This window comes from Roseobacter sp. SK209-2-6, assembly GCF_000169455.1.
In the GTDB taxonomy this organism is placed as follows: Bacteria; Pseudomonadota; Alphaproteobacteria; order Rhodobacterales; family Rhodobacteraceae; genus Pseudophaeobacter.
In genome coordinates this window covers 1-57,410 of record NZ_AAYC01000020.1, presented here as the reverse complement: position 1 = coordinate 57,410, position 57,410 = coordinate 1, and the positions used below count along the sequence as shown (strand labels likewise).

At 53.7% G+C, this 57,410-nt stretch carries 51 protein-coding genes, 1 tRNA gene and 4 pseudogenes (1 of these 56 running past the window's edge); 24 read left to right on the top strand and 32 right to left on the bottom strand.

Annotated features, from left to right (window positions below):
* From RSK20926_RS21075 to RSK20926_RS21065, 3 genes are all read right to left on the bottom strand, one after another.
* Positions 1-179 carry part of the coding region annotated (locus RSK20926_RS21075; RefSeq protein ID WP_008209875.1) for a monovalent cation:proton antiporter-2 (CPA2) family protein on the bottom strand (this coding region is incomplete at its 3' end). Its footprint begins 1,409 nt before the window's first position, so 179 of the 1,588 annotated nt are shown.
* Between the two features lie 113 nt (positions 180-292).
* A complete protein-coding gene (locus RSK20926_RS21070) occupies positions 293-1,513 on the bottom strand; it encodes a PAS domain-containing protein (protein ID WP_008209873.1) in 1,221 nt (406 codons plus the stop codon).
* Positions 1,514-1,573: 60 nt separating this feature from the next.
* Positions 1,574-2,029: an Lrp/AsnC family transcriptional regulator gene (locus tag RSK20926_RS21065; RefSeq protein ID WP_008209870.1), complete on the bottom strand. Its 456-nt coding sequence runs from the start codon at positions 2,027-2,029 to the stop codon at positions 1,574-1,576.
* A gap of 156 nt (positions 2,030-2,185) precedes the next feature.
* Between RSK20926_RS21065 and hppD the strand changes: the two genes are divergently transcribed.
* Positions 2,186-3,286, top strand: a complete 1,101-nt coding sequence (gene hppD, locus RSK20926_RS21060) for a 4-hydroxyphenylpyruvate dioxygenase (protein WP_008209869.1) — start codon at positions 2,186-2,188, stop codon at positions 3,284-3,286.
* A 94-nt stretch (positions 3,287-3,380) separates the two neighbouring features.
* Here the strand turns inward: hppD and RSK20926_RS21055 are convergent, their stop codons facing one another.
* A complete protein-coding gene (locus RSK20926_RS21055; RefSeq protein WP_008209867.1) occupies positions 3,381-5,849 on the bottom strand; it encodes a hypothetical protein in 2,469 nt (822 codons plus the stop codon).
* 176 nt (positions 5,850-6,025) lie between these two features.
* Here RSK20926_RS21055 and RSK20926_RS21050 point away from each other — a divergent pair, with 176 nt between their 5' ends.
* On the top strand, positions 6,026-6,739 hold the full coding sequence (locus RSK20926_RS21050) for an SIMPL domain-containing protein (RefSeq protein ID WP_037256205.1): 714 nt from the start codon (positions 6,026-6,028) through the stop codon (positions 6,737-6,739).
* Positions 6,740-6,830: 91 nt separating this feature from the next.
* On the opposite strand, the gene RSK20926_RS21045 is transcribed toward RSK20926_RS21050, so the two are convergent.
* Both RSK20926_RS21045 and RSK20926_RS21040 read right to left on the bottom strand, forming a co-directional pair.
* Positions 6,831-8,123: an O-acetylhomoserine aminocarboxypropyltransferase/cysteine synthase family protein gene (locus tag RSK20926_RS21045; protein WP_008209864.1), complete on the bottom strand. Its 1,293-nt coding sequence runs from the start codon at positions 8,121-8,123 to the stop codon at positions 6,831-6,833.
* A gap of 188 nt (positions 8,124-8,311) precedes the next feature.
* Complete coding sequence (locus RSK20926_RS21040) at positions 8,312-9,301, bottom strand: hypothetical protein (protein ID WP_037256203.1); 990 nt, start codon at positions 9,299-9,301, stop codon at positions 8,312-8,314.
* Positions 9,302-9,455: 154 nt separating this feature from the next.
* Between RSK20926_RS21040 and RSK20926_RS21035 the strand changes: the two genes are divergently transcribed.
* Positions 9,456-9,884 (top strand): hypothetical protein, encoded by a 429-nt coding sequence (locus RSK20926_RS21035; RefSeq protein ID WP_008209862.1) that lies wholly within the window; start codon positions 9,456-9,458, stop codon positions 9,882-9,884.
* A gap of 50 nt (positions 9,885-9,934) precedes the next feature.
* Here RSK20926_RS21035 and RSK20926_RS21030 read toward each other — a convergent pair whose 3' ends face one another.
* Positions 9,935-10,810 (bottom strand): hypothetical protein, encoded by an 876-nt coding sequence (locus RSK20926_RS21030; RefSeq protein WP_008209861.1) that lies wholly within the window; start codon positions 10,808-10,810, stop codon positions 9,935-9,937.
* 179 nt (positions 10,811-10,989) lie between these two features.
* Between RSK20926_RS21030 and RSK20926_RS21025 the strand changes: the two genes are divergently transcribed.
* Positions 10,990-11,065 (top strand) — tRNA-Thr (locus RSK20926_RS21025).
* A gap of 253 nt (positions 11,066-11,318) precedes the next feature.
* Here the strand turns inward: RSK20926_RS21025 and RSK20926_RS22665 are convergent.
* Positions 11,319-12,581 (bottom strand): annotated as a pseudogene (locus RSK20926_RS22665) (IS3 family transposase).
* A gap of 29 nt (positions 12,582-12,610) precedes the next feature.
* Here RSK20926_RS22665 and RSK20926_RS22945 point away from each other — a divergent pair.
* Positions 12,611-12,850 (top strand): hypothetical protein, encoded by a 240-nt coding sequence (locus RSK20926_RS22945; protein ID WP_157133208.1) that lies wholly within the window; start codon positions 12,611-12,613, stop codon positions 12,848-12,850.
* Between the two features lie 419 nt (positions 12,851-13,269).
* Here RSK20926_RS22945 and RSK20926_RS22240 read toward each other — a convergent pair whose 3' ends face one another.
* From RSK20926_RS22240 to RSK20926_RS20985, 4 genes are all read right to left on the bottom strand, one after another.
* Complete coding sequence (locus tag RSK20926_RS22240) at positions 13,270-14,418, bottom strand: FAD-dependent oxidoreductase (protein WP_008209857.1); 1,149 nt, start codon at positions 14,416-14,418, stop codon at positions 13,270-13,272.
* 74 nt (positions 14,419-14,492) lie between these two features.
* Positions 14,493-14,939, bottom strand: a complete 447-nt coding sequence (locus RSK20926_RS20995) for a DUF1772 domain-containing protein (protein WP_008209855.1) — start codon at positions 14,937-14,939, stop codon at positions 14,493-14,495.
* Between the two features lie 5 nt (positions 14,940-14,944).
* Complete coding sequence (locus RSK20926_RS20990; protein WP_037256197.1) at positions 14,945-15,481, bottom strand: cytochrome b; 537 nt, start codon at positions 15,479-15,481, stop codon at positions 14,945-14,947.
* 10 nt (positions 15,482-15,491) lie between these two features.
* Positions 15,492-15,998 (bottom strand): signal transduction protein, encoded by a 507-nt coding sequence (locus RSK20926_RS20985; RefSeq protein WP_008209851.1) that lies wholly within the window; start codon positions 15,996-15,998, stop codon positions 15,492-15,494.
* Between the two features lie 94 nt (positions 15,999-16,092).
* On the opposite strand from RSK20926_RS20985, the gene RSK20926_RS20980 reads away from it, so the two are divergent.
* Positions 16,093-16,533: a MarR family winged helix-turn-helix transcriptional regulator gene (locus tag RSK20926_RS20980; protein ID WP_232281954.1), complete on the top strand. Its 441-nt coding sequence runs from the start codon at positions 16,093-16,095 to the stop codon at positions 16,531-16,533.
* A 131-nt stretch (positions 16,534-16,664) separates the two neighbouring features.
* On the opposite strand, the gene RSK20926_RS22660 is transcribed toward RSK20926_RS20980, so the two are convergent.
* Positions 16,665-17,057 carry a thermonuclease family protein gene (locus RSK20926_RS22660; RefSeq protein ID WP_232281953.1) on the bottom strand — a complete coding sequence of 131 codons (393 nt, stop codon included), beginning with the start codon at positions 17,055-17,057 and terminating at the stop codon, positions 16,665-16,667.
* Positions 17,058-17,123: 66 nt separating this feature from the next.
* On the opposite strand from RSK20926_RS22660, the pseudogene RSK20926_RS23300 reads away from it, so the two are divergent.
* Positions 17,124-17,315 (top strand): annotated as a pseudogene (locus RSK20926_RS23300) (transposase domain-containing protein); the annotation flags it as partial.
* 199 nt (positions 17,316-17,514) lie between these two features.
* On the opposite strand, the gene RSK20926_RS20970 reads toward RSK20926_RS23300, so the two are convergent.
* Both RSK20926_RS20970 and RSK20926_RS20965 read right to left on the bottom strand, forming a co-directional pair.
* The gene (locus tag RSK20926_RS20970; RefSeq protein WP_008209848.1) at positions 17,515-17,808 is read right to left on the bottom strand and encodes a hypothetical protein; all 294 of its coding nucleotides are present in this window, start codon (positions 17,806-17,808) and stop codon (positions 17,515-17,517) included.
* A gap of 519 nt (positions 17,809-18,327) precedes the next feature.
* Positions 18,328-18,966, bottom strand: coding sequence for a site-specific integrase (locus RSK20926_RS20965; protein ID WP_008209847.1), 639 nt, complete (start codon positions 18,964-18,966; stop codon positions 18,328-18,330).
* 68 nt (positions 18,967-19,034) lie between these two features.
* Between RSK20926_RS20965 and RSK20926_RS20955 the strand changes: the two genes are divergently transcribed.
* Both RSK20926_RS20955 and RSK20926_RS20950 read left to right on the top strand, forming a co-directional pair.
* Positions 19,035-20,161, top strand: a protein-coding gene (locus RSK20926_RS20955) for an IS3-like element ISRosp5 family transposase (protein WP_085979697.1) whose coding sequence is annotated in 2 segments (ribosomal slippage) — positions 19,035-19,299 and positions 19,299-20,161 — 1,128 coding nt in all. Because the reading frame shifts where the segments join, the coding sequence is not laid out codon by codon here.
* Positions 20,162-20,302: 141 nt separating this feature from the next.
* Positions 20,303-24,112, top strand: coding sequence for an SIR2 family protein (locus tag RSK20926_RS20950; RefSeq protein ID WP_008209846.1), 3,810 nt, complete (start codon positions 20,303-20,305; stop codon positions 24,110-24,112).
* A 97-nt stretch (positions 24,113-24,209) separates the two neighbouring features.
* Here RSK20926_RS20950 and RSK20926_RS20945 read toward each other — a convergent pair whose 3' ends face one another.
* Positions 24,210-24,572: a hypothetical protein gene (locus tag RSK20926_RS20945; RefSeq protein ID WP_008209845.1), complete on the bottom strand. Its 363-nt coding sequence runs from the start codon at positions 24,570-24,572 to the stop codon at positions 24,210-24,212.
* Between the two features lie 101 nt (positions 24,573-24,673).
* Here RSK20926_RS20945 and RSK20926_RS23295 point away from each other — a divergent pair.
* Positions 24,674-25,369, top strand: a pseudogene (locus tag RSK20926_RS23295) (MobA/MobL family protein); the annotation flags it as partial.
* 328 nt (positions 25,370-25,697) lie between these two features.
* Here RSK20926_RS23295 and RSK20926_RS23290 read toward each other — a convergent pair.
* Together RSK20926_RS23290 and RSK20926_RS20930 are read right to left on the bottom strand one after the other, a co-directional pair.
* Positions 25,698-26,321, bottom strand: coding sequence for a hypothetical protein (locus tag RSK20926_RS23290; protein ID WP_037256186.1), 624 nt, complete (start codon positions 26,319-26,321; stop codon positions 25,698-25,700).
* A gap of 258 nt (positions 26,322-26,579) precedes the next feature.
* Complete coding sequence (locus RSK20926_RS20930; RefSeq protein ID WP_008209842.1) at positions 26,580-27,467, bottom strand: hypothetical protein; 888 nt, start codon at positions 27,465-27,467, stop codon at positions 26,580-26,582.
* Positions 27,468-28,031: 564 nt separating this feature from the next.
* Between RSK20926_RS20930 and RSK20926_RS20920 the strand changes: the two genes are divergently transcribed.
* Both RSK20926_RS20920 and RSK20926_RS20910 read left to right on the top strand, forming a co-directional pair.
* Positions 28,032-28,445, top strand: coding sequence for a hypothetical protein (locus RSK20926_RS20920; protein ID WP_157133207.1), 414 nt, complete (start codon positions 28,032-28,034; stop codon positions 28,443-28,445).
* 426 nt (positions 28,446-28,871) lie between these two features.
* Positions 28,872-29,993, top strand: coding sequence for a tyrosine-type recombinase/integrase (locus tag RSK20926_RS20910; protein WP_157133206.1), 1,122 nt, complete (start codon positions 28,872-28,874; stop codon positions 29,991-29,993).
* A 12-nt stretch (positions 29,994-30,005) separates the two neighbouring features.
* Here the strand turns inward: RSK20926_RS20910 and RSK20926_RS20905 are convergent, their stop codons facing one another.
* From RSK20926_RS20905 to RSK20926_RS20890, 4 genes are all read right to left on the bottom strand, one after another.
* Positions 30,006-30,836: a DUF3883 domain-containing protein gene (locus RSK20926_RS20905; protein ID WP_008209835.1), complete on the bottom strand. Its 831-nt coding sequence runs from the start codon at positions 30,834-30,836 to the stop codon at positions 30,006-30,008.
* Positions 30,837-30,904: 68 nt separating this feature from the next.
* Positions 30,905-31,729, bottom strand: coding sequence for a GIY-YIG nuclease family protein (locus RSK20926_RS20900; RefSeq protein WP_008209834.1), 825 nt, complete (start codon positions 31,727-31,729; stop codon positions 30,905-30,907).
* A gap of 630 nt (positions 31,730-32,359) precedes the next feature.
* Positions 32,360-33,214 carry a hypothetical protein gene (locus RSK20926_RS20895; RefSeq protein WP_008209833.1) on the bottom strand — a complete coding sequence of 285 codons (855 nt, stop codon included), beginning with the start codon at positions 33,212-33,214 and terminating at the stop codon, positions 32,360-32,362.
* The gene (locus RSK20926_RS20890; protein ID WP_008209832.1) at positions 33,211-33,942 is read right to left on the bottom strand and encodes a hypothetical protein; all 732 of its coding nucleotides are present in this window, start codon (positions 33,940-33,942) and stop codon (positions 33,211-33,213) included. Before RSK20926_RS20890 ends, RSK20926_RS20895 begins: the two co-directional genes overlap by 4 nt.
* Before the next feature lie 408 nt (positions 33,943-34,350).
* On the opposite strand from RSK20926_RS20890, the gene RSK20926_RS20885 reads away from it, so the two are divergent.
* Positions 34,351-34,905, top strand: coding sequence for a recombinase family protein (locus tag RSK20926_RS20885; RefSeq protein WP_008209831.1), 555 nt, complete (start codon positions 34,351-34,353; stop codon positions 34,903-34,905).
* Between the two features lie 349 nt (positions 34,906-35,254).
* Here the strand turns inward: RSK20926_RS20885 and RSK20926_RS20880 are convergent, their stop codons facing one another.
* Positions 35,255-36,331: a hypothetical protein gene (locus RSK20926_RS20880; RefSeq protein WP_008209830.1), complete on the bottom strand. Its 1,077-nt coding sequence runs from the start codon at positions 36,329-36,331 to the stop codon at positions 35,255-35,257.
* Between the two features lie 174 nt (positions 36,332-36,505).
* Here RSK20926_RS20880 and RSK20926_RS20875 point away from each other — a divergent pair, with 174 nt between their 5' ends.
* The 4 genes from RSK20926_RS20875 to RSK20926_RS20860 all read left to right on the top strand — a co-directional run bounded on the left by RSK20926_RS20875 (position 36,506) and on the right by RSK20926_RS20860 (position 42,033).
* The gene (locus RSK20926_RS20875; RefSeq protein WP_157133205.1) at positions 36,506-36,673 is read left to right on the top strand and encodes a hypothetical protein; all 168 of its coding nucleotides are present in this window, start codon (positions 36,506-36,508) and stop codon (positions 36,671-36,673) included.
* A gap of 119 nt (positions 36,674-36,792) precedes the next feature.
* Positions 36,793-38,427, top strand: a complete 1,635-nt coding sequence (locus RSK20926_RS20870; RefSeq protein ID WP_008209827.1) for a site-specific DNA-methyltransferase — start codon at positions 36,793-36,795, stop codon at positions 38,425-38,427.
* Position 38,428: 1 nt separating this feature from the next.
* Positions 38,429-41,098, top strand: coding sequence for a DEAD/DEAH box helicase (locus tag RSK20926_RS20865; protein ID WP_008209826.1), 2,670 nt, complete (start codon positions 38,429-38,431; stop codon positions 41,096-41,098).
* 11 nt (positions 41,099-41,109) lie between these two features.
* The gene (locus RSK20926_RS20860; protein ID WP_037256209.1) at positions 41,110-42,033 is read left to right on the top strand and encodes a DUF5655 domain-containing protein; all 924 of its coding nucleotides are present in this window, start codon (positions 41,110-41,112) and stop codon (positions 42,031-42,033) included.
* 218 nt (positions 42,034-42,251) lie between these two features.
* Here the strand turns inward: RSK20926_RS20860 and RSK20926_RS20855 are convergent, their stop codons facing one another.
* Positions 42,252-43,436, bottom strand: coding sequence for a DUF6538 domain-containing protein (locus RSK20926_RS20855; protein WP_037256177.1), 1,185 nt, complete (start codon positions 43,434-43,436; stop codon positions 42,252-42,254).
* Between the two features lie 253 nt (positions 43,437-43,689).
* Here RSK20926_RS20855 and RSK20926_RS22235 point away from each other — a divergent pair, with 253 nt between their 5' ends.
* The gene (locus RSK20926_RS22235) at positions 43,690-44,487 is read left to right on the top strand and encodes a helix-turn-helix domain-containing protein (RefSeq protein WP_008209820.1); all 798 of its coding nucleotides are present in this window, start codon (positions 43,690-43,692) and stop codon (positions 44,485-44,487) included.
* Positions 44,484-45,818, top strand: a complete 1,335-nt coding sequence (locus tag RSK20926_RS20845; protein ID WP_008209819.1) for a hypothetical protein — start codon at positions 44,484-44,486, stop codon at positions 45,816-45,818. Before RSK20926_RS22235 ends, RSK20926_RS20845 begins: the two co-directional genes overlap by 4 nt.
* Positions 45,819-46,335: 517 nt before the next feature.
* On the opposite strand, the gene RSK20926_RS20840 is transcribed toward RSK20926_RS20845, so the two are convergent.
* The 3 genes and pseudogenes from RSK20926_RS20840 to RSK20926_RS20830 form a co-directional block, all read right to left on the bottom strand.
* The gene (locus RSK20926_RS20840) at positions 46,336-46,953 is read right to left on the bottom strand and encodes a LysE family translocator (RefSeq protein WP_008209818.1); all 618 of its coding nucleotides are present in this window, start codon (positions 46,951-46,953) and stop codon (positions 46,336-46,338) included.
* The gene (locus RSK20926_RS20835) at positions 46,950-47,294 is read right to left on the bottom strand and encodes an antibiotic biosynthesis monooxygenase family protein (RefSeq protein ID WP_008209817.1); all 345 of its coding nucleotides are present in this window, start codon (positions 47,292-47,294) and stop codon (positions 46,950-46,952) included. The genes RSK20926_RS20840 and RSK20926_RS20835 overlap by 4 nt, the downstream gene beginning before the upstream one ends.
* Positions 47,291-47,615, bottom strand: a pseudogene (locus tag RSK20926_RS20830) (NIPSNAP family protein). The gene RSK20926_RS20835 and the pseudogene RSK20926_RS20830 overlap by 4 nt, the downstream one beginning before the upstream one ends.
* A 74-nt stretch (positions 47,616-47,689) precedes the next feature.
* Here RSK20926_RS20830 and RSK20926_RS20825 point away from each other — a divergent pair.
* Entirely contained in the window at positions 47,690-48,373 is a 684-nt protein-coding gene (locus RSK20926_RS20825; protein ID WP_008209812.1) for an ArsR/SmtB family transcription factor, read from the top strand.
* Between the two features lie 165 nt (positions 48,374-48,538).
* Here RSK20926_RS20825 and RSK20926_RS20820 read toward each other — a convergent pair whose 3' ends face one another.
* From RSK20926_RS20820 to RSK20926_RS20805, 5 genes are read right to left on the bottom strand one after another with little or no spacing between them, the layout of a single operon-like run.
* Positions 48,539-49,345, bottom strand: coding sequence for a metallophosphoesterase (locus RSK20926_RS20820; protein ID WP_008209811.1), 807 nt, complete (start codon positions 49,343-49,345; stop codon positions 48,539-48,541).
* 42 nt (positions 49,346-49,387) lie between these two features.
* Positions 49,388-49,891 (bottom strand): hypothetical protein, encoded by a 504-nt coding sequence (locus tag RSK20926_RS20815; protein ID WP_037256174.1) that lies wholly within the window; start codon positions 49,889-49,891, stop codon positions 49,388-49,390.
* Positions 49,888-50,055: a hypothetical protein gene (locus RSK20926_RS23080; RefSeq protein WP_008209809.1), complete on the bottom strand. Its 168-nt coding sequence runs from the start codon at positions 50,053-50,055 to the stop codon at positions 49,888-49,890. Before RSK20926_RS23080 ends, RSK20926_RS20815 begins: the two co-directional genes overlap by 4 nt.
* A complete protein-coding gene (locus RSK20926_RS20810) occupies positions 50,052-50,459 on the bottom strand; it encodes a hypothetical protein (protein WP_008209808.1) in 408 nt (135 codons plus the stop codon). Before RSK20926_RS20810 ends, RSK20926_RS23080 begins: the two co-directional genes overlap by 4 nt.
* The gene (locus RSK20926_RS20805) at positions 50,456-50,728 is read right to left on the bottom strand and encodes a hypothetical protein (RefSeq protein ID WP_008209807.1); all 273 of its coding nucleotides are present in this window, start codon (positions 50,726-50,728) and stop codon (positions 50,456-50,458) included. The genes RSK20926_RS20810 and RSK20926_RS20805 overlap by 4 nt, the downstream gene beginning before the upstream one ends.
* 124 nt (positions 50,729-50,852) lie before the next feature.
* Between RSK20926_RS20805 and RSK20926_RS20800 the strand changes: the two genes are divergently transcribed.
* The 4 genes from RSK20926_RS20800 to RSK20926_RS23285 all read left to right on the top strand — a co-directional run.
* Positions 50,853-51,101: a helix-turn-helix domain-containing protein gene (locus RSK20926_RS20800; RefSeq protein WP_037256169.1), complete on the top strand. Its 249-nt coding sequence runs from the start codon at positions 50,853-50,855 to the stop codon at positions 51,099-51,101.
* Positions 51,102-51,205: 104 nt separating this feature from the next.
* Entirely contained in the window at positions 51,206-56,017 is a 4,812-nt protein-coding gene (locus RSK20926_RS20795; RefSeq protein WP_008209805.1) for a DEAD/DEAH box helicase, read from the top strand.
* Between the two features lie 82 nt (positions 56,018-56,099).
* Positions 56,100-57,098, top strand: a complete 999-nt coding sequence (locus RSK20926_RS20790; protein WP_157133203.1) for a hypothetical protein — start codon at positions 56,100-56,102, stop codon at positions 57,096-57,098.
* A gap of 1 nt (position 57,099) precedes the next feature.
* The coding region (locus tag RSK20926_RS23285) for a hypothetical protein (RefSeq protein ID WP_008209802.1) at positions 57,100-57,410 on the top strand (311 nt) is incomplete at its 3' end.

Genomic DNA, 57,410 nt, shown 5'->3' with positions numbered 1-57,410 from the left:
AATTCGGCAAAATGCTGCAGATCTGCAGTTTCGGACCCCACCAGGCCCAAAACCGGGCCGATGATGATACCGGCAGCTAGATAGCCCAGGACAGAGCCAAGCCCAAGGCGCGAGGCCAGGGGCACGGCGATGACTGCTGCTGCAAGGTAAATCGAGGCCTGGTAAAGAAACGTTTCCATCGGAAAACTATCGCAAGCCCTTGGAATCTTGGCAACAGTATTACCGCAACCAGGGCTCGCAATTTTATGTTTGTTCTATGTCGGCACGGGTAGGCCGCGCGATTGATAGGCGCTTACTGATCTAGCATCCGAATTTCATTGCTGAGTTTGCTGATATTATCCAAGCGCTGGGAAATACGCTCTTGGAAGATGCCAAGCTGATCAATGATGTCAGATAGGGTTTCACCGGATTCCGGTAGGCGCGCGCTTTCAATCTTACACAGCACTCGGGTGGAGCTGAGGCCAAGAAACTGGCGATGCATGACCTGACAGGCGCGCATGATGCGGTCGGCCTCATGATCGACCTCCTTCATGCTCTTCTGCGCGCGTTTCGTTTCCTTTTGCACCAGACTACTCAGGATCTTTCGCTCGGCTGGCATGTCGATATCGCCAAGACTGCGGCGTTCATTCTTCAGTTGTGCTTCGCATTCGGTCAGTATGCGGGCCATGCCTTCGACAAAAAGGCTGTTGTTCACTGCCATCTTGATAGTTGTGAAATTGCTGTTTTCCCCCATGACATGGGTGGCAAACCAATCAGACATCTCGCGCGACATAGCGCCATAGTTCTGGGACAAAACAGTGACCGGCCCCCCCGAGGGCTCGATACGAGAAGCAATCACTCGCAGGTTATGCGGTATCGTGTGCATTGCATCAAAATCTTTGATCAGGCCTCGCGTCTCTGACACCAGGGTTTCCGAGTTGCGCAGCATTTTGTGCAGATCGGAGATCTTCAAATCCTTAGGCTTGCCCAGGCCCTCGTCCCGCGCCATGAGTTCAGAGCTCAGCGCATGTGCGGCAAACTGATGATAGCTCTCAAAGCCTTTTTCCGAGATCCAGTTCATCAATTGTTCGGCGCTTTCTTCCGGATCGATCCCGCCGTTTTGCTCCGCTTGGAGTAGCTCTGCATAGGCTTGTTTGACTTCCTCAAACAAGGCGCTGCTGGGGCGAATGCGTGCAGAGAGGAAACCGCCACGGCAGGGAACGACTACAGCAAACACCCAATAGTACAAACCGTCTTTTGCTTTGTTTTTCACATAGGCGCCAATGCTCTCCCCTCGTTTTAGGGTATCCCAAAATAGCTGGAATACGCCGCGTGGCATCTCTGGATGGCGAATAACCTTATGTGGCGCGCCTATCAGGTCTTCCCATTCATAGTTGGCAACGCGCTTGAAGACATAGTTCCCGGCTTGGATGACACCACGTTCATCCGTGCGGGAAAAGAACACCTCATGTAAGCCGAAAGGGGCTTCACCAGTCGAGGGGCGAGATTCGATGCGACGATCAACAAAAGACAATGCTGTGTTCCATTTCTAAAGTGGGCAGGCTTTTGATAATCGACAAACCTTCTATTCTGGTTAAGTCGGCAAGGGTGCATCCCGTTTTAATTGAGCCATAACGATCTGGCTCTGTACTCTTGCTACAGCAGGATGTGGCAAAAGGACCTCATGGATCAGACGGTTCAATGCCTGCAGATCCCGGCAGTAGATCCGCAAGAGATAATCTGCTTCTCCGGTCATGGTCCAGGCAGAGGTGATTTCAGCATTGCTGCGCACCAGGGTGGCAAAGCTGGCGGATTGTTCGGGGCCATGGCTGCTTAGGTTCACCTGGATGAAACCCTGGACAACCAGGCCCAGTTTTTGAGGATCCAGCCTGGCGCAATAGGCCTCGATGAAGCCATCCGCTTCCAGCCTCTGCCGACGCCTTCCGGCCTGACTGGGTGAGAGATTAAGCAAATCCCCCAGTTCCTGCGCGGTTAGATGAGCATTCTTCTGCAGAGCTGCAAGAAGGCGGGTGTCTGTGGGGTCAAGCATGTGCGTGTTTCTTACAGTAAATCAGGAAAGGGTGCGGAAATTACGCGCAGATATGCGAGCAACTGTCAAATAATGCGCAAAACATGCATTTGATGTGCGTTATTCTGGATGTGAACAGCACCCAGGGCTCTGCCGTGCCCCAAGGAGGATTACAGGATGGGACCATTCCCCCATAACGCACCAAAATCAGTGATCAGCGAAGAGAACCCCGCTGGAACGGATGGGTTTGAATTTGTTGAGTTTTCCAGCCAAAACCCGGATGAACTGCGGGTGCTGTTTACGCAGATGGGCTATGAAATGGTGGCTCGGCACAAACGTAAGCCGGGTATCGAACTTTGGCAGCAGGGGGATATCACCTATATCCTCAATGCAGAGGCAAACAGCTTTGCCGCTGGCTTTGTAGCGGAACACGGCCCCTGCGCCCCTTCCATGGGCTGGCGTGTTGTTGATGCCCAAAAGGCGTTTGAACATGCTGTTGCCAAGGGTGCAGAACCTTATGAGGGTGATGATAAGACAATGGATGTGCCCGCGATCAAGGGCATCGGAGGCTCGCTCCTTTACTTCATTGACCAGTATTATGACACCTCGCCCTACAACGAAGAGTTCGAATGGCTGAAGCAATCCAAGCCACGGGGAGTCGGCTTCTACTACCTCGATCACCTCACCCATAATGTTTACAAAGGGAACATGGATAAGTGGTTCAAGTTTTACGGAGAGCTGTTCAACTTCAAGGAGATTAGGTTTTTCGATATCGAGGGTAAATTCACCGGTCTTCTGAGCCGTGCCTTGACCTCACCCTGTGGCCGGATTCGGATTCCGATCAATGAAGACCGCGGTGAGACCGGACAGATCGTTTCTTATCTGAAAAAGTATAAGGGCGAGGGGATCCAGCATATCGCTGTCGGAAGCGAGGATATCTACGAAGCTACTGATGAGATTTCGGATCGCGGTATCCAGTATATGCCCGCGCCTCCGGCTTCCTATTATGATATGAGCCACGAGCGCGTTGTGGGCCACGAAGAGCCACTGGATCGGATGATGAAACATGGCATCCTGATAGATGGTGAAGGCGTTGTGGACGGTGGCGAAACAAAGATCCTGCTGCAGATCTTTTCAAAAACCGTGATTGGCCCGATTTTCTTTGAGTTCATCCAGCGCAAAGGCGACGACGGGTTTGGCGAAGGCAACTTCAAGGCGCTTTTTGAATCGATTGAGCGTGAACAGATCGCCAACGGAGAAATCACCGCCGCGGAATGAGTGCACATCAGTGCAAAAACAAAAGCGGGGCCGATGCCCCGCTTTTTTGATCTTGCTAGCTTAGGTGGCAAAGCGCGGGCGAATGCCCTGCTATTTAGCCCCCCGGCATCTTCAACGTGGTGCTTTTACCGCGTTTTTCATAGCGAAGCTGAGTTTCGCTAATCGCAATAACCTTGCCGCCGTCAAGCCGGTCGCCGACCTGTACCTTGCGGAAGCGCCCGCTTGGCATGCGGATCAAGGCGCTTCGATTTGAAGGATTGCCATAGACACCAATCAAGTTGAGGCGGCGCAGGTTGATGGCGTTGTTCAAGGTGGCCTGGCGTGCCACAGAGGCAGAGCTGGGGATCGAAGGTGTTACGGTGGCAGGCGCAACGGTGGCAACTGCAGCAGCGGCGGTTGCGGAATTGGCCTGTTGACGGGTCGCGCGATCAACCAGATTGGCAAAGTTGGCGGGACGTGCTCGGGGTGATGCGGATGTGGTGACGGCAAGGGCGCTCACCGGTTGGTTTTCTTGCTCTTCTGTTTTCAAACTCTGGGGGCGCAGCTTTGGGCGCACTTTGGACAGTTCTTCACGGCTAAGCCCGCCCAGTTGCGCACGTTCCGCACGTTCGATGAGGTCGCCAGGGCGCAGGCGCGGCCGCAGTTTGGACAGCACTGCAAGGCGTTCTGCCTCTGCTTCTTCAGCTACCGTTGCCGGATCTGCACGCTCTGGCGTTGGGGGAGGGACCACCTCTGGCCGTCCAAGGTAGACGAGAACACCATCGGGATTGAGCGTGCCTTCGGGCGTTGCGATTACCAAGCCGCGTTCGTCCAGCTCAAAGGCATTGCCCGCCGCCGCCGGTGAACTTTGCACCCCAGGGGCCGCGTCAGGGTCAAACCCATCCGATGCGGGCAGGGCCACTGCATCCTGCGACAGATTGGCATTGTCGATTGATGCAACATAGATGTTGTCCAAATCGACCAGGGCAGGGGCGTCCTCCATGGTTGGCGCTTCTGACCAAATTCCTGTGGCCGCATAGCGAGCAGCCTGATCCAAAGCCGCAAAGGCTTCGGCGGCTGTTTCGGCCTCTTCAAGGCTGTCTTCCAAAAACAGGTCATTTTCCGGGTCCACTAACGCATCAAGCACGGCTTGATCCGTGCTTGACTGGGAATCCGGGTCCGGGGCAGTCTCCGGTTGCGCCTGCTCGGCCAGCTCTGAAATGCCTGGATCTGGCTGATCCGGCAGAGCGCTGACCTGTGGCGCAATCCCGATCTCTATATCCTCTTGCGGAGAAATCGCATTGGGCAATTCCGCAGGATCGTTTTCGAGGATCTCTTCACCATCTGTCTCTTGGGCGGGCAGGGTTTCTACCTGCTCTGGTTGACTCTGTTGACCCGGCTCGGGCGAAGAGAAAAAGCCGGTTGGAGAAAAGAGCGCAAATGCCGCAATCACCGCCATAAAGAGTAAGAGCGCTGCTGTCAGGAACAGCCCGAGGAAACGGGGCTTGCCCCGTTGGGCTTTGTGTTCAAGCTGTGTGGGGTCCTCAATCGCAATGGTAGCTGAAGGAGCCACGCCATCTGCAGCTTTGGCAACAACAGCAACACTTGCGGCCATGTTGGGGGGGGAAGCGCTAACAGCCGCAGGGGGCGTTACCGGTGGTGGTGCCACTGCCGAAGACCCTTTGCCAGGGTTCGGAGCGGGCGCTTTTTTCGATGGAGTCGAGGGGGGCGTGGGTTTGCTGGCCGGGCCCACCGGTGTTTTGTTAGATCCAGCAGGTGTTTTGACCGCAGGCGTTGCGGCGGAGCTGGTCACTTCCGGAGTGGTCTTGCGCACGCCTTGCAGGCTCGGCGCGGCGCCAGATTTTTCACCCGCGTCTGCGGCTGGGCGACGTCTGCGGCTGCTAAAGCCCGCTATGGGTAGATCGTCGGCCTCGTCAGCTCCTGCCTCTTCCGCTGTGCCAGAGGCATTGCCTTTTTCTGCGTTGACGCTTTCTTTAGGCGGGTCAACTTTGTCCGCGGACTTGGTGGCGGGTGCGGCAGGAACTGGGATCTCGGCAGGTCCAATATCGACAACCGCAATGCCATCCGCTTCAACAAGCGTGGTGCCAATAGCAGCGGTAGGACCAAAGAAGGGTTCTCCCAAAAAGCCCATATCACCGGGTGCGGCAACAAAGGAGGCCGGAGTAAAGCCATTGCTCACCGCAAAGCTCTCGGCTTCGGTAAGGGTTTCCAGCGCGACAGCTGCAATATGTGTCTGGTTGCCATCCTCAGAGAGGTCAAAGGCCAGCTCATCCACCGGATAGGGGGTAGCCCCTTCCAAAGCCTGTCGTGCCATGTCGCGGCAAGTTGATGCACTAGCCCCGTTGGTATCGATGCTGAGATAACGAATTTGATCATTTGGGATGATCAGTTTGCAGGTCCCGCCAGGCTCCAGAGCTTCCCCTTTGGCTTTCAACGCCGCAAGATCACTGGGGAGATCGGCCGCTTCCAGAGGAACCTGCCCGACATTGCGCCAGCCTCCGGCAGCGCGGTGCAGCAGAACAATACCTTCTGCGGAAAGAGAAAGTGCAAAGCCCGGTTTCATATTGCGGTCAAACCATCCAAAATCATCGTTGCCCGGACCGCGACGAGTCCATTTTCAGGCTATTGCGACGGATCATAAAGCAGGACTCCGCCGAGGGGAAGGAAAAGACGGGGCTTTCCCCTTGCCGGCAAGAAATTGCATGCCACATGCTGAAAAGATCAAAAGGAGTCTGTTTTATGAAAACAAAGACATTTTTGGCGGCTGTTCTGGCGGCAGGCCTGATGGCCGGGCCTTTGGCTGCTGCAGATGAGCCTCTGCGCCGTGAGGTGACGGTGACCGGACAGGGCCAGATCGAGATCGCGCCTGATCAAGCGGTCATCTCGCTGGGTGTGACGCATCATGCAGAAGAGGCGAGCCTGGCCATGCGGCAGGTCTCAAGTGACATGACAGAGGTGATCTCAGCGCTGAGAGCTCTGGGCATCGAAGGGGGAGATTTGCAGACCAGCCAGATTTCTCTCAATCCTATCTGGTCGAAATCGGGGTCCTATGACAGCGGAGGAGACCGGCGTATCACGGGCTTCTCTGCCTCAAACACCTTGATGCTCCGGGTGCGCGATCTGGATCGTCTGGGCGGGGTTCTGGATCATGTCTTGCAAGCTGGCGCCAACCAGTTTCAGGGACTACGCTTTTCGGTTTCAGATCAAAGCGCCCTTGATGAGCAATTGCGCAATCGTGCGATGGAAGATGCCTTCAAAAAAGCGGTGGATCTTGCCACGGCGGCGGGGCTGGAACTTGGGCCCGTGCGCCTCATCACGGATCACGGGGCTGGGGGGGGCCGCCCTGCCATGGCAATGGAGATGATGCGCAGCAGTGCGATGCCCGTCGAAGCGGGAGAACTGGAGTTCTCTTACTCTGTGCAGGTGGTGTTTGACCTGATTGAGCCCGAGTAAGTCCGGAGTTGGCATAGATGAAACGTGTTTTTCGAAATGAACAGGCCGGGCATTTGCCCGGCCTGTTCACTTTTGCATCTGGTGTTTTGGGTCAGCCGCAGGCTTTTGCCAGGGCCTGATCCAGATCCGCGATCAGGTCGGCAGGATCTTCGATCCCGATCGAAACACGTACCACATTGGGTCCGGCACCAGCGGCTTCCTGCTGTTCCGGTGTCAACTGCCGGTGGGTGGTCGAAGCGGAATGGATGATCAGCGAACGGGTGTCGCCAAGATTGGCCACATGGCTGAAAATCTCTAGTGAATCTACCAACTTAACACAGGATTCGTAGCCGCCTTTAACAGCAAAGGTGAAGAGACCACCGGTGCCCTTTGGGTAGCAGGCCTTGGCGCGCTCATTGTAAGGGGAGCTTTCGAGACCGGCATAGGTCACATAGTCGACCCGGTCATCCTGCTCGAGCCAATTGGCCACTGTTACTGCATTTTCGCAATGGCGTTGCATACGCAGTGAGAGCGTCTCAACTCCCATCAAGGTGTAATGCGCGGCCTGCGGGTTCATGGTCATGCCGAGATCACGCAAACCAATGGCAATACCGTGGAAGGTATAGGCCAGAGCGCCAAAGGTCTCATGGAATTTCAGGCCGTGATAGGCTGGCTCGGGTGCTGAGAGGGAAGGGAACTTGTCATTCGCGGACCAGTCAAATTTCCCGGAGTCGATCACCACGCCGCCGGTGACAGTACCATTGCCGGTCAGGTATTTGGTGGTGGAATGCACAACCAGGGTCGCACCCTGCGCAATTGGATTGCAGAGGTAGGGGGTGGCCGAAGTATTGTCGACGATCAGCGGAATGCCCGCCGCATCCGAAACCTTTGCCAGGGCTGCGATATCGGTCACATAGCCTCCGGGGTTGGCGATGGATTCGCAGAAGATCGCGCGGGTGTTTTCGTCAATTGCAGCGGCGACCGCTTCGAGATCATCCGTATCGACAAATTTCGCCGACCAGCCAAAGCGCTTAATGGTCTGGCTGAACTGGGTAACCGTGCCGCCATAAAGGCGGGTTGAGGCCACGACATTGCACCCCGGTCCCATCAGAGGGAAAAGCGCCATGATCTGTGCCGCATGACCCGAGGAACAGCAGACCGCGCCTACGCCACCTTCGAGGGTCGCAAGACGTTCCTGCAAAACGGCAACCGTTGGGTTGGTCAGGCGGGAATAGATATAGCCGACCTCTTGCAGGTTGAAGAGGGCCGCCGCGTGGTCAGCATCGCGGAACACATAGGCGGTGCTTTGATAAATTGGCGTCTGGCGCGCACCTGTCGCCGGATCAGGCCGGGCGCCTGCGTGAATTTGCAGAGTGTCAAAACCGTAGGTGGGGGCTTCGCTCATCGTCACTGTCTCCCTGTGAAATTGCTTTGCAAAATGTGTAGGACAGCACGTCTGATGACACAACGCAGGAGGAAGATGTTCAGAACATTTGGTTCGCTTTTTTTCGGCTTGGGGGACAGTTTTCCGTTTGAACCTTCAGCGAATAGAGCGCAGCTGCGTCAAAGCGTAGCAAAGCCGAAGGAGAACGCCTAGCGGATCCAAAAACCCTCGGATTTGATTTTGTTGCGGATGGCCTGTTCCCTGCGCGGAAGATGGTCACGATCAAAGAGTGCTCGAACCTTGTCACCGCGCCCCTGGTAGATCATGCGTTTGATCGGCTCATAGGTCTTCAGAATTTTCTTCAACCAGTTCGGGGATGTGATCTCATGTAATAGGTCAACCACGCGGTCGCTCTCGCGGGCGTAGAGCAGGGGGAAGAGGCGATAATGGCAGCTGGTCTCACCGTCCAGATAGCCAGCAGGCAGCGCATCGCGCCCACCTCCAAAGGAGTGGATGACAAGGGGCAGAACCACTTGATCGAGCCAGGGGTCCAGCGTTTGTCCGATCAGTTCTGGCAGGGGATCATCCCGAACGGATTTTGCATAGGACAAAAACCGTTCACCAAAGAGATGTGGGCAACTTCCGTAGAAGAAACCTGCGTTGAAATAGAGAAAGCGTTGCCAGTACTCCTCTGGCTGGCTCAGGTCGAGGGAACTGTCAAAGTCCAGGTCAAACCGGTTGTAAAGCGCTTGCCAAATCTCGGCATATCCGGGGCCATAGAGGGTTGGCTTGGGCCAGGTTCCTTCGCGCCGCAGCGAAGCAGAGGGGCGGGTAAAGTCAAAGGGGACATCCTGTAACTCACCCGTGATCAGCGTATCACTGTCGAAAAAGACAAAGGGCTCCCCTTTGGGTAGGGCCTTCAGTGCTTCGATCTTATTGCCATTGGGATAGCTTTCGCCAAAAACCTCATTCTCAAAGGGCAGGATCTCTGCGCCCAAACGTTCCAGGGCTTCCAGAATGTTGCTATTGCGAATGCTCGGGTCCTTGCTCCAGGCCGCATTTGCCTGTGGAACGGCGATAAACAGGCGGCCTTTGAAATTGGGTGAGGCCTGGCGCAGGGAGGCGGCAAAGAGGAGCGCTTCATATTGAAGCCGACCGACCTGTCCGATGATCATGACGTTAAAAGACTGCTGCACCATCTCTTTTTCCTGTCTGCTGCCTCTTGCGGGCAGCTGCATCTTGGGTGTCTTATGACCTATATGCCCGGGGTCGCCGGGTCAAAAGTAAATCTGCTGGCACGCTGAATTCACCGGCGCAGCTGGCACCATTGTATCAGTAGACGGAGATTTTAGAGTGAAACAGATCACGACAGCCTTTTGCGCGGCCCTTGTTGCAGCACCCCTTCTTACCGGAACACTTCAGGCCGCACAGTTTACCACTGCCGCAGAGGTAAAGCCTATTCTGGCAGTGACCAAAGCCAATTGGATTTCCGTGCGCGAGTTCAATGGGCAGGATCTACTTTACGTTACCCATCTTTGGGCTTGGCGATGTGGGTTGAATGAAATTCGCATCGGAATAAATGGCGCAGATCCAGAGGTCTGGCCCTTACCCCCGTGCCATTTGGATCAAGCGGCACCCAATGGTATTCTGGAAGGGGATGGTGACCCCTACCGCAGGTATCCTCTCAAATCGATCGAAAGCGTGCGGATTGAGATCGTCTATGATGATCAGACTGGGGAGAGCCTAACGGTGAACCGATTGGGCCAGCCTATCGGCAACTAGGCGAAGGCCTTCTTTTTGAAGAGGGCGCATTTAAGATCCTGCTGTTCTGATTAGGCGGCAATAAAGGTTACACCCGGAATGTGTTCAACAAGGCGAATGTCCTCTTCATACTGCTGGCTAAGGTAATCAACCATCTCGTCGGTCCATCCCGGCAGGTCGATTTCCTCCTCGATTTCTTCGTCACGGGCGAATTTGTCGAGAAAAGCAGTCACAACGCGGCGGCGTTGGCTTTCATCCATGTCCGGGTGCTGACCTAGATAGTGCCGAAGACGCTGCATCCCTTCTTTGGTCATGATGGTGGCAAGCAGATCCATGCCGCCCTCTAATCTGTCATTCTCACCCAGGCCTGACATTTCTCGAATGATCTGTCCCCAAATGAGAGGCATATCCTCAAAGCACCAGGCGGTAATCGCGACCTGCGGTGCGATGCTCCGCAGACGGTTCAGCAAACTCGACCATTGTAACTCATAGGGATCGACTTCTGCTAAAATTTCACGCTGCCGTTGCGGATTGGCTTGCTGGACCAGGACCGGAAGCAGGCTGGCGGGGTTGCGCAAAGCGATGAAGAGCTGGATCTGATCCTCTGGAAATAGCTCTGTCAGGGCCGCCAGTCGTCCTTCTGCCTCCGGGTAGAACTCATTGGGTTCAACCGCCCGGCGGCGAGAGCCAAAGAAATGCGGGTTGGACAGGATCACCCGGTTGGCTTGTTTCTTGTTCAGAATGCTTCGCCACAGGGTCTCAGCCGTTTCAGGCTCGGCTTTGTTACTCTCAAGTGCAGCAATACCCTCGCGCAACAAACCGCGGTACTTTTCGGGATCCGGTACAACCGTTCCAACCGGGCGAAAACGCTTCTCGTTGCGCTGAAGGGTTGTCAGCAAACGGTCTTCTTCCGTGTCATGTACACCACAATGAAAAATGACCTGCATCTGTACCCTGCTTTTGACCGCTTTATCTAGAGATAGGCTTACTCTGCCGCAGAAGGTAGGTCAAATCAGTGCAGAAGAGGGTGTTCAGGTTCTCTGAACTGTGCCTAACAAATTTTTTTCACTCCCATTGTTTTTGGCACTTGAACGTTGGGATCAATGCGGATAATTCCGGCGCCAAGGCCCCTATAGCTCAGCTGGTAGAGCAACTGATTTGTAATCAGTAGGTCCGCGGTTCGAGTCCGTGTGGGGGCACCATTTCAAACTTTCCCAGGCGAAAGTCCTCCAAGGTCTTGAAAGGAAAGGAGGTTTGAGCGGTTCGATAACCCTCATTTCGGGTATAGGGTAACCTCTCCGCAAAGACCAATTTCAGCACCGCTCGCTTGTCCTCAAAACGCTCAGAAGCCGATAATTTACTGGGGTTTCCGAGGAAATCGAAAGCGGTTCGATAAACTTGGTCGAAGGGGGCAATGGGATTGAGCAGCCTCATCTGACTGGTCCAAGTTGATTGTTAGTGGATGATTGGCCTGCTTTTCATCGGGATGATTGCCTCTGGCGCTGGCGGGCGATAGCCCAATGCACTGTGTGGCCGTTTGGTGTTGTAGTGTTTCCTCCATTCTTCGATCAGGATCTGGGCTTCACGCAGGGTATAGAAAATCTCCCCGTTGAGCAGCTCGTCCCGGAACCGGCCATTGAAGCTTTCGCAGTATCCGTTCTCCCATGCACTGCCCGGCAGGGCATCGCATGGCGATGTCCCGAGAGGGGTGAGCCAGGCTCGATATAGGTGGTCTTGGCACCCACGGCCGCAATCCAGTTCCGGGCAGCTTGAGCCACAAACTCAGGACCGTTGTCTGACCGGATGAAGGCTGGCGCCCCACGCAGGATGAACAGATCCGTCAGGGCATCAATCACGTCTACAGAGTTCAGCTTTCGCTTCACCTTGATCGCCAGGCATTCCCGGCTGTGCTCATCAATGATGTTCAGCGTCCGGAACGCCTTCCCGTCATCTGTCCGGCAATGAACGAAGTCATAGGACCAGACATGGTTCTGATATTCCGGCCGCAGCCGCACGCATGATCCGTCATTCAGCCAGAGCCGCCCCTTCTTCGGTTGCTTAGCTGGAACCTTCTGCCCTTCACGCCGCCAGATACGCTCGACCCGCTTGTGGTTCACACATTGCCCGGCAGGCAATTGCGAAGCGATCTGCCGAGAGGGGGCCAGCCTGCGTTGGTCAGCAGGCCAGTGACCATGCGGTAGCCATAGCGCCCCTATTGGTCGGCCAGTTCGATGATGTCGTCGGTCAGACGCTCTTCATCGGCCCGGCCTTGGGGCACCTTGCGCTGCGTCGTTCGATGCTGACCCAGAGTGCGGCAGGCCCTGCGCTCAGACACTTTGAACTGGCTGCGGACATGGTCGATGCAAGCACGAAGACGAGCGGGGCTCAGGGGCTCCGCCCGTTCGGGCCTGAATTGATCCACAGGATCAATTCCTAGACGGCCATCACTCCCTTCGCAGCTTCCCTAAAGATCAGCTTGTCGAGCGTCAGGTCAGACACAGCTCGCCTCAACCGGTCGTTCTCCTTCTGAAGACGCTTCAGTTCCTTCAGTTGATCTACGCCCATTCCGCCGTATTGCTTGCGCCAGCGATAATAGGTCTGTTCGACAACGCCGATCTGTCTGATCGCGTCCAGACGGCGCATGCCTTGCCCCATCAGAACTTCAACCTGCCGCAACTTCGAGACAATCTCTTCGGGCTTTGGTCGCTTGTTTGCCATTCTTGGTCCTCCGGTTCCTAAACGTAGCGGTGGACCAGTTCAGTTGGGGAGGCTCAGGGTGGCGTCTCACCGCAGCGGACTTCGCACTGGAACAGCAGCAAGAACAGGAACAACAGCCGGAGCAACAACTGCAACCTGCGCTGGACGAACATGAGCAAGGTATCGACCAAGCAATTGATCTCGCGATTCAGGCCGATGGAGCGCATCTCGCACCGGACAACGACGACCACGATGAGGATTTCGACGATTTTTGGCAAAACTACTATTGATTGGATCGACTGATTGGATCGACGCTTCACTTTGAAAAAGGCGCAAAGGCAATCTGTAGCCAGAGCAAGGATGGCGACGAGGTTCAACAAACCCAACATTCAACATGCCCCTGGCGATCCCACACCCGGGTGCTTCAATGACCGATTTCGGGAAGCAGGCCAGTAAATCTCGCAACTGCGGCATTGATAACAAGGCAGTTTCTGTCGATGACCGTTTTGGGCTGGCTGGCGCCATTTGGCAGCCGAGATCTGGGGCGGCTTCGGTGCAACCGCGCTACCGCGGCGCCGCAAGTCTGCTTTGAGCCCAAAGCACCGGATGCAGCGCGCGGATCACTAATGTCAGCTAGGGGACCAAAAACCAGGATGAGTGTGCGCTGACGCGATGGTGGCCTATGGTCGAAACCTTCACCTCACACCCTTCAATAGCCAGTGAACTGTTCAAACCGCATGTCGTTCTTCTCGATGCCTGCTGCGACAAGCTCCTCTCGCATAGCAGAGACAAACGATCTCGGTCCCACGAGATAGTAGATTGATCCTTTGAGGCCCGTCAGGTGCCGGGTCAGCATTGCCGCGTCGATGCGGCCCGTCTCACCAGACCAGGTCCCGCCCTCCTGAATACCTGTCATTGCTGCAATCAAGTTGAAATTCGGATTGGATACGGCAATGTCCTGCAACTCGTCCAGCATCGCGGCATCCTCACGCGTTCGGTTTGAATAGAACAGCGTCATCTCGTGCGGCAGGCTAGTGTGTGTTGCGTGGCGGATCATCGACAAGAATGGAGTGATGCCGATACCGCCTGCAAGGAATACGGCCGGACGGGTCGGATCATCATGAAGAACAAAGCTGCCCAATGGCCCGGACAATTGCAGGTCTGCCCCTTCCGGCATGGTATTCATCGTCTGTTTGAACGCACTGTCACGCAGTCGCGTCACAATGGTGAGGTTTTCTTCGTGCGGCGCGCTGGCGATAGAGAGCACGCGAGAGGTGCCGCCAACCTGTTTGTCGCGTCCAGACGGAATCGTCAGGCGGAGCGCCTGGCCCGGCTCGTAGGTGAACCCAGTTGGCTTGGCTATGCGAACAGCGATGGTGTCCTTCGCAACAATCTCTCGGCCCAACAGTTTCACCTGAGCTGGCGGTTTGCTCCGGCCCGTGAGCCGAACCCCATCCCGGGCATTCATGGCCATCAGGGTGATATTCGTCGCCCCGGCGATAAGTTCGACGACCTGCAGAACATAAAACCGGGCATCAAACGTGCCCGCAGAGGCCTTGGATTCAAGGACGAAGGCCATTGGCAGAAGAATTAGCAACCCGTTGGCTGCGATGATCGGCATCCGTTTTTTCTTGGCGGAAACCAATTGGGCTGACCGGCCCGCACCAAGCGAAGCCCCGGAAGCGCCGACAATGGCCATGGCTGGAACCAGTATGAACATGCCGTAGAGGATAAGCTCCTTCACCATCGCGATGGTGTCATGGGAACCGAACAGTTCCGAGAGGATTGTCGAGGTCCAGAATGTGAGGATCATGAGCAGGCCAATTCCGCCCGCGATCGCATGGATGCGCGTTTTCATGTTTTGGTCCTTTCGTGACCGGCACTGCCGCGGCAGAAAGCCGTTTCGATGATATTTTCGTTGGCGGTGGTCGCTCACGCCTGGATCGCAAGGCATCCGAGAATGGCAGCGATCATGGCGAACCCGATCCTGACGTTGTGGATGGTGAGCCACTGATTCAATTTGGCGGCGGCCTCCGTCGCTCCCAATGTCCCGTCGGCAAATGCGGTGTTTGCCGGCACAAAAAAAGCAAAGGTCAGCACAATCACAACCAGCAGGCAGAGGGCGCTTGCTAACCAGTATTTGAGGTCCGCGTTGCCCCAGGAGAACCAGACCGATCCGACAATCCCGATCAGTGTCGGAAGGACGATCAGCGGGATTGCCTTGGACACGAACTGGTTGTTTTTGGCGAACCAGTTCAGGAACTCGTCGGGTGCAAGGCTTTGCCAATACCCACCAAGCGTGACGCCAATGCTCAGCATGACCCCCGAGAACCCGGCCGCTCCACAGATAGCGAGAATGTTGAAGATGGTCTTGATCATACCCTCTAACCTTTCGATCCGAACCACATGCGCCAAAGCAGCCCGTCCTTCTTAATGAAGTGATGGTAGAGCGCCGCGCCTGCATGAAGTGCAAGAAGTGCCATCATCAGACGTGCACCAAGCCCATGCGGCATACGGGGTGCATAATCCGCGAAATCGGGAAGAGGGCCTGACCCTGCTCCGAACACAACATCGCCCGCACCGGACAGCGCAAACAGACCGATACCGCTAGCCCCCATTCCCAGGATCGCAAAGTAGAAGAGCACGTGGACCGCTTTTGCGACAAAGATCTGCCAAGCTGGGTCAGCTGTCCCCGGTTCTGGTTTCTGATCCACACGCCACCACCAGAACAAGCGAAGAAGCGTTAGCAGAACAATTGCGCCGCCCAATGGCGCATGGATCATCAGGATCGCCTCTTTGGCGGCGCTCTCGTCAAGTGAGGCCGCCCGAAACCCGGAGCCAAGCAAGGCAAAGATGAGGATGGCGCTCACCCAATGACTAGCGACTGCTACCGAACCGTATTTTGATGATGTACTTTTCATGGAGCCAACCTCATTTCCTGAGCAAACTTGACAACTGCCCGGTGATGGCGGCGCGGTAGGCGACATTGACCACGTAGCCGCGCAAGAATTCATCCTGCGTCAGGAAAGCGTCGTCATCGACATCCGCGCGCCGGAAATCCCAGAGCATTGACTTATGATACTCGCGGCGTTCGATCTCGCCGTCTGCGTCATGATCCCAGATCGCGAAGAGGATCTTTTGTGCAGCCTCGTATGCTCGCTGCTGTCCGCTGTCTTCGACGATGAAGTTGAAGCCGAAGTCCCAATCGGTGAATTCCTGTGCATCGATCGAGCCGCTTTCATCAGCGTCCATTGAGACGAAGATGTCCCGGCCGAAGTTGACGAATTCCCCCATGTCGACGGCACCCGAGGGGTCATCTTCCATTGAACCGTAAACCAGTTCAGCGAGCGCGCGCCCTGGTGTCATGTCATCCGACTGCGCCAGTTCAGGACCGGAGAGAGCCAAAGCCAGAATGGATATTGTCGCCAGTGACTTCATTTTAGTTTCCTCCTGATTCGCATTGTATAGCAAGCTATATATTAGTACATAGCATGCGATGCAATGCTACATGTGAGCCATGGAATTTGATCGCATGACCTCCGCAGGATATCTCGTGAACCACATGGCCCGGCTTTTTGCTGACGGGCTTCGCAAGCGGATCGCCCCGCTTGGGATCGTACCCGGCCAGTTCCCGGTGCTCTTGGCGCTGTGGAAGAAAGATGGCCTGACACAGAAAGAACTCCTCGCCCTTCTCGATATCGAACAGGCAACGCTGGCAAATACGCTGGCAAGGATGGAACGGGACGGCCTGATTGTTCGCAAGGAACACCCGGCAGACGCCAGGGCGCGCACAATACATCTTACCGAAAAGGCGCGTTCCATTCGCGACCGGGCTTACATGGCGGCGATGGAAACGAATAAAAAAGCGCTGTCTGGATTCACAGACAGCGAGAGGCAAAGATTCTTGGATGACATGCGCAGAACAATAGCAGCCCTTCAGGACGAGGATTCATCCGTGCATAGGGCCAAGTAGGCGGATATATGCACTGCCGTGCCAACGCACACTTTGTCCGCATCTCTCGAGTTCGATGACATTTGGCGGCTGCATCTGCGGCCAAGGGTAGCTCTGTCAGCACTACCGCCGCTCGGCTCCTTTGCCAGAGGTCAGCAGTATCTCGCACGGTGGAGCCGTGCCCTTGCTGCTGGTGTCTCTAGGTGTTTGTAGCGTCCATCCGAGTAACGCATGCAGTCCAATGTATGACCCGCAGCAATCACCGCTGCGCCTATGTCTTGTCCGTCCGCATAGCAGACCCCAACCCAGCGGTCATAGGTCCGTTCTCCATTGAGATCACAACTTACAGATTTGCCCGCGAGGAAGTTTACCATCCAGCGCCGCGCCGACTTCCCAGCTCTGGTTTGCAGTTCAGGGGCATCAGCACCATTCAATCTGACAGGAGTACCATCGATCACAATTGTATCCGCATCTCTAATAGTCAGAGTACCGGCTGCAACGCTAGTTGCAGCAACTAACACAAAGACAATAAAACCGAACTTCAACAATTTCGCTCCTTACGGGGAAGTCCCACCCTAGCCAGACGCAACCATTCAAGCAACGAGCAACCTACCCTGATCGAATCCGCCAAGATGAACGGCGTAGATCCACAGGCTTGGCTCACCTGGGTTTTGGCTCAGATCGCGGATCTTAAAATCACTCGCCTGAACGAACTCGCGCCATGGCAGCTTTGCAGCTATTGCAGCGTAGAAGGCAGCACAGGAACTGTGCCAGAGCACCTTCACCGGACGGTTACGTTATGAGCCAGACGAACTACCTCTGCTCTACCCCGCACCAATGCAAAAGCCCGGCGTTACCAGGCTGCGGATCATCACGTTCACCTCTCAAGATGTAATGGGAAGATTTCTCAAAACCTCAACCAAAAAGGGTCAGCCTCTAAATCTAGCTAATCACCCCATGATGCGTGCATGACTCAGAAACTGACCCGCAGTCAAGCGCTGGCTATTGCTGCTTCACCCAGGTTGTGCCGTTGTCCCATTTGATCTCGCTGCCATTAAATGTAGCGCTGATTACACGGTCCCAAGGGAAATTCACTTTGAGCGAAGTCCCCTCACAAGTGCCGTAAGCGTTCGGATGATCCGTGTTGAATACGTTGACGGTCTTCCCATCCTCGCCCACGACAATGCCGCTTGCGCCATACCAACCACTCAAACCGTCGCATCTTTTATCACCTTCAGCGTAGGCAGAAGAAGAAAATCCGGCTACCGCGGCTAGGGCAAGAGTAAGTTTTTTCATTTTGGCACCTTTCGAGAAATCAAAATAACACTTCAACGAAGATCAGAATCGCCCAAAGGTTGCATGGGTGAAATCTCGATCATTCGCAAGCTGATACTGCACGACCCGTACAGCAGTGGAAAAAAAATTGCGCAAAATGGACCCAACGATCTAACGCTCCGAATACCCCCGACACCTTAGAAAGCAAGGAGGCTCTTGGAGGAGTGATTGTCCCATGCAGGTGCGCCGGAACAGCCCCAGTGGCACCTGCTACGCTGCGAATTCAGCTTAGTGCCCCTCTAGAGCTCTGATTAGGCTGGGTTCACCGGACGGACACCTAACACGTCGATGGCACGATGAGGGGATGCAGCTTTAGGGCTTAGACCGGACGTACCCTGCAGTCGGTCTGAACCTCCGATCAGGGCCGCTCGAGCCATAGGTGGGGTTCGGCGGCCTCGACTTTGCAAAGTCCGCTTCCTGCGCATCGTTGCCAATAGTGTTTTCGAAGGCCTATCCTGTAATCTCCTGAATATCCTACGGTCAAAACTCGTCAATCGCTGTCTTGAGTTGGCTCAGTTTATAGCCTTCACGCATATACACCTCCTGGGTCACGCCTGACCGGGCGTGGCCGACAATGCATTGGACAATTGGTTCCGGCACATCGGCTTGGCTAAGCCTTGTTACGATTGTGTGTCGGAAGCAGTGAAACACGATACCCGGCTCCTTAATTCCCAGTTCGGGTAAGAACCGTTCATTGCACCAGCGGCCCAGACTGCGCTCATAACCACCATTCGCATTGTGATTGAAGTCTGGGAACAGTCGCTTGCCCTTACTGCGACTTTGAACAAACTCAAGAAAACCGAAACGTATCAGTTCTGAGTGGACCGGGACCTTGCGACGTCCGGCTTCTGTTTTCAGTTTCTTGTTGTCGTCGCCCTCATCTGTGATGTCGAGAAACCATATGTTGTCTTTGTGGCGAACATCGGCAATGTTCAGTTGGCAAACTTCGTTCAATCGTGCCCCGGTGAACATGGCCAATAGCATACCCCACTTGTGGCTTTCTCTTCGAACAAGGCCAGAGGGGTTTTCGGTCAACTCGGTTAGAATGCGCTGGGTCTGTTCGGGTGTGAAGGGTTTGCGCCTGATCTCGTTCTTCTTGGCTCGTTTGCCAAGTTTCATGCCCACAAAGAGTGATCCTCCCCCACTGAAGTGATCCGCCCGTATAGTTAGGAAACGGAGGATCAGATATGGGAATCAAGCGACACAAGCCCGAAGAGATTGTCACGAAGTTACGGCAGGTTGAGGTGCTTTGCGGCCAAGGGATGCCGCGCGTAGACGCCATTCGACAGGTGCAGATTACAGAACAAACCTTCTATCGCTGGCGCAAGCAATATGGCGGTATGGGAACCGACCAACTGAAGGAACTAAAGCGACTTCAGAAGGAGAATGACCGGCTGCGTTGGGCAGTTTCTGATCTGACATTGGACAAGCTCATTCTGTCGGAAGCTGCACGGGGAAACTTCTGAGCCCCTCGCGCCGCCGTAACTGCATTGATCATGTGCGACGCCAGTTCCACGTCTCAGAGCGTCGCGCCTGCCGTGTTCTGGGACAGCACCGTTCCACACAGAGGCGGGTGCCTGTTGGACGTGCTGACGAAGACCGGTTGGTGTCTGACATGATCGAACTGACACGCCAATATGGTCGATACGGTTACCGTCGGATAGCGGCTCTTCTGAGAGACGCCGGCTGGCAAATCAACGACAAACGTGTTGAGCGCCTATGGCGGCGTGAGGGGCTGAAAGTTCCAATGAAACAACCGAAGAAAGGACGGCTCTGGCTGAACGACGGGTCGTGTGTTCGACTCCGGCCCGAATATCGTGACCATGTCTGGTCCTATGACTTCGTGCACCATCGAACGGATGACGGGAAAGCGTTCCGGACACTGAACATTCTGGATGAACACAGCCGGGAATGCCTGGCGATCCGGGTGAAGAGGCGCTTGAACTCGGCAGAAGTTATTGACGCGCTGACAGATCTTTTCATCCTGCGTGGCGTTCCTGCTTTCATCAGATCAGATAATGGCCCAGAGTTCATTGCTCAGGCCGTTCGAGATTGGATCGCAGCGGTCGGTGCCCAAACGGCCTACATTGAACCAGGATCACCTTGGGAGAACGGATACTGTGAAAGCTTCAACGCGCGCTTCAGAGACGAGCTGCTGAATGGAGAGGTATTTTACAGCCTGCGTGAAGCCCAGATCCTGATTGAACAATGGAGAAATCACTACAACACAAAACGGCCGCATAGTGCTCTGGGCTATCGCCCACCGGCTCCGGAAGCCATCGTTCCGGTGGAAACCAGGCCGATCATGCACTAACACTCACACTGGACCACTTCGATGGGGCTGATCAAAATTGATTTGTTCTGAAATACACCAGAGACCAAGCAACTTTTGTTGTACAAAGTACTTCGTCATGCTCAGACTGAAATAGCTGGTTACGATTGCTGAACTTTCAACATGAGATTTTTTTCTGACGGCCCTTCCATTCCTGATGAGCTCCTGGAGCGTTGCGACGCTGGTCGGGTCGTGTTTCTCTGCGGTGCCGGAGTGTCGTTCAATTCGGGGATGCCAACGTTTCTCGGACTCACGAAGCATGTCATCGACTTCTTCGATCCGCCAGAAGGATCAGAGATCATGAAGGCATTCGACCTCTGGCGAACCGATCCAACAGCAGCAAATGTTCCCCTCGACCAAATATTCAACCTTCTGCACCAGGAGTATGGTCGGGATGACGTCAACGCGCTGGTGACCGAAAGATTGCTGGTACCATCGACAGCAGAAACCATCGGTCGTGAACACGGCCTGGTGAAGCGGATATCGTCGAACCAAAGTGGCGCCCCTCAGATCGTGACGACGAACTTCGATCACCTGTTCGAACTTGGCGACGAAGCGGGTAGTACGCCGGTCCATATTCCCCCGGCATTCCCTAACCTGGCATTTGGATCACCAATTGATGGCATTACTTATCTTCACGGGCGACTTGTTGCGCAAAGCGCAACCCAACACCCCTATGTGCTGAGCAGTGCAGACTTTGGAAGAGCGTATCTATCCGAGGCGTGGGCCACAAAGTTCATCAGTGGCCTTCTGGAACGATACACAGTCGTTCTTGTAGGGTATCAGGCCGAAGACCCGCCGGTGAAATACCTCCTTCAAGGGCTCAACCATGATGGCCAGTTCGACCGAACTCGACTCTACGCCTTCGACCGAGGCGAGCCGGAGGAGATCGAAGCCAAGTGGCGAGATCGGGGCGTAACCGCCATCGCCTATCAAGATCATGACCATCTATGGCGGACGATGGAAGCCTGGGCTGACCGGGCCGACGACCCACGTGCTTGGCGGAGCCGGGTCATCACTTCTGCGGAACGTGACCCGAAGGAGATGTCACCTCACGAGCGTGGGCAGGTCGCCCATGTCCTACGTTCTGTTCCGGGAGCCAAGGCGTTTGCCGACGCCGAACCATCACCACACCCGGAGTGGGTTTGCGTTCTCGATGCATTTGTCCGCAATGCCAAGAAGAGCAGCGGATACGGAGAGGATGCCGAGGAATTCGATCCCGTACAGGCATATGGCCTCGATGATGATCTTGGTCCGATCAGCGATGAAGATTTCAGACGGGGAACAAGAAACGATAACCTGCTCGAATGGCGGAGTGGCGACGACAACCCGCCCGAGTTTCACCGCCTGGGAGGTCGCCAGGTAGAGGGTCATGAGGCGATGCCAACCCGGTTGTGGCATCTCGTCCGATGGATCGGAAAGTCATTCCAAGCGCCCGTGATCGCTTGGTGGGCGGCTCGTCAACTTGGCCTGCATCCTCGCCTCATCGATCACATTGCTTGGCACCTCGACCAGGTGAAAGAAGTTGACGGTAACGGCCGACAGGTCTGGAATCTGATACTGGAGCACCACCGTGATCCTCGGAACCGTCGGTGGAACGGGCGTTGGTATGATCTGAAGAAGCGCATCGCCGAAGAGGGTTGGGCCCCCAGCGTTCTGCGTGACTTCCATCAAGCGACCCAACCATGCTTAGATATCAAACGCCCCATGGGCCTGCATGAAAACAAGCCGCCCACATCGGAGTGGGGTGAACTTCGTATCGACGAGATCACTCGATTCGAGGTCAAGTATCTTGAGCGACACAACGAGGACCTCGTGGTGCCGGATGAGGCCCTGCCTGCTGTTCTGGGTCTTCTGGAAAATCAACTCACCACAGCGGCTGGGATACTATCCGACCTTAATGTGTCCTACTTTACCACGCCTACATGTTACCCGGACCGGGAAACGGACGGTGGTGAGCATTACCATGATTCTGCTGAACCATTTCTCCTGTTCATCAAACTTTTTGACAGGTTCGTGGTTCTTGATCCGAGACGGGCAACGGCCCATGCGATGCTCTGGGACGAAGGCGACGAATACTTCTTTCGCAAGCTAAAGCTCTATGCGTTGTCGAAACCAGGCTTGTTCAATGCGAACGACGCCGCCGGAATCATTTCCACATTCGATCAAGCCACACTCTGGGACACCGACGTAGTGCGTGAACTTCTCTTCGCCCTGGTAGATCGGTGGGAAGAGTTCTCGGACGAGAGTAAGGAAGCCCTGGCTGACCGCATCCTGGCTGGCCCCGAACGGATGGATCACTGGTCAGAGGAAGAATACTCGGCATTCCGTGATCGGATTGCTGCCAGATATGGCCGTTACCTTCAATTGAATGGGTGCGACCTTCCCGATACTTCCGCGTCGCGGTTGTCGGAAATGATAGCGGGGATTCCAGATTGGAATGATGGTAGGGCAACTTCGACGGTGATGATATCGGGTTCTCACGTGGGCTGGGTCGGAACGGACGAAGCACCCGACGCCGTCATTGACATCCCAGTCAACGAGGTCGTCGCAAGGGCAAAAGAAGACCTGAAGCGCGACTTCGGAAGTTTCACCGAGCGCCGCCCCTTCACGGGCCTGGTACGGGAAAATCCCCGGAAGGCCCTGTCGGCCTTAACCATTGCCGGAAGAGCCGGTGACTTCCCACAGGCATTCTGGTCAGCAATGATCAACGAGTTGCCCGCAGACATCTCTCCCAGGCTCAGAAGGGTCTTTCTGCATCGCCTTGCTCGCCTCCCGCACCCAATCGTTACCGAACTCCGTCATACATTGGGTCGGTGGCTGGAACAGAACCTGGTCGAGGTGCTTGAGTTCGACGATGGCCTTGGCTGGATCGTTTTCGACCATGTTGTTGATGGCATCCAGAGCGGTGGAGAAGATGCGGCCGAGAGCGGTCTTGGCGAGGTCCTCTTGGGCGGAGAGGTTATCGAACGATCCAGACGCACATATGGCCATGCAATCAATGGCCCGCTTGGAATGTGCGCTGGGGCTCTGTTTCACGCCGTACCAGGCGAGAAGCAGGAAGCTGGTTCCTTAGTTCCCGGCCACATCAAGTCCCGCTTGGAGCGCCTCTTGGCAGTGCCGGGCGAAGGCTCAGATCACGCCGTGTCGATAGCGACAAGCAAGCTGAATTGGTTGATGTACATCGATCCCAATTGGACCCTGGAGCGCCTCATTCCGCTGCTGGAATTCGATCATCCAGCTTCGGAACCAGCTTGGAACGGCTTCCTTCACAGTGGGCGGGTTCCCTTTCCTCCGCTGACTGAAACCATTAAGCCCCTGATGCTCAATCTGTTTCCATGGGTCGAAGAATTCTCATGGGACCGTGACCTCTCAAAGGTGGCCGCCCAATGGATGGGTTTCATGCGGGTGTTTCATCCAGATGAACCAGGCGGTCTTACCAAGGCCGAGATGCGATCTGTTCTCCGGGCAATGTCCGACAATTCACGGAATCGATTCATTTTCTGGTTGGGACGTGTGGGGCAGGGAAACGAGGACGGTTGGGTCAAACACGTGGTCCCCTTTGTCAATGAAGACTGGCCCAGAGAGCGCAAGTACCGGACTGCCGAGTCTGTGAGAGCTTGGATCGGTATGCTTGATGACACTGGAAAAAATTACCCAACCGTCTACGATGCGGTGAAGAAGTTCTTGGTGCCCGTAGAAACGGATGACCATCCGTTTTACCGGTTCACCCGTGAGATCAGTGAAGCGGAGCCGATCACCACACGTTTCCCGGTAGAGACACTGGATTTGATGCACCGGGTCACGCCACACGTCCTATCTCGCCTCCCGTATGAGCTGTCAAAGATTCTTGCCCTGATCGCTGACTCTGAACCTTCTTTAACCTCGGACTATCGCTATCTGCGCCTCATCGATTTGGTGGAACGATGTTAATGGTGGTCTCAACTCGTGATCCTCCACCACTGGAGTGGTGGAAGATCAGACAACACCTGAATGACGTCAACCAACGTACTCGGAGAAGCCATTCCAATTAAAGGTCTGGAAGCCCAAGAAAATCCCGATCCCTCTTCACTGTGATCCTGGCATGCAGGCGCTCCAACGTAGCCAGTCTCTTTGCCTCAGGCAGGTCCTTGAGCAGGGCAAGGACGGCAACGCCATAGAGGATCTTCCGGCGCGCGTCGGCCTTCCTCATGAGTTTTCTGCGCCGTGCTCCCAGATCTTTCACCCTGGCTTTTGCCTGGGCATTCTCCCTTTCCAATTTCTCCAGCTGCTTCGCATACGACATGATGGTCTCCTTTTTCCTTTCGAAGAGGAAATGAGGCCGGTGGGCATAGATCGCTCCTGAAAAAATTAAGAGCTTTGCCAGGCCGCCTCTCGGAGCGCCCCTTCGCACGCGTACATGTGCGTGCGCGCATTTACGCAAACCAAGTTTGCAGCGCGCCTGCCGCGGGCTTTTGGGGAGCGGAGATCGGTTCCGGGAACCATCTCTCTCCCATGTTGCATCCGGCGAGTTTCTTCAAAATCATAAACCACACCAGGGATGACGGGAAATCTTCCGTCAAAACGGCGGCTTATATCGCGCGCACCAGCTACCGTGATGAGCGCGTCGGCCGCCGGTACCGGGCTGGAAAAAAGGCGGGGCTTCTTTCGCATGAACTCATCAACTGGTCCGGCACCGAGGAGGAGCTTTGGAATGCCGCCGAGTTTGCCGAGAAGAAGGGAAACGCCAGGGTGGCGCGGGAACTGCGGCCTGGCCTGCCCGCCGACCTACCGGTCGACATGCAGATCCGCCTTGTTCGTGGGTACAGCCTCTGGCTGCGGGATCGTTACGGCGTGGCCGTGCAAGCTGACATCCATGCGCCGAGATTTCTTGATGAGAAGACCCAGAAGCTTCATGAAAAGGGGCAGTTGGGCTTGGGATGGGATGAGTATCTCGAGGCACTGTTCGATCCGAAGCAGACCAATCTCAATTTCCATGTCCACATGCTTCTCACCACACGAGAGGTTTGCCCTGAAACTGGCAAATTCGGTGGGAAAACCCGGATCCTTGATGGATCGAGCACCGGCCCACAGGAATTCCTGGAGATGCGACGAGAGTGGGAAAAACGTACAAATGCACTGCTCAAGGAGATTGGCTCCCATGTCCGGATAGACCTGCGTTCCTATGACGCAATGGCCGCTGCCGGTGACGCCCCGCACGGCCTCCAGGCCCAAGAGCATATGGGTCCGAAGCTGCACGCCCGCTCCCGCAAGCGGCTGGCTGAGACAGGAGAAGATGATACCCCCGCCGGTAAGCGCCGTCGGGCTCAGCGCGAGAGCAACAATACACTTTGGGAAGCTTGGGAGGTCGAGAGGGCCAGATGCCGTGAAGAGGCCCGAGAAGAGGCTGCCCGAATAGCTTCGGAGAGAGAAGCTGAACGCAAAGAAAAAGCCGACGCTGAAAAGCGCCGACTTCGAGGGGTCAAGACGGCTGAGGAGGCCGAGGCCGCTGTTGCAGCCGCCAATCAATTCGACAGCCTCAGGCTTGGGCCCGAGCTTGCTGCTGCGTTGGCTTGGGCTTCGGGGGAGCCGGACGAGACGTCTTCTTCACCTGGCTATTCTTCACCGGTCGATTTGGAGATTTGGGTGCCGCCTTCGCGGCCGCAACCGGAGCCTTTGCTGGAGCCGAAGGTTCAGCGGGTGCGTCGGAAGGGGCCTCCGCAGCGGTAACCTCTTCGGCTTCCTTTTCCAGTTCTTTGACCCTGTTTCTCATGAATTCCAACTCGCCAGACATGGCCTCGACCTTGTTCAGCAAGACAGGCTCCTGGTTCATGTGATCTCGCCGCGCCAAATCGGTCTGGCGCAGGTGTTCTTCCTGCAGTTCACGCACGATGCCGCCGAGAACGCTGGTGAATTCATCCCGAAACGCCGTCAACGCCGTTTCCAGGCGGGTTTCAACGTCGGTCGGGAGCACAGTTACTTGGACAGCTTCGGCGGATTTGTCTGCTGCATGGGCCTCCCAAACCTCCTGGAAGCGCGAGAGCTTGCCACGCTGCCCCATTTCCTTGAACACCTCCCAGGCCGAAACCGGACGGCCCAATTTCTTTTCCAGGGCCTGGCCAGCCTTGATGATATCTTCCTCGCTGAAGATTGCTTTGCGCATCGGATTCTCCTTTCATCATTGGATGCAGGAGGGAGGTGGGTCCGTCTGCCGAAACCGAAAAACAAACTTTCCAAACTTTTTTCGGGAAAGTTCAGAAGTTTGTTTGTCCGGAAAGTTCGCCAAGTAAATCAATAAGTTGGTCAGGTTTGTAAGCCGGCAATTAGGTAAATCGGTAAGTCGGAAGGTCAGGTAAGTCGGTTTGTCAAAATCATGATCGATACTCGGCCCCAGGGCATTGCCCGGAGCCGAAACAAGAATTCAGGACTGTTGCCCGGGAACTTCTTCTCCTGCCGCTCTTGCCTTGGCTTCTACAGATGACAAATTCCGGTGCCCCTTGTCAGTGACCAGGATGAGACGACGACCGCCGCCTGATTTGAAGAAGACATCCGGGTCCCAATTCGTGTCGGAATTCGAGATCAACACTTCCACTTTCATCACGCCAGGGTCTGCGATCCCTTCAATGACCCGGAACAGCAACGTGTCTCCCGTCATCTTTGAAGCTTTTCTGGCCGCCTGGAGCCATTTGTCCCGGGAACTTGCCCAGCGGGCGCTATCGGGTTCGGTTTTCCCGCCATCAGCGGAAGCTTGCTGGGAACCCTGCAATCGGAGTGTTTTCTTCTTTGCCATGGGAATCTGCTCCTGCCTGCCGACACCCGCGAGCTCAAATTTTGGAAAATCCTGCCTTCGATGCATAGACACCCGGGTGAGCAGCAGAAGATCTTCTCGCGTTCGACATTGCCCGACACAAGCAGTGTCCATGAGGGCGTATTTGCTTTTGCGGTTCACAGGATCGAAGTTCTTAACGGTGGCGGTCTCGATGAAGCGTTGGTGAAATTCACGCATTACGCCCCGGCCGTTGGACGTCACTGCGATGTTCTTGAGAACCTGTCTCAGCCCAGAGTCGGCCACAGCTGTCCTGAGGGGGCGGTTGCCTTTCTGGCTTGCCCAGCCAAGCTCTTCGCGCAGAAAGCTGGCGCGAACCAGCGCAGGCGTGTTCATGGCTCTCCATAAAGCATTGGTCTCACCATTCACGGCGAGGTCGGCATGCAGCAACATGCCATGCGCCAACTTCAGCGCATTGGCGCCGAGGTTGAGGGTTTCCAGTTTGCCCACAACTGCAGCAAGGACAATATATTTATGGGTCATGAGAAATCTCCTTGGACCGGTTTCGGTTCGAAGGAGATGGGTCCGGACCGAATTCCGCGGAAATCGAATTCGGACCCGCATCTTTCCCGGGTGGCGCCGCAGTGTTCACGATAGCAGCCGCATTTTTGTGGAAGGTTTCCGCAAATCTTGGAGTGAATTCTGCAGATTGCCGTGGAGAAATCCGCAACAACGGGAAAGATCGCCGCAATTCCTGATCTGCGGCGCATCCAAGTCACTGAAATACAAGAACATTCGGAGGGTAGAAGCGTGAAACCCTAAGAAACCCATAGAAACGCTGTGGGATCTGGTGATGTTTTGAGAGAGGCCCGTGCCTCCGGCAACCGATCAGGATTTTCCTGATCAGAATGACAGCCCAATGGGGTTTTCATGAATACGACTGTCTCGTGCTCGGCATCTGCTTTCCCGCTCATCGGGTTGAGAGCGTGAAGAGCAGACGCCAAGCGCCTCGAAGCCGGGATGAACACGGCACCCGCTGGCAGCAACCTCCCCTGCCAGCGTCTTGAGAGATCGCATGGTGCGATCTCACCCAATGGAGGGTTCAACATGGATGAACAAACGGTACGCGAGACGCATGAGATTGCCCTGAAGGCCATTCGTCATGGCCGCCTTCTGGCGCAAGAATGGCGGGAAGTCGGCCTCGTACCCCAGGGCACGATCAAGCCATTCGTTTTGGAGCTGTTGCACAGCCTCGGGGAGCGACATGGCCTCGAAGAAATGGATGAAGAGCGTATCGATCTCATCGGGGATCAAATCCGGCGGTTCACGAATGGATATCGGGAAGGTCTCGGCGACCGCGCTCTCGAAAGCGATGTCGAGACGGAGCACATTTTCGATGTCAAAGCCATCGATCTGATCAATCTCGCTTGGCGGTGGCGTCAATTTCGCAATGCGAAACGATCACTCGACGACAAGATCGCAGCGATCCGTGAAGCGGACCACCTGCTTTCACAGGTTTGAATTTTTACTTCCCCAAGTAGCTCGTCCAGTCGCCGACAGCTGTGGATTCAAACCTACAAACAAACTTTCTTTGTGAAATTTACATCGACCCAATTTTCCGGCTGCCGCTGATGGGCGCGGTGCAAAAATAAGGTTGAATAATGAACATTCCTGTACAGGCCAGAAAAGAGCAAATCTTGGCCTCTATTAGCTTTGTTTCAAGTCATGAGCTCGCCATCGCCGCAGGTTATGCGGGCGTTTGTGATGGGTTCCGGAATTGGTGTCATGAATATGGGATCACCCCTGTACCCGGACGCAAATCCCATTTCGACCCGAAACTGGTTCGACTTAGGTTGGACCAGATTCAGGGGCTTCAGGAGACGAAAGCCAATGAGCACACGGCGAATGCCGAGCCCGTAAGTCTCGTGGAACAAAGGAGGGCTCGTCGTGTCGCACGTTAAGCTTACCGGAATTCACCGGCCTAAAAAGAAGCTCTCAAGTGGGGAAGTTCGTACCTATCATTACGTTTATCGAGGTGGACCGCAATTCTGGAACAGCGCCTCGGGGATTAAAGTCGGTTCCCAGGAATACCTGGAGGCCTATATCTCGAAGTCCAAGCCCGGATCGATGAATGAAGCGTCTCAGCCTGAAAGCAGGAATGCCACTTCAGCTGTAATCCGCCGGTATAAGAACTCGGCGCATTTCAAGATTCTCGCACCACGAACCAAGGATGACTACGAAAAATACCTGGACTCATTGGAGGAGGAATTTGGGCCAGACCCGATCATGATGTTCGAAGAGAAGGAGGCGTTGTCCGAAATTCGTACATGGAAAGATCAATGGTCGCATTCGCCACGACAATATGACTACGCGACCAGCATTGTGACCAGGCTGCTGAATTGGGCAAAGGCTGAGGACACTTCGATCGTAACGCATTTCCATATGGATATTGCGCGCATCTATAAATCGAAGCGAGCGCATTTGGTTTGGCTGCCGGAAGAAATTCAAGCGCTCAAGGATGTTGCCAATGAGCGGGAGACACGCATCGTTGTTGCGGCTTCCGAAGGAGGGCTTACCCCTCAGGATATTGGCTTGCTGAAGCGGGAGCATGTTCAAAGAACCCCCAAAGGTCGGCGCCTGTTCTTCAAGCGGACGAAGACGGGTAATCCAGTAGCAATTCCGGTGACGCCGGCGTTGGCCGAGCTGATCGACAACACGCCGAAAGGCCAGGAATACCTGGTGGTTTCGCTGGAGGGGCATAGGCTGCAGCCGGAACGTGCATCCGGCATTGTGCGGGATCTCAGGAACCGGGTGAACGCTCTGGCCAAAGATGATCCAGCCAAATATTCGATCCGGGATGAGCTCCACCTTTACGATATGCGTGGAACGGCAGCGACCGAGCTTCTGCGTGCGGGGTGCTCTTTGGAGGAGATTGCTATCACCATGGGGTGGGGGCTTCGCCACGCATCGAACATCATCGAAAAGTATGTGGCCTTGGTTCCTGAAAAGTCGGATGAGGTTCTGCGCAAGCTTGCAGAAGCAAGGAAGAAATCAGGAATCGCAGGCTGATTTTGGGTTTGTTCAATGAAAGCTTGCCTGGAAGCTCGTGGCGGTCAATTCGACATGTGCATCAAGGGGAGGACTCAATTCGAACGCCCTCGGTTCCCGTGAGAAATTCCAGAGCCTGAATAGGGTCCAGCTGTCGCGGTTGTTTTCTGCGACCGCCAACTCATTTCTGGAGACATGAAACGGCGTGCGTTCCCAGCCGTTGGTCGTCTTCACTTCGATCAGGCGAGCGCTCCCTTCGGGCGTAAAGCTCGAAATGTCGTACCCGGCGCCATCACCATCTTCCTGGCTGACCCATCGCACCTTTTTGGCGAGGTCTTGTCGGCCCGCACTGTTCAGTATCGCGCGTTCATGATGCAGAACACGCTCTTCGCCAGCCTTGCCCAGAGACCTGTTCCTCTCATCCCGCCCAGCGACATCGAATCTCCGCGCGACAGCTTGCATTTGCTCCAGCTCATCAGGGGGCGGTGTGTTCTGCATAGTCGGCGGTGTGCTGATCCAGATTGTACCAGGAGCCTCCGACAATCCAGTTGCAGCGGTGGGTTTTCTGGCAATCCACTCTCCGCGCTGCTGCAGATGCCGGGCTACTGCATCCACCAGAGACATCTGGAAATTGAAGGCGGGTTTATAGCCATTGATCCAGGTTTCACCCAAGCCCTTGAGGACGGCCGAGATGTTCTGATGTTTGAATTCAATCGAGCCTTTGGATCGACCGATCAACTCCTGCAATGCGCGGTTATGGGCTGCCTTGTTGTATCTGTTGCCCCCCAACTCATCAGAAAGCATGGAAAAGTAGTCTGCCACGATGGCATCGTTTTCCAGATCTGACCATTCCTCACCGCTCATGGAGCCAGGCTATGCAGAAGGCGTGCATATGTCATCCTCTTTGTCGGCAGATTGTGATGTCCTACAGACTAAGTTCTCGAGTTCTCATGGAAGAGGATAGTATTTGCATCAATCACTTCGAACGAAATGGTGTCACTTTCGTTGAAATGACGCTGAAACCATTGCGCAATTGCCCGGTTGTTTCCAACAATTCGGACGCCACCAGACCTGTTGGCGGTTCGATTGATGCGTGACCCCACATCTTTCCACGCATCGCTGAATTTCACCAGGATGGGTTCACCGTCATCACCAAGGTGTTCGCTTGCCTCGACGCCGACATTGACAATTCCTTTCGTGAAATAGGTTCTCGCCAACGTGAATGGAAAGCGGCCGCTGCCTTTTGGGCTTCTCGTATGAGTTGGCGTTACCGCAGGTGGATGTTCTTCGGCAGCTTCGCGTTCCTCGGTCTCGGAAATTGCCCCACCCCGGTCGCCGCCATTCCATGGTGGATTGATCGTTCTGATAAGAGAATCCTCTAATCCTGCCGCGAGATTGATTTCAAAATCGCCGTAGCGAAAATGGGTGATTGGGACAAACCCAAGAATTCGAACTGACAGTCCCCTGGCAAGTAGCTGTTTTATTTTATTGTTACACCTGATGTTGGTGCGTTGGCGCTTTCCTGGACGACGATAGCCTTGAAATCGTTTGTGAAGGCTCCGGGTTGTCTTGCCAATATAGAGGATGTTTTCGTTCTGCAGGAAAGCATACAGAGCATTTGGTTCCCTCATCAATGCTTGGACGACACGCTCGGTATCGGAGGGAATTTGGTAGGAAAGCTCATCCTCAACGGTGGTCCATTCTCCGACTTCAATGAAGCCGATTCCAAGCAAATCTTCAGAAGAAAAATCCGGCACAACGCCTCCAGTTTTGAACTGATCATGATCGCAAATTAGTTGCCTGAATCCGGGTCAGGTCCTTCGATCAAGCTGGCATTTGGAGGTGATTGTGTAAACCGGCCTGTAAACCAGAACACCTTGAAGAGTATAAATGAGATGTAAGTCATTGAAATTAAATGGAGGCGAGTACCGGACTCCAGTGGATTTTTCTATATATTTGTTTTTTAATATAAAATTATTGATCTTAGTGTCGGTTGTAGTGTCCGTAATTTTGAGTGTCACCAGAAGTGTGGGGTCGTTCTATATGTTCTAAACAAATGATGCCGGTCTTGTTGGATGTAAGATGCTAGGACGCGCAAGCTGCGGACTGTTCGGGGCAACAGAAGTTTGGCGCGGTGTTGACGGGGGCAATACTGATTGTTTGACAGTTTGTTAGGATAAAGGCTATACATTGTGAGTGCCTTGTCCGGTGGGAAGCTCATAACCGTAACTACTGAGTTAGTCGTGTTAGAGGGGACCGCAAAGGTGTCGCGCCAGTCATGATCAAAAGGCTGTGTAGCCGCACCCGGCGATCAGTTACCGAGTAACTGAATCCGTGGCGAAAACTCAGACGAAATTCAAGCTAGGGGTAAGTACATTACCTCTAGCTTATTTCTTAGGTAATAGGTGGTCGTTTGGGAAAATGTTGATGTAAGTACGATTTTCGCTCTTTATCAACCGAGTGCTCCCATCGCTGTCACGAAGCTCGCGCTGGATGGTTGGTGATTTTGTGGCCGAAACTTCAAAGTGAAACCCCGGAAATAGCGCAACACCGTATCTAAATCGCCCGCAGGCAAAGCTTTTAGCAGTTGCTCCAGTGGGGTGTGCGATTCCATGCAGTGCTTCATCTTTCGCGGGGCTAAAAACAAGCGACCCCTCATCGACGAATCCCTCATGTTCATTGCTTTTTAGCTCGAAATATCGATGCTTGAAGGACTTAATTTTTTTCTTTAATTGAGCTTCGTTTAGCTCGTTGTACCAATATTTTTTCAAATCCTTTGTCAGCTTCGATTTGAAGTTTCTAAGGGGTATCGTTAGCGGGGCGGATTTTCTCTGCGCATACGTTGCTCCAGAAACAGTGTGTAGCAGTGGCAAAATGCCGTTGATGCGTTTTTCAATGAATTCTCGTGTTTGCAGTACTTTGTCGACATATTCCCTTGGCACCACTTCAACCCACGCACTGTGACCGAATTTGGACCAAACAGTCTCGAACTCGCCAGGCTCTTGCGGTTCATAAAACCACACAGTCATTCTTGCGGTTTCCTCACAGCTTCTGCCATCGGAGAGTTCTTGGTGCAGACCCTCAAGGGCCTTAGCTACCGAAATCGCGTTGACACCGGTTTTCTTCTTTCCCATTGCGGGGCAAATCACCGTCGCACCCTGAACACGTTTTTGAATTTTCGTAAGTTCAGAAGACAGCGCAGGACCAGCGCCAACAAAAATAATGAAATGCTCTGTGGTCACTGCTGCTTGGCAATTCTCATTAAAATGTCAAGTGGAATGTTGATGCGGGCGAGGTCACTCTCGGGCATCCCATCGAACGCATCAATCAGAGAGGACAAACGTCCTTCAGTCTTGCCAGAATTCCGGCTGCCTTTTTGAGGGCGAAGGAACAGTTTTCTGTCGGCGCTGTTTTTCCTGAGCCATTCTTCGATGGCACTATTGGTAGCTATGACTTTTTCAGCGCCAGATGCGTCTTGGTCAACTGCTGTTAAATCGTCGTGAGTGATTATGTAAGTTGCTTCGCTCTTTGTAACTTTTTCGTTTTCAGTGTCTAGAATGTCCATCTCGCCATCGGATTTTAAGTTGACGACGCGCACCTTGCCGACTTCAATTTCTCGGAAAAAGCTATTCCAAAATTCTTGATTGTAGATTGGTAGTTTCTCAGCGGAAGCGATTTTGCTTGGGGATTTGAAGAGTGAGCTTGGATCATCTGGCACACTAACCGAGAGCGGAACCGCACCAATTTTTTGAAATACGTTTGGAAACTGAACTACGTGAACAAGATAGTTTTGGCGTAGATACTCGCGCAGTCCTTCTCCTAGAACCTCTGTGCTCTCGGGAACGTTTTTCTTCAACTCAAAGCCAAGAGTACTGAGCATGCAGACTTTCCGCGTTCTGTCCCAGTGGTCCTGAACCGTTTGCACGATGAAGTCCTTGGTCTTCTCTTCGGCGGTTTCTGGTGTTGTCATATTCTGTGGAGCCTACAGTTAAATGCTCTGTGTCACTAGCGTGTAAGTCGGAGCCAAGTGTTGATCTTTTTTGCATTGTTAGGCCAATCGACACGTGTTGAAAACCCGCTTTCCCCGCTTGCCATGGTGTAGTGTCATGCGGGGCGCGTATCTTGCGGCGGACAGAAGTGGCGCGTCCAAATCTAAAGGATCGATATTCGTATTCATGTGAGACAATCCCAATGCCTCACGAGTTTTCTGACAATGTGCTCCCAGCGATCTTATCAAAAACGGTCGTTCATGCCTCTCGAAACCGCATTAGTCAAAACACTGAAATCAAAGAACTTAACGATTCTCGAAACTCATTCTCGTAACTTGATTTGTCACATGGTATCTTAGTGATGAGTTTTAAGAATCGATGGAGGTGCAATGCGGATCGGATACGCGAGGGTTTCAACAGGTGGCCAGAACTTGGATGGGCAGATCGATCGCCTACGAGATGCTGGCTGTGATCGCATATTCGAAGAGGTCGCGTCTGGGGCCAAAGCGGATCGGCCTGTACTGGAAGAAGCCCTGAGCTACTGTCGCACTGGCGATACCTTCGTTTGCCTTAGCTTGAGCCGGGTAGCACGGTCAGTTCAGCATCTCATCCAAATCGTTGCAGACTTCGAAGAGCGCGGAATCGGCTTCATGTCGTTGACCGAGACCATTGATACAACCACGCCAGCGGGGCGGATGCTGTTCACGGTCATGGCGGCCTGTTCACAGATGGAGAGGGACCTCCTTATCGAGCGCACCAATATTGGGTTGAAAGCAGCAAGGAAGCGCGGCCGTTTGGGTGGTCGCCCCAAGAAGATGAATCAAGTTCAGATCGCATCGGCCAAAGAGATGTTCGCCAAGGACGTTCCCGCCGCCGAAATTGCGTCTGCGTTCGGAGTTTCTGTCCCAACTTTGTACCGAACCATTCCTGCAAGCAGTCGATGAACAAATTTTGTTTTCGGTTGCGATCTCGTTGATCATCCGGCGGCATCCGTAGCGTGACGCGGTTAGATCAGCAAAGGCTTGCTGCCCACTCTTACTGACACCGCCTCCGTTGGTACGAAATCAGGCTGCCTGCGTAACGTGTTTGTGTCGAGGTGCTCCGGTCAGTGCTTCAGTTAAAACCAAGTGAAGCTCATCTTCATGGGTGTTCAAATCACGCTGTAGTTTCGCTATTCGATCAGCAACGTTTGGTGTCATTTTCGACAGCAATCCGGTTTTGGACACTTTTCTCATCGGTTTTCCTTTCTCACTCAATCCTATTTAGGGGCAGAGCGGAAAACTGGTCCGTTGATTAGGGTGGTTTGCGGACGTTAAGCGGTGCAGCTAGGTGTGACAGAAGCGGATCGACGAGGCCCCTTATTTCTATATCCTTGGTCGGATTTCGAAACAGTCCACCGTTACCAATAAAGATAGAAATGAAATAATGATCATCAGATGGGGCCGCATAAGTGCATTTACTGCCTGAGACGTCGCGAAGACAGTCTGCGTCATCCACGTCCACAGAAGTTGCCGTGGTTATACCTTTACGAGTTTGGTTTCGTTGTCCTCGGTCTTTGTAGGTTCCGTATGTGATTCGCCGTGATTGACGGGGCCATGTTAGACGAAGGCGAGCGAGATGCTGGAACGCCGCCACGTTGTCATTTTCTTGATCACCATCAGGTAACGCCAGTTCCGTTTTCTCCATGGCCGCATATTCGCCCCATCCCTTCAGTCCCCCTACCTCAAAGCCGTCGGCTGTGTTGTCCAAGTCGTACCGCTTGGAGAATGCAACCCGGTTAGACCCTGGGTAGAAACCACGCATTCGTTTCGCGATGTCATGCTTGCCCAACAGTGGATGCCAAATGATTCCGTGGCCATGAAACTTCATCCAGAAATCGCCATCTTTGATGTCGGGGTTCACGTGTCGTTCTGGATAGCCCAACCGTGACTTCGGGCCAGTGCAGACTGCGACATCCAGTGTTATGCGAACGATTGCGTCGGGCATGTGCTGATCCAAGAAGTAGCGAAACTCACGCTGAACTGATGCCTTGGTCAGTTTGGGATCAAAGTCCTTGGTGCAAATCCGGAAGTTGATGGTGAAGGCATGGAGATTGTCCGTATCGAACTCCATAAAAGGCGCAAGAAGCCAGTCGCCCCCACGGTTGCGATAGTTGGTCTTAGCACCGCGACCCGTGTTCCTGTTGGTGTAGTTTTTGCTGTCTTGCCCGAGGTGGGTATTCTCTGACCCACCACCGGCGCAGTGATCACACATGGGTAGATTGCAGGGGCGTGATGGTTTGCAGGCATCTAGTTTTGCGACCCATGCTTCGAACTCAGGCATGGTGCGAAGTATGTCTCGCTCGGCTTTCCGTTTGCCATCCATGTTCATTGTATTGGCCAACCGGCTGTTCAGCCGTGTTCTGTGTAATCCCCTCATCCTGTCGCCTTTCTTGGTGCGACAGGTATTTAGTCGGACAGTTGTATGACCCACGCAGGTTCTCAGTCAGTCGAACCTGCGCAGGACAATGATCCCACCTGCTAAATACCGATGGAGGACATTTTCATGAGAAAGAAGACATCGTTTCGCGGGATTGAAGAGGAAGCGTTGGACAAGCTGCGTGAACTACGCGAAGTCGAGCAGCGTTTTGTCGGGGCAATCCTTTCAGATGCGATCAGCCAGTATTGGATGGACGTTTTTGAAGAGGAGGAATGCAATGACACGGTCCAGTGAGGTTTGGCCATTCCCATGGTGCAATCCGCGATCCGTACGTTGCAAGTTACGTGGTTAAGCGGCTAGGTGTAGTGCAAAGATTTTGAAGCCCATACAGGGCGAGCAGGAAAGACCCGCACATGCCTGAGTTGAACTGGATCGGCAAAAATGCCGTCGTGAACCACCATCGTGAAGTCCCGTATCGACTGGTGCATTGCGACAGTGAACTATCCGCCGGGGATGCTGACAGCGGCAACCTTCTGGTCCAGGGAGATAACCTTGAAGCCCTTAAAGCGCTGCTTCCGTACTATGCAGGCAAGGTGAAATGCATATACATCGACCCGCCGTACAACACCGGGAACGAGAACTGGGTCTACAACGACAATGTGAATTCTGCGCGAATCAAGCAGTGGCTAGGTAAGATTGTTGGAGCACAGGCCGACGACTTATCCCGTCATGACAAATGGCTGTGTATGATGTACCCAAGGCTGCGCCTTCTTCGGGAGTTTCTCCGAGAAGATGGAGTGATTTTCATAAGCATTGATGACAATGAACTGCATCATTTAATTTTGCTTATGAATGAGATTTTTGGTCCTACCGCTTACGTGAGCAGCATCGCTTGGCAGAAGGTATTTGGACGCAACAACACCGCCAAGTTCATTTCAGATACCCATGAACACATAGTGTGTTTTGCTCGCAACATTAAAGCACTAGAGCTAAATTTGCTTGAGCGCGGCGAGGGAGAGGATAGCCGGTATAAAAACCCAGATTCTGACCCAAGAGGGCCGTGGACTTCTAGTGATCTTTCGGCTCGCAATCCTTACAGTCTAGGGGTGTACCCACTGAGGACGCCGTCGGGCCGAGAGATTGAAGGGCCACCGGCTGGGCGTTATTGGACGGTATCAAAAGAGAATTTTGAGAAACTAGATGCCGACAACCGAATTTGGTGGGGAACAAAGGGCAACAACTTCCCTCGGTTGAAAAGGTTTCTTAGTGAGGTGGCTCAAGGTGTGATCCCAAACTCGCTTTGGATGCACTCTGAAGTTGGCCATAACCAAGAAGCTAAACAAGAAGTTGGTAGCATATTCCATGAGGCTAACCGCGAAACCCTTTTTTCTACGCCAAAGCCAAAGCGCTTGATCCGCAGAATTTTGCAAATTGCTACCAATCCCGGAGACATAGTCATGGATTCCTTCGCAGGGTCAGGCACCACTGGTCATGCCGTTTTGGACATGAACAAGCAGGATGGTGGCAACCGGCAATTCATTCTCGTGGAAATGGATGAAAAGATTGCCCCAGATACTACGGGGGAACGTTTGCGTCGTGTGATCAACGGTTATCACAAGGGTGGAGATGTCAGCAAACCGGTCGAAGGTCTTGGTGGTGGTTTCCGGTATTGTCGGCTTGGCACACCGCTGTTTGACGAATTTGGTGATATTGACGGTGCAGTGTCTTTCTCTGACCTTGCTGCACATGTGTTCTTTAGCGAAACCGGTGCACCGATCCCGCAGCGGGTGGATGGTTCTACCCCGCTGGTTGGTCAACACGGTGAGCAGATTGTCTATCTGCTCTATTCCGAACCGGAACAGGGATTTGCCCGCGAAGAAGCTGGCAATGTGCTTACCCCGGATATGCTCGCCTCCCTACCTGACACCCCGGAGGGGTTCGAAGGCGAACGAGTAGTCTATGCCGAAGGTTGCACGGTCTCAGCGGACCGGCTGAAGACCGAAGGGATCGTGTTTAAACAAATCCCCTATTCGATTCAGGGGGCGTGAGATGGCGGCTGTGAATTTCGAACTGAAAGAATATCAATCTGCGGCGCTTGAGAAGTTCCAGGAATATCTGAACTACTGCGCATCCGATGATGCCGATACCGCGTTTTACCGCATCACCAAGAACCCGTTTCGTGCCGCACCTTTGGTGGCCGACGGGACGCCCTATGTTTGTCTTCGCATTCCCACCGGTGGTGGCAAAACCGTGATGGCTGCCCACGCTGTGGGTATTGCGGCGAATGAGTATCTGCAGTCCTCCAACCCCATGGTGCTTTGGCTGGTTCCCTCATCGGCGATTTTGGATCAAACCGTCGCGGCGCTGAAGAACTTGAACCACCCATACCGCGCCGCATTAGCCAAGGACTTTGGTCCAAATATCTCAATCCTGACCAAAGACGAAGCATTGGCAATGTCGCGTGCCGATGCCGAAGGCGGGGCTTGTGTGATTGTGTCTACTATCCAATCGTTCCGCCGTGAAAAGCCCAACGGAGACGAGGATAGGGAGGGCTTGAAGGTCTATCATGACGCTGGTGCCCTTATGAGCCACTTTTCGGGCCTCTCAGAGCCTCAGAGAGCGCGGCTGGAGAAGGCAGAGGGCACAGAGCGTCCGATTGCGTCACTGGCCAACGTATTGAAGCTGCATCGTCCTATGGTGATCGTGGATGAAGCCCACAACGCCCGCACTGCGCTGTCATTCGATACGCTGTCCCGGTTTGATCCGTCATTGATTCTAGAACTGACGGCAACACCGCAGGTCAAACACGACCCGGCCAAGGGCGAACATGCGTCCAATGTACTGTACTCGGTGTCCGCAGCGGAATTGAAGGCAGAGCAGATGATCAAGATGCCGATCAAGCTGACCACGGATCGTGAATGGCGCAAGACGGTCGGTATGGCGTTGGATTGTCAAAAGGCGCTGGAGAAGTCCGCACTGGCAGAAGAAGGCCAAACCGGCGAGTACATTCGTCCAATCATTTTGTTCCAAGCGCAAGCCGCCAGCAAAAACGATCCACATAGGATCACCTATGATGTGCTGGAAGAGTACCTGAAGACCGATCAGAAAATCCCAGAGGATCAGATCGCGGTGCACTCGGGGCCGCGCAAAGATTTGGACGCGATCAAGGACATCGCGGATCGCAACTGCAACGTGCGGTTCATCATCACCGTGCAGAAGCTGAAAGAGGGATGGGACTGCCCCTTTGCCTATGTGCTTTGTTCTGTGGCAGAACAGTCGTCTGCGACCGCCATTGAGCAAATCCTTGGGCGTGTATTGCGGATGCCGAAGGCGACGTTGAAGCAGCGACCGGTATTGAACGAAGCATATGCGTATGTTGCATCGAACTCGTTCAACGATACCGCCAACAGACTTAAGGACGGTTTGGTGGAAGGATCGGGCTTTAACCGGGCTGAAGTGGCGTCACTGGTGCAGCAACAACCGACATTGCTGAATTCAGGGATCGTTGAGGAGCAAGATCACGAATCTGATCCGATAGCGCCTGAAGAGATTACTAGGGTGCAGGTGGAAGAGGCCATCGCTAAGCTTCCACCTTCGGTTAAAACACGGGTGACTTTTGATCCGCAGAAGAATTCGCTGAGTTACAAAGGGCCGATGACTAAGGAAGCCCGGAATCACCTGCATTTGGTGTTGGGTGCAGCGCCCAGCGCATCCAAGGTTGTCGATAAACTGTATGCGAAAACGAACAACTATCAAACCTCCGCTGCGGAACAGGAAGACAAGCCCCCGTTCATTGTGCCACTACTTGGTTTCAACAAGCAGGGCACTTTGGAACTGTTTTCCCAAGAGCATTTCTTGGATTTACCGTGGCGGCTGGATGAGTGCGATCCCAGTGACATTCTGAAACGCTTCCGTATCGTTGACAGGTCCGAGACCGGCAATATCGACGTAACGGATGAGGGGCAGGTTCAGATTAGTTTCGCACAACGTCTGCAAGGGCAACTCGCCGCCGTGGTTCAAGAGCAAGCGTGGACATTGCCGCGACTGGTGAACTGGCTGGACCGTGGTATTCGGCACGATGACATCACCAAATCCAGTGCGGTGAAATTTCTTTCCGAAGCGATCAATAAGCTGATGGAACAGGGTCTCACCCTGGATGAATTGGCTCGGAACAAGTATGATCTTCGAACTCACCTGAAGGCATTGATTTCGGACCTGAGGGCAGAACGGCAGAACGGCAACTACAACGCGCTCTTCGCGACTAACGCGAGTCAGTTTGCCATGAGTTCTGATTTCTCAATTATTTTTGACGAGAACAACTATCCTTATAATCAGCCTTATTCCGGTGCGACAAAGTTCAACAAGCACTATACGTCGATCATTGGTGACCTGAAGCCTAGCGGCGAAGAATTCGACTGTGCCGCGTATTTGGACAACATGGATGAGGTCGCCTATTGGATCAGGAATGTAGAGAGGAAGAATGGATCGTTTTGGCTGCAATTGCCCAAAGACAAGTTCTACCCTGACTTCGTCGCAATGCTGAAAGACGGTCGTATCTTGGTGGTCGAGTACAAGGGCAAGCACCTGTACGAAGGCGAGGAAACTAAGCGGCAAATCGGTGCGGTTTGGGCAGAAGCATCCGATGGGAAATGCCTCTTCTGTATGCCAACGGATCGTAATTTTGAAATAATCAAGAAGACTATTGAAACCGGAATTTAGTGGAATTTCAGATGAGTGACATCAAGCTGTATAAATTGGGAGAGAGCGGGGCGAATGAAGTAACTGGCCAGTCCGTCGCGCTGGAGAAATCCCTTCAGTCACTTATCGAGTTTAATCTGGAAACACTTCTGGGTGTTCGTTTCTTGGCGTCGGAATTTGTGACGGATCGCGATCATGGCGGCCGCATGGACACGCTTGGTATAGATGAGAACAACTGTCCGGTCATTATTGAGTATAAACGTTCCGCGAATGCCAACGTCATCAATCAAGGGCTGTTCTATCTTGATTGGCTGGTGACGCATCGTGGAGACTTTGAGATGCTGGTACTCAAGCGATTGGGTGAAGAAGCGGCTCGATCCGTTGAATGGTCATCACCTCGCCTCATTTGCATCGCCGGTGGTTTTAACAAATTTGATGAGCACGCGATTAAACAGATGCAGCGGAACATTGAACTGGTCCGCTACATTAAGTTTGACGATGACCTGCTTCTACTTGAACAGATCAACTCGGTTTCTGTCGCGCCGCCGGTTGTAGTTCGGTCTTCGCAACCATCATCCAAGGTCAAGGAAAGCACAAAGTACACTACGGTTAGTGAATACCTAGAAAAGGCTGATCAGGACCTGACAGACCGCTTTCATGCGCTGAAGGACTTCCTCGGTAACTTGGGTGATGATGTGCAAGAGAAAACGCTTAAGAACTACTTTGCGTTCCGTCGCATCAAGAACTTTGCTTGCGTCGAAGTCAAACCACAAGATCGGAAGTTATTGGTTTACCTGAAGGTCAATCCTGATGAGGTGGCACTGGAACCGGGCTTTACGCGTGATGTAAGGAAGATCGGGCATTTTGGCACCGGTGACTTAGAGGTGGTCATTCGATCCGATGATGATCTTGCAAAGGCTATGCCTCTGGTGGAGAGTAGCTATCACAATGCTTGAGCTTTGACTGATGAAGATGAGTTCTCGATTGGTAGCTCATCCTTAGTATGAAATTTGTTTTAGCCCCTCATGAGTGTGTTGCTGGTCCGGCCCCACGGGCTTGTTTGCGGCCCAGCCGACACACCTTGGGCTTTTCCTTTTGTTTTCAATAGGGATGACTACCCTGCCGGGGTCGCCAATAAAGTGCACGTGACAGGCATGTAAGTTCCTTTCCAGCGTTAATTGCTTAGAAGTTCAGGGCCAAGGAATTCTATGTCTACCTTGTTGATTGCCTCAAATCGTTTTGCTAGGCTATGACCTTCCCCGTAGTCGCCAGCAACGTCGCCGGAGCTATGTCCCGTGAAGAAGTCATTTAGTTCCTTGGACACGCCCGCGTTTCTCAACATGTCTTTGAGTGTTCCCCTAAAGGAATGTAAAGCTTTGCGGTCATCATCGCCCACGGCTGAACGAATGAAGGGCATCATATCTCGCGACGCATTGTTCTGCGATTTGCCGTCTTGGCCTTCAGGGTAATCGAAAATCCGTCCTTCGGAAGCTTCGGGCATTGCGAAGTTTTTGTGCAACGGAACTAGGCGGTTGGAGCCGGGGGTTTTGACTATTGCCTCGGTTAAGTCGAGATACTTGATACCGTTTGTAGATTTCACCTGTGACCAACGTAGGAGCGCTATCTCATCTAATCGTGCTCCGGTTATTGCTAGCAATGATAAACACAAGCGTTCCTGTTGTGGGAGTTCCTGCGAAAAAATGGATTGCAGGTCTTCTGCGGGAAAGGGCTTCCAAGGCCGCCCGGGGTAACCATAGTCTTTAAGGTTCAAATTTCGGAGCGTGTGGTTTTCAATAATGTCGTGCTCTTCGCACCATGTGAGCATTGAACCAACCGCTCGGACGCGTGTTCCAACGGTACTGTTGGAATAACCAGTTTGGTCGAGAAAGCGAGCGTACTGGTAGCCGTGCTTCTTCTTGATTTGGTCCACTTGAAGATCGCCAACTACCGAGAGGAATTCCTTGAGGTGGCTTTTTATGCCATTCTTTGTTTTTTCCCGTCTCCAGTTTCGGCCTTCAATGTACTTCGGCCAAATTCGCGAAAGGCGCAGGGAGGCGTCTGCCTTTGGGATAATTGGTTTTGGGCGAAATTGGTACAGCGGGTCCGGTGGCTCCGAAGAATACACGATCTTCACCGGTGGCTGTGGGGTCAAAAGGTCGATCTCCGCATCGAAGAAGGCATAGATTTCCTCGGTGATCCGGTGCTGCCTGCGTTCTGCTTCTTTTTTGTCTGTGGTACCGGTCGAACGCCGAACTTGCTTGTTGTTCTTAACTTGAAGCTCAGTGGGTTTGGTGACCTGAACGTACCAAACATCTCCCTTGGCCTTAAGGCAGACAAGTTTTGAAGGATGGTAATACACATTTCCTCGCACGCAGTAGGTTCCAAAGTAGGGTCCAAGATAAGGTCTTGCAAAGGGAAAACCCCTTTTGTTTCTTATCTGTCTGCGTTTTGGAGATCAATGGAGGCGAGTACCGGAATCGAACCGGTGTACACGGATTTGCAATCCAGAAGTGTTTCTTTTAAAAACAATACCTTAATCTCAAAAAAGTATCAAGACAAATCAAGAACTATTGGTGAACTTGATACCACAATATTTTTGTTGGGGGTGTGCTATGAATAATTTACGCCCCTTCAAAGAAATTCAACTCCAGTGGTTGCGCCTGTTGCTGGCTGATACATCGCTCAGCGCCCGTGCGGTGCAGTTCGCTACATACCTTGCTGTGGTTCGATACAACGACAATTATGGCAAAGCATGGCCATCACACGCGACGGTTTGCGAAGATCTGGGGCTGAAGAGTGAAAAGACCATCCAGCGTCTGATCAAAGAACTCGATGGCAAGTGGTTCGAGATCAGGCGCGGGAATGGTCAAAAGCAGTCCACCGAATACGTGCCTTCCAAAACATCGCATCAGGCAGCTCAAGATTTACGTGAAAAAGAAGAGACTGGAAAGACGGACAAAATTGTCCACCTTCGTGGGCGTGAAGGCGGACATTCTTGTCCACCAACCCAGACAGAAATGTCCCCGCAACCCGGACAAAAATGCCCACCAATAAAAGATAAAGAAAAAACAAAGAAAAAACAGGCGCGAACGCGGGATTTGCCTGATGAAAGGCAATCCCGCATTGCGCTCAAATACGTCCCCGGAGGTGGCGGTGTTTTCGAGCGAGAATGGGACGAGCGTTTGCAATCTGTCGGGCTTGAACGGTTGGATCGCATGTTTGATCAAGTCGTTGATGAACAAGGTAGGCGTTGCTATCTTTTGCCCGGAAATTGGCCGGAACCGCGTGGCAGTTCGGGTTGGTTGCTCCAGATTTCTCAGATTTACCGATTGTCTGGGCGCGATGTGCCTTCGAAAATACTGCAAGCGATCCAAGCTGAATCCGCCTCAGGTATTGGAGTTGCGGCATGAGTGAACCTTCGTTCAAATCCTTCGTCCGCGCGGCAAATGTCAAATCTGGCTCTACCGGCAAGAGCAGCATGGGCGGCATTGAGGCCCATGCCAAACGGCTGGATAAGACGGCCTTGCTGCGCCGCATCCGTGAATTGGACCCGTTGGCATGGTCTAAGATCGGATCTGGCGTCAACAGCGGTGGTTGTGACATCTGGGATGCGTTCAAACGCCACAAGGCAGAAACCGGTGCTGTTGAGCGTGGTGGCGCGTCGCTTGCACTGCACATGCTGGTGGGCGTGTCGCGCGAATGGCTTGAGGAAGATGGCCGCAATCCGCATTCCGAAGACAATGATCGCATCCAGACGCTGTTTCGTGAGGCCAAAGCTTGGGCAGAAAGCTGGGCCGGTGAAGGTTCGGTCATTCACACCCGGTTTGATCTAGATGAACAAGGCAGTGGCAATGTCGATGTGTTGGTTGTTCCAACCCGGATGCAACGTCGGAAAACCCGGAAAAAGGCGGCGACCAAGGAGGTGCTGACCATTTCCACCCGCATGGCCAAGGAAGAATTGCGCAAGTCTCTCAACGCCAAAACCTCTGGGCAGGCCATGCAAACCAGTTGGAATGATTGGTGTCGTGAGCGAATGGATCTGCGCATTCAACGCGGCACTAGCCGGGAGCAGACCCAACGCAAACACATCCATGCCGATGTGCTGCGTGCCGAAGGTGACAAACACCGGGCTGAACATACTGCAGCAATGGCCGATTTGGAGACTGAAAAACAGGATGCTATCACGCGTGCGGAAGCTGAAGCCAAAGCGGCCAGCGCTGCGCTGCTCTTGTGGGCCAAAGCGGCAACTGGCCCGTATCACGGTCTTCTTTTGGATGATCTGAGCGATGAGCTACGCCAAGCATATGATCTGCATCGTATGGTCGCCGAGATGCATCAATCGGCACTCAAATCTGAAAAAGAGAACTATCTGTTTCCCAACCAAAGAACATTGCTCCACGAGTTGCGCAATTCTGAACCTGATCCTGACCGATACGTTGCCGGAGCATTAGCCGAGGAAGCTGCAAAAGACGGCGTGGGGCTGGAGGTAATCCAACGTATTTCGGACCTGATGCTCCGGTTGTTGCAGCGCATAGTTGAGGCCGTGAAGCCGCATCTGCTACACCATTGGGCACGTCAAGACGGCGGGCATAATTGGGATGCCGCGACTGCGCGATTGTGTTTGGGGTCCGACGAACTTGTGGATCTGGAAATGCTGGCGGAACGTGAAGCAGAAGAGCTGCGGGCGGCGGAACCTGTTTATCGGCGGCTGGCAGAACGCGGGGCCAATTTCACGCATTGATCTACGATGACCTAAAGTGACCTACTTTATTCCCACTTTTAAGTGGTAACGCACTACCACTTATCCGCCTGCGTCGGAGCGCTCCGCTTAAGTGTGCGCCCTGCGGGGCTGGAATTCGCCGAAAATGTGTGGGTGATTTAACGTAAAAACGTATTGGTATGATGGCGTCTTGGTGTCGTGATCGGGCATAATTTATGGGTAAAAACTCCTATCAAACCCCACCATCCCCTGCCTTGTGAGGGGCGATGTCAGGTGGGGCTTGGCATGTAGCGATAGCCGGAAAATCCACATGAGCGAGACGCCAAGTATCGAGCGATTGTGGGGTTTCTGGTGGGCAGTATCACGTTGCCTCTATACTAAGTGTCCACATTGTTTGTCCCCTATGGCCACATAGATCGTCTTTTTCTGGCAGCGCCTCCGAGCCCTTCAAGAGAAGCGGCCCTTCGGCCAGAGTGCGGCGAATTCTGACCGCGAGCCAATTTTGCCGGATGCTGCAGCGCGTACGAAGGTCTGGTTACTATAGTGCTCTGTTCATCATGAATATGCCGAGTCCTCCAAACAAACTGCCAAAGAGCGCTTCACTGGTCCTTTGGAATTGCTGATAAAGACCTCGTGCGCGGCCTGTGGAGAACAACCAGCCATATGTTCCATAGATTGCAAAGATGATGATTGCCGACCCTGTTGTGAACATCAAAAGAAGTGGCCAATCGGTGATCGCAGGCCCGACGAACGTAGAAAGCGATGCCCAAAGTAGAGCAACCTTGGGGTTGGTCGATGTGACGGTCAGGCCATGTAAAAAGTCCTGCCACACCCCGCGCCCCTTGATGGGCGCGATCTGTCCGCCTTTTCCGGTTAGCGCAGCACGCCATCCTTTGAAGCCAAGCCTCAGAAGATATGCTCCACCGAATAGGCCCATGATGCGCAGAAGGGCCGGATAAGCCTCAAATAAAGTTCCAAGCCCTACGGCTGTTAGAAATGACCATAGAAACGCGCCACAGGCTAAGCCCGCCGCAACAATCAGTGCAGAGTTTCTGCCCGAACCAAGGCCACGCGATGCAACAGCAACGAGGTTTGGGCCGGGCGAAATCGCCGCCGTGGCGAGGGCAGCCCACGCTGTCAAAACAAGTGAAATCATGAGTGGGCCTTTTTGCTGTCTTTTGGGGCTTGCGCGCGATCAAACATGCCGTAGTCGCGGATGACGCTCGCGATGCGCAGCCGATAGTCGTCGAATACGCCGCTTCTCCCTTTCGTCTGCGCTCCGCGATGCGCGCTCAGAGTGCGCCAGCGTGCAATCGCGTCCTCGTCTTCGAAAAACGACAAGGAGAGTACCTTGCGCGGATCGGTAAGGCTCTGAAACCGTTCGACCGAGATGAACCCCTCGATCTCATTCAGCATCGGTCTCATCTCGGCGGCGATGTCGAGATAATCACCCTTGCGCCCCTCTGCTGGTTCGACTTCGAAAATCACCGCGATCATGCGCCACGTCCGTGTGGGGCTGACGCGAGCTTGAGCCATGTCCGATCCTCGCGGAGCAGAAACTTCTCTTTCTGGGCGAACTCATAGTTCTCACGGCCCAACGGATCCGCAGATAGGCGCGCCCGATAGGCTTCATAGTCGGCAAGGCTTTCCACATTATAGATGCCGTAAGCCAGCGTCGATGACCCTTCATGGGGGGGCGTAATAGCCGATCAGGTCCGCGCCACATCGCGGGATCGCTAGGCCCCAATTGCGGGAATATTCTTCAAACTGTGCCTTCTTGGTTGGGTCGATTTGGTAGCGAATGATACAGGTCAACATGGTGGAATCCTCTCAATGTGTTTTCTACGGTCTACCGGATTGCAGCAAACAGATGCTTCGATTATGGTCGAACTATGAAAGAAGGTCCTGATATCGCTCATGTCGCCGCTCTGATCGGTGATCCTGCCCGTGCCAATATGCTGACCGCACTGATGAGCGGGAAAGCCCTGACCGTGAGCGAATTGGCAGAGGAAGCGGGCGTCACCATCCAGACAGCCAGCTCCCATCTGTCCAAGCTCGATGAAGGCGGTCTGCTGCGACCTCGTAAACAGGGGCGGCACAAGTATTTTTCTCTCGCCAACGACGAAGTTGCGCATGTTCTGGAAGGTTTGATGGGTTTGGCCGCAGGATCAGGACATCTGCGCAAGCGCACCGGACCGAAAGATGCTGAGTTGCGACGGGCACGCGTCTGCTACAATCATCTTGCGGGTGATATGGGCACGCAGATGTTCGACAGCCTGATCGCGCAGAGCCATCTGATCCTCGACGGCGACGATCTAAATCTAACGCGTTCCGGCCAAGCTTTTGTGACAGACCTCGGAATTGATCTGACGGATTTACGCAAAAACAAATCACCTCTTTGCCGAGAATGTTTGGATTTGAGCGAGCGCAGATCACATCTGGCGGGGAGTCTTGGCCGCGCTCTCCTTAGCCGGTTTGAAGATCTGTCTTGGGCCAGACGCGATCAAAAAACGCGCGTGGTTTCGTTCTCGGCAAATGGAGCCAAAGAATTTGAGCAACTATTTTCTGTTGGTTGAGCTTCTTCGAAAATCGGGAACCGGGCATTCGCGCGGCCGCAGCGAAAGTTCACTTTTTCCGCGTCTTCCCTATTCGATAGTGGCGCCGCGTACGGCTGGTTTCGATAAAATCTGCGTCTCCGCGTCAAACTATCTGTCAGTCCATATCTATGCCCCGCCATAGCACTACCCCACCTCGATAACGAAAGCTGGATCAAACTCAGCACCTTCACCGGGATAGCCGCGCTGGTTCGTCACAAAACGGATTGGGCCGTGATTGCCTTGCCCGATCCAGCTTTCACCTTCGTGGGAATGGCCCCAGATCCATGTGTGAATGTCATGGATTTTGATCTCGTCCCACAGGTGACAGGCAAAACCGTTATTCATCGCCCGCTTTTGTTCGCTACCAATTGTGCGCCACGGGGCAATGAGCTGACGTACTGGCAGGTGGTGGGTCACGACGAGCGTTGGGCCGTCATAACGAGCGGCCAGAGCGTCAAAAATCGCCGCCTTGTCCCGCATGTGCAGCACCAGCATGTCGGTGATAGTGAAAGCCTTATCCGGTGCAGTCCGAATGGTGCGGTAATCCTGCATACCGGCGGAGACTAGCATCCGAGCCAGATGATCGTAACTGGGATAGAGTTGCAGATCGGTCCAGAGCGTTGCGCCAATAATGCGGACACCTGCGATTTCAGTCGCTGCGCCATGCAGTACCCGGATATCCAACCCCTCATCACGCAACTCAACCAGCTGGCGTTGTTCATCCGCCAATAATTCCGACCAGACCGAACCGTAAGCCTCATGATTGCCCCAGATCACCACCACAGGGCACTGGTATTTCCGCGCGGCCTGCGCCGGTATGTCCAGATGCCGCCCTTTGGTGTGGGTATCGCCAGCAATCAGAACTCCATCCACCGGGGCGGACAGGTCAGGAAGATCAAAGCCATCCCAGAATTCGTCGTGCAGGTCGCTCCAGACCAGAAACCGTGCCATATCTCGCTACCATTCACGTTATAGTGCGTTAGCACTATCGCACTATTGCCCCGCCAGATAGGGCTGGATCGCATCCAGCGCCTTGGCTGATCCGGCAAGGCTGAACCGATGGCTGCGCCCATTAAAACTGATTTCAACCCATTCCGCCGCGCGGATATTGGCAACAAATATGTTTGTCGCGCCCATGCCTGTCGTTGAGAAATTATCAAATAGAATCTCGCCACCCCGCGCCGGGAAATCCAGCACTTCACCGTTTGAGAACGTGACCTGAACTTGTTGCCCGGCCTTTGCGTCAGTTCCACCCAGCATCACGGACACGCTGCAATTGTTGAAGTCGCAGGCCCCACCGGGGCCAAGGTCGTTCACTTCATCGGTGCGGGTGATCCAGATTTCATTGCCGCGCACCCGGCGTGGGCTGACGTCGCCGGTTTCATTGGTGTAGGTCCAGAACTCTGCACCACCCTCAAGCGATGCTTCGAAATACCAGCCCTCGGCAAATGATGGTGTTGTCATTGCCAACAGTGCGGCTGTCAAAATACATTTCATGTTTTCAAGTCCTCTGCTGGAATAACCACGCCAGCCTGCGACAGCGCCTGAATGATCAACTGGCTCATGGTTAACCCCCGTTTCAGGGCTTCGATCCGCAGGGATTTATGACCCTCATGGCTGATGTAAAACGAAGTGTGTTTCAGGGCGGGCTTGTCGTTCATCTGTAGGGACTCGCCATGCGCAGATTGGTGAAGGTGTAAATCAGCGTCGTGACACCTTCGACGCTCAACCCATGTTCGACGAAGGACTTGTCCTCGATCCGGGCAATGATGTTCAGCCCGCCTTCGGGATTGACCGACAGATCAAACGAAGCCTCATTTTCCGGCGACAACAGCTTGCGTGGCGTTGACCAATCCTCCACCACATCCGCTGGCACCAGCTGACGCCGTAAGCCAATCTGGGCATCTTCGAGGATGTCGATCAGAATCTCCAGCATTTCAGCCCAGCATTCATGATCTGCGATGGATTGCGGTGTAGGTTCAAATTCCAGCCAACTTGGGTGCAAGATTGGCTTAACCAGTTCACGCATTCGGCGCTCAACGCCTTTCGGATCGTCCAGCATCATCGGTACCACTTTTCTGGGAGTTTCGGGATGAGATAGCGAGTCACCCATGCCAGCCCAGCGACAAACACTGTCGGGATCGACAAAAGCAATGCGCCGACGCCCGATCCCATGGCCGCGACAATAAACACGCCAAAACCAAGCATTCCGGCAACGACCAGCAGTGGCCACGTCCGCAAAGCATAACGATCTGCGGTCCAACCCGGAGCCAAGATCCCCTTCTGCGCCCCGCAAGCCGCGCAGGTGGTCGCTTCCGCGTGAAGATCGGTCATACAGTGGGGGCAATGGGGCATTGGGAAAACTCGAGTTAGTGTCAAAGTGCTAAAGCAATAACCCAAAATGGGATAATCCGCAATCAGGATTATCCGAATTCCGGATTTATTCGGAGTTCACACTATGGGAAGAACCTTACGCAGCCCCGGGCATTTGGCCCTGATGGCCGCACTTAAGAACGCGCGCCTAGCCGCAAATCTGACGCAGACAGAACTGGCTCATCGGCTGGATCGCCCTCAATCCTTCGTCGCTAAATATGAAAATGGTGAACGCAAGATCGAGGTGGTCGAGTTCGTGCATGTTGTCCACGCCATCGGTTGCAATGCCATTGATGTGCTGGAGGCTGTCCAACATGCGGAGTTTGCGACCTGACACAATCTGTAGTGGATCGAGTGGGGCTGAGCCGCTAGAAATATAAGCGGTAGGGTTTCGATTCCCACCGCACAAAAAAAGACGTTATTTGAGGCCGTTACGCAATGCAGCTACAAGAAATTTTAAACACCTATCGACAAGCTGCCCGCACCGAGCGTGAAAAAGGCGATTACTTTGAAAAGCTGGTGCGCGTTTTCCTTGAGAACGACGATACCCAAAAGCAATTCTATAGCAAGGTTATTACGTTTGCTGATTGGGCAGGTGCTCAAGGGTGGAGCAATGCGGACACCGGTATTGATCTGGTAGCGACACTGGCAGACGGTTCTGGCTATGCCGCGATTCAGTGCAAGTTCTATGCACCCGACCACAGCATTCAAAAGCCGGATATCGATAGCTTCATCTCTGCGGCATCTAACGATCTGTTCACACGACTGGTCATTGCCGACACCACGCACAAAGAGTTTGGGCGCAACGCCAAGGAAACGCTGGATAAGCTATCCAAGGAATGGAACCGCATCGGCATCAATGAGCTGGAGGCTAGCCGAATTGACTGGTCGCAATTTGTGCGCACTGGCACGATCAGCCTTGCTGCCAAAAAAACACTTCGGGATCACCAGCGCGATGCGTTGAATGCCGTCGCCAGCGGTTTTGAAACAGCAGATCGCGGTAAGCTCATCATGGCTTGCGGCACCGGTAAGACCTTCACCGGCCTGCGCATTGCCGAGACTTTGGCCGGACAAGGCAAACGCGTTTTATTCATGGTCCCATCTCTGGCGCTGATGTCCCAGACCGTGCGTGAATGGAAGAACGACTGTCAGGAAGAGTTCACCGCCTTCTCGGCGTGTTCAGATACCAAGGTCGGGCGCAGGGCCGATGCCGATAGCCTTGATCTGAATGTGCATGATCTGGCTTTCCCAGCCACAACTGATCCAGAGAAAATCGCGCGTCAGGTTACAGATGCACCTGCGGACCAGATGACAGTGGTGTTTTCAACTTATCACTCCATCGACGTGCTGACCCGCGCCCAGAAACAGCACGGCCTGCCTGAATTTGATCTGGTGATTTGTGACGAGGCACACCGGACCACCGGCGTTACTCTGAAAGACGAAGACGACAGCAATTTTGTCCGCATTCATGACAATGAATTTGTGGCCGCAAAAAAGCGCCTCTACATGACGGCCACACCACGGATTTTCGCGGACACAGCCAAACGCAAGGCTGACGATCACGATGCAAAGCTGGCCTCGATGGATGACGAGGAGAAGTTCGGCAAGGACCTGTTCCACCGCGGCTTTGGCTGGGCGGTCGAGAACGAGCTGCTGACCGATTACAAGGTTGTCGTGCTCGCGGTTGATGAGGGGTTGATTTCCCAGACCATCCAGAACCGCCTCAAGGATGGGCCGGAGCTGACGCTGGATGACGCCACCAAGATCATCGGCTGCTACAAGGCGCTAACCAAAACCGATCTGGCCGCTGATCTGGAGTTTGACCCTCGACCAATGAAACGCGCATTGGCTTTTTGCCAGAGCATTAAGAAATCCACGATCATCGAAGAAGAATTTACCCAAGTGGTCGATGAATACATCGGCAATGAGTTGATTGACGACAATCGCCATCTGCATACCGAAGTTCGCCACGTCGACGGCACCTTCAACGCCAGCACACGCGATGAAATGCTGAACTGGCTCAAGGCCGATGCGGGCGATGACACTTGCCGCATCCTGACCAACGCCAAGGTGCTCTCCGAAGGCGTCGATGTCCCGGCACTGGATGCGATCATGTTCATGCACCCGCGCAAAAGCCAAATCGACGTGGTGCAATCCGTCGGTCGCGTCATGCGTCGGGCCGAGGGTAAAAAGCTGGGCTATGTCATCCTGCCGGTCGCCATCCCGCCAAATACTAAGCCCGAAGATGCGCTCAATGACAACGAACGCTACAAGGTGGTTTGGCAGATCCTCAACGCTCTTCGCGCCCATGATGAGCGGCTGGATGCGCGGATCAATCAGGCTGATCTTGGTGAAGACATCAGCGACAAGGTGGAGCTGGTCAGCATCTCATCAGAGAGCGAGCTAAAAGAGCTGACCGCTGTTGTCGATGATTTCGACACCAACAAGACCAAGGCCGAACGCACCGGCGCGGGCATTGGCGATGATGCCCCGGAACGCCGCACCAATGACGACAGCGGCCAGCAGGGCGCGTTTGTCTTTGATGAATTCACCCGTGCCATCATGGCCAAGATCGTGGAAAAATGCGGCACCCGAGAATACTGGGACAAATGGGCCAAAGACATTGCCGAAATCGCCCAGACCCATATCACCCGCATCACGGCAATCGTGGCGCAGGACGGGCCGGAGCGCACGGCTTTCCTTGCCTTTGTCGAGGAACTTCAGGACGACCTGAACCCCGAAATATCCGAGGCTGAAGCGATTGAGATGCTGGCCCAGCACCTCATCACCAAACCCGTTTTTGATGCCCTGTTCAAAAGCAGCGAATTCACTAAGGAAAATCCGGTCTCCCGCGCGATGGAGATTGTGCTGGGGCAGCTTCATGAACACAATCTGGCCAAGGAAAGCGATAGCCTTGCCAAGTTCTATGCCAGCGTTGAACGCCGTGCTGCCGATGTTGTCACTGCTCATGGGCGGCAAGAGCTGATCCTGAAACTCTACGATAGCTTTTTTAAGGGCGCGTTCCCCGTGCTGACCCAACGGCTCGGCATCGTCTATACCCCGGTTGAGGTCGTGGATTTCATCCTCCACTCTGTCAATGACGTTCTGAAATCGCAGTTCGGCCAGACGCTTGGATCAAAAGGCGTGCATATCCTCGACCCCTTCACCGGCACGGGCACTTTCATCACTCGCCTGCTGCAATCGGGGCTGATTTCGCCCGAAGAGCTAGAGCATAAATACAAGCACGAAATTCACGCCAACGAGATCGTGCTGCTCGCCTACTATATCGCCGCCGTGAATATCGAAACGGTTTATCACGAGTTGGCGCAAGGCGCGTTGAGCGATGACGCCCCCTATGAGCCGTTCAAGGGCATCCTGCTGACCGATACGTTCCAGATGTACGAGCAGGAACGCGATATGATCGCCAATCTTCTGCCGGACAACTCAGAACGCCGGACACGGCAGAAAGAACTGGATATCCGCGTGATCATCGGCAACCCGCCCTATTCGGCTGGTCAGAACAGCGCCAACGACAACGCTGCCAATATTGGCTATGCGCAACTGGATGAGAAAATCCGCGACACTTATGCTGCGGAGTCAACGGCGACCAACAAGAATTCGCTTTATGACAGCTATATTCGCGCAATCCGGTGGGCGAGTGACCGCATCGGCGATGCTGGTGTCATGGCCTATGTCTCCAACGCAGGATGGGTAGAAGGTAACGCAGCGGATGGGCTGCGCAAATGCCTAGCCGAAGAATTCAGCGATCTTTACGTGTTCCACCTGCGAGGCAATCAGAGAACGTCTGGCGAGAAGTCGCGCAAAGAAGGTGGCAAGATATTCGGCTCAGGCAGTCGCGCACCGATTGCAATTTCAGTATTCGTCAAGAACCCGGATGCAACTGAGCATGGTCGCATCCATTTCCACGACATCGGCGATTACCTCGATCAAAAACAAAAGCTGTCGATTGTGCGTGATTTCCGGTCCGTTGATGGGATCACGAGTGCCAAAGGTTGGAAAACAATCACGCCCGACGAAAACAACGATTGGCTGGATCAAGTAGATCGCAGCTTTGACAAGTTCATTGAGATTGGGAGCAAAGACAAATCAAACCAAGAACCCGTCGTTTTTGCCAACTATTCTAGTGGTGTGAAAACGCAGCGAGATTCTTGGGCGTTCAATGCCTCCAGAACAAAGCTCGACAAGAACATGTCGCGAATGATCAGTTTCTATAATTCAGAAATTGATCGTTTGGCCGGAGAAGACCTGAAAACGGTCAGGAAACTGGCCGATTACGACCCCAAAATGATCAGTTGGAGTGATGCGCTGTTCGCTGGTGTCGTGAAAAAGCAAAAAGAAGAGATGGACAGTGGGGAGGTAGTGCCCTCAGTTTATCGCCCATTCGAGGGCACTTGGCTGTTCTATTCGAAAAAGTTCAACGAACGGCGCTATCAGATGCCGCATATCTTCCCCAACGGGAAAGTTGCAAACAGGGTGATAATGGTAAAGAACCGAACACCTGAAGAAGGGTGTTTTGCATTGATGCTTGGGTCTATCCCCGAACTTCAATCAGACGGAGGAACACAATGTTTTCCCCTCTATCTCTACGATGAGACCCAGCCAGATGATGGCCTCTTTGCTGCTGACAACTCTGAAACCGGCCTGACTCGTCGCGATGCCATCACTGATGACGGGCTTGCGCATTTCCAAGCTGCCTATCCGGGCCAAGAGATCAGCAAGGAGGACTTGTTCTATTACATTTATGGCCTGCTGCATTCCCCAGAGTATCGCGAGCGGTTCAAAAACAACCTCGCCAAACAGCTCCCCCGCATTCCGGCGGTGAAAAGCTTTGATGACTTCGCTGCCTTCCGCGATGCGGGTCGCGCTCTTGGCGATCTGCATGTGAATTTTGAAAGCGTCGATCCCTATATGGTCACGTTCAAAGAAGGCGACCACCGCCTTATCCCCGAGGCGCAGGACAACGCGCAAGCCTTCTACCGCGTCAAGCACACGAACAAGTGGAAATGGGGCGGTAAGGGCAAGGAAAAAGACCTGTCCACCGTGATCTATAACGACAACATCACCATCCAAAACATCCCGCTTGAGGCCTATGACTACGTCGTCAACGGCAAACCCGCGCTCGAATGGGTGATGGAACGCCAGATCGTCAAAACCGACAAGAAAAGCGGCATCGTCAACGACGCCAACGATTACGCCAACGAAACAGTCGGCAACCCGCGCTACCCCTGAATTATCCAGCGCGTGATCACCGTGAGTCTTGAGACGATGAAGATCGTGAGCGGATGCCCGGACTAGATATTGATTGAGGATTTTGAATGAAACAACACAACGCCACTTTGCCAATTTCATCTGCCGGTTCGGTGACGACAAAGTTCTACTCGACTACGCCAAGAGCATTGTCGTACCAGCTTTCACCAAAGATACCTATGTCCGCAGCTATGGGAAAAAGACCCATTACCATTTCTATGAGGTGGAGCTGATGGATCTTGCCGAGGAAAACGACGATCCGATCATGGTGTTGGCCGGTCGCTTTGTAAAACAGACGGAACTGACCCGAACGCAAGTATTTGATGATAGCAAAGGGTTGGTACACGACGAAGCCTCCCTTCTGTCAGCTCCGTCAGCATTCTTTGTATTGATGCTGAACAATCACCGGCTCATCTATTTCCCAGAGACACCTCATGCGCCCGACATCAATGCATTCCGCGTCACGGCTCAGCAATTTCTGAGACAGCGGCACAAAGAGGCCATTGATCTGAAGTACGAAAAGACACGGGCAGAAGATGAACCACCCACCAAGAAGTCACTGTACGAGGCGCATCCGCGCCCTTCCTTGGAAGTGGTGCCTCTGACGGGCAAGGCGGACATCGCAACTTTTATGCGCCGGTTTGAAAAGCTAAAGAAAATCAATTTCCGGGTCGTTAAGCCGAACGATGACATTAATGCGGGCGAAATACTTGGGCAGGTCCGAGAGCTTTCTGATGCTCTTGGGTCGACAAGCACGAAGGTAACGGCATCGAGCGGCGACGGCCTCGACATCCCCGCCGCAATTGAGGCAGTGACAGAAGCCACGGGGTCGGGTAATCAAGATGTCAGTGTCTCGGGGTTGGACACCAATGGGAATTCTCTATCTGGGAACAACGAACAATTTAGGCTCAGCGCCGAGATTGAAAACGTTCCTCTGAAAAAAGGATCATTAGTCAGGCGGTTGGTTGATACGTTCAGTCAGTTGAGATCTGCGGGATCAATTAATGCTCCCAGTGCTGACGCCAACGCTGTGAAAGTCAAAAAACTGAGAAATTTGTTGTAAGATGGACTGGCAGAAGCGAGCTACCAAGGAAAAGAGCCTAAGAGAGGTATACTGGAAAGCGCGGAAAGTTGGTTCAACGCGCACCAACCTCGTGGTTCCCGTTGTGGTGGTTGTGCTTTTTGGCCTATTAGCCGTTGGGGATAACTGCTTTGATCTGAGTATACTTCCAACATCAGCGCTCAAAGCTCTATTGGGACAAGTCGCCGATATTGGTTTTACGCTTACGACTGCAATTTTAGGGTTCCTGATCGCCGGTTTCTCAATTTTCGCAAGCATAACACGGCCTGAAATTTTCGCAGGTTTAGCCAAACT

What these genes read in the sequence shown, in the direction of transcription:
- RSK20926_RS20905 (WP_008209835.1), bottom strand. Translation starts at nt 30,836, where the DNA reads ATGAGCGGTGAGGAATGGTCAGATCTGGAAAACGATGCCATCGTGGCA.
- RSK20926_RS20815 (WP_037256174.1), bottom strand. Translation starts at nt 49,891, where the DNA reads ATGAAATGTATTTTGACAGCCGCACTGTTGGCAATGACAACACCATCA.
- RSK20926_RS20865 (WP_008209826.1), top strand. Translation starts at nt 38,429, where the DNA reads ATGGCGGCTGTGAATTTCGAACTGAAAGAATATCAATCTGCGGCGCTT.
- RSK20926_RS20835 (WP_008209817.1), bottom strand. Translation starts at nt 47,294, where the DNA reads ATGATCGCGGTGATTTTCGAAGTCGAACCAGCAGAGGGGCGCAAGGGT.
- RSK20926_RS20995 (WP_008209855.1), bottom strand. Translation starts at nt 14,939, where the DNA reads ATGATCAAGACCATCTTCAACATTCTCGCTATCTGTGGAGCGGCCGGG.
- RSK20926_RS20950 (WP_008209846.1), top strand. Translation starts at nt 20,303, where the DNA reads ATGAGATTTTTTTCTGACGGCCCTTCCATTCCTGATGAGCTCCTGGAG.
- RSK20926_RS21055 (WP_008209867.1), bottom strand. Translation starts at nt 5,849, where the DNA reads ATGAAACCGGGCTTTGCACTTTCTCTTTCCGCAGAAGGTATTGTTCTG.
- RSK20926_RS20885 (WP_008209831.1), top strand. Translation starts at nt 34,351, where the DNA reads ATGCGGATCGGATACGCGAGGGTTTCAACAGGTGGCCAGAACTTGGAT.
- RSK20926_RS20920 (WP_157133207.1), top strand. Translation starts at nt 28,032, where the DNA reads ATGGATGAACAAACGGTACGCGAGACGCATGAGATTGCCCTGAAGGCC.
- RSK20926_RS20990 (WP_037256197.1), bottom strand. Translation starts at nt 15,481, where the DNA reads ATGAAAAGTACATCATCAAAATACGGTTCGGTAGCAGTCGCTAGTCAT.
- RSK20926_RS21045 (WP_008209864.1), bottom strand. Translation starts at nt 8,123, where the DNA reads ATGAGCGAAGCCCCCACCTACGGTTTTGACACTCTGCAAATTCACGCA.
- RSK20926_RS20820 (WP_008209811.1), bottom strand. Translation starts at nt 49,345, where the DNA reads ATGGCACGGTTTCTGGTCTGGAGCGACCTGCACGACGAATTCTGGGAT.
- RSK20926_RS20970 (WP_008209848.1), bottom strand. Translation starts at nt 17,808, where the DNA reads ATGAAAAAACTTACTCTTGCCCTAGCCGCGGTAGCCGGATTTTCTTCT.
- RSK20926_RS20810 (WP_008209808.1), bottom strand. Translation starts at nt 50,459, where the DNA reads ATGATGCTGGACGATCCGAAAGGCGTTGAGCGCCGAATGCGTGAACTG.
- RSK20926_RS20930 (WP_008209842.1), bottom strand. Translation starts at nt 27,467, where the DNA reads ATGACCCATAAATATATTGTCCTTGCTGCAGTTGTGGGCAAACTGGAA.
- RSK20926_RS22235 (WP_008209820.1), top strand. Translation starts at nt 43,690, where the DNA reads ATGAATAATTTACGCCCCTTCAAAGAAATTCAACTCCAGTGGTTGCGC.
- RSK20926_RS21040 (WP_037256203.1), bottom strand. Translation starts at nt 9,301, where the DNA reads ATGGTGCAGCAGTCTTTTAACGTCATGATCATCGGACAGGTCGGTCGG.
- RSK20926_RS20985 (WP_008209851.1), bottom strand. Translation starts at nt 15,998, where the DNA reads ATGAAGTCACTGGCGACAATATCCATTCTGGCTTTGGCTCTCTCCGGT.
- RSK20926_RS20805 (WP_008209807.1), bottom strand. Translation starts at nt 50,728, where the DNA reads ATGACCGATCTTCACGCGGAAGCGACCACCTGCGCGGCTTGCGGGGCG.
- RSK20926_RS23290 (WP_037256186.1), bottom strand. Translation starts at nt 26,321, where the DNA reads ATGCGCAAAGCAATCTTCAGCGAGGAAGATATCATCAAGGCTGGCCAG.
- RSK20926_RS20965 (WP_008209847.1), bottom strand. Translation starts at nt 18,966, where the DNA reads ATGAAACTTGGCAAACGAGCCAAGAAGAACGAGATCAGGCGCAAACCC.
- RSK20926_RS20795 (WP_008209805.1), top strand. Translation starts at nt 51,206, where the DNA reads ATGCAGCTACAAGAAATTTTAAACACCTATCGACAAGCTGCCCGCACC.
- RSK20926_RS20845 (WP_008209819.1), top strand. Translation starts at nt 44,484, where the DNA reads ATGAGTGAACCTTCGTTCAAATCCTTCGTCCGCGCGGCAAATGTCAAA.
- RSK20926_RS20980 (WP_232281954.1), top strand. Translation starts at nt 16,093, where the DNA reads ATGACCTCCGCAGGATATCTCGTGAACCACATGGCCCGGCTTTTTGCT.
- RSK20926_RS20890 (WP_008209832.1), bottom strand. Translation starts at nt 33,942, where the DNA reads ATGACAACACCAGAAACCGCCGAAGAGAAGACCAAGGACTTCATCGTG.
- RSK20926_RS21065 (WP_008209870.1), bottom strand. Translation starts at nt 2,029, where the DNA reads ATGCTTGACCCCACAGACACCCGCCTTCTTGCAGCTCTGCAGAAGAAT.
- RSK20926_RS20825 (WP_008209812.1), top strand. Translation starts at nt 47,690, where the DNA reads ATGAAAGAAGGTCCTGATATCGCTCATGTCGCCGCTCTGATCGGTGAT.
- RSK20926_RS21030 (WP_008209861.1), bottom strand. Translation starts at nt 10,810, where the DNA reads ATGCAGGTCATTTTTCATTGTGGTGTACATGACACGGAAGAAGACCGT.
- RSK20926_RS20840 (WP_008209818.1), bottom strand. Translation starts at nt 46,953, where the DNA reads ATGATTTCACTTGTTTTGACAGCGTGGGCTGCCCTCGCCACGGCGGCG.
- RSK20926_RS20870 (WP_008209827.1), top strand. Translation starts at nt 36,793, where the DNA reads ATGCCTGAGTTGAACTGGATCGGCAAAAATGCCGTCGTGAACCACCAT.
- RSK20926_RS23080 (WP_008209809.1), bottom strand. Translation starts at nt 50,055, where the DNA reads ATGAACGACAAGCCCGCCCTGAAACACACTTCGTTTTACATCAGCCAT.
- RSK20926_RS20880 (WP_008209830.1), bottom strand. Translation starts at nt 36,331, where the DNA reads ATGAACATGGATGGCAAACGGAAAGCCGAGCGAGACATACTTCGCACC.
- RSK20926_RS20860 (WP_037256209.1), top strand. Translation starts at nt 41,110, where the DNA reads ATGAGTGACATCAAGCTGTATAAATTGGGAGAGAGCGGGGCGAATGAA.
- RSK20926_RS20800 (WP_037256169.1), top strand. Translation starts at nt 50,853, where the DNA reads ATGGGAAGAACCTTACGCAGCCCCGGGCATTTGGCCCTGATGGCCGCA.
- RSK20926_RS20875 (WP_157133205.1), top strand. Translation starts at nt 36,506, where the DNA reads ATGAGAAAGAAGACATCGTTTCGCGGGATTGAAGAGGAAGCGTTGGAC.
- RSK20926_RS21050 (WP_037256205.1), top strand. Translation starts at nt 6,026, where the DNA reads ATGAAAACAAAGACATTTTTGGCGGCTGTTCTGGCGGCAGGCCTGATG.
- hppD (WP_008209869.1), top strand. Translation starts at nt 2,186, where the DNA reads ATGGGACCATTCCCCCATAACGCACCAAAATCAGTGATCAGCGAAGAG.
- RSK20926_RS22240 (WP_008209857.1), bottom strand. Translation starts at nt 14,418, where the DNA reads ATGAAAACGCGCATCCATGCGATCGCGGGCGGAATTGGCCTGCTCATG.